Origin of the sequence: Schaalia cardiffensis F0333, from assembly GCF_005886435.1 — a bacterium.
GTDB classification, from domain to species: domain Bacteria; phylum Actinomycetota; class Actinomycetes; order Actinomycetales; family Actinomycetaceae; genus Pauljensenia; species Pauljensenia cardiffensis.
The window spans coordinates 2,018,102-2,075,772 of sequence record NZ_CP040505.1; the positions used below are offsets into that span (position 1 = coordinate 2,018,102).

Consider the following 57,671-nt stretch of genomic DNA (forward strand, 5'->3'; position numbering starts at 1 on the left):
CCGCACTCAGTGCGAATCCGCAGGATTCGACTCGGTATCCTGATGTTCCGACCGGTGAAACGGCCATATGCCCATCGACTGATCGGAGAGCTCTTTCATGAGCGACAACTCTCGCGGATTGTTCCGCTGGACCCTGCACGGCGACGGATCCACTATTTCCCCCGGCGAGGTCGTCGCCGCAGGTGAACGACTGTCCTGGCCCCGCACCATTGGCATCGGCGCTCAGCACGTCGTCGCAATGTTCGGCGCGACCTTCCTCGTCCCGCTGCTCACCGGCTTCCCCCCGGCGACCACCTTGTTCTTCAGCGCCATCGGCACCCTCCTCTTCTTCCTCATCACAGCGGGCCGCCTCCCTTCCTATCTCGGCTCCTCCTTCGCACTCATCGCGCCAATCATCGCCGTATCCGAAACCCTGGGCATGAACTACGCCCAGGGTGGCATCATCGCCACCGGCGCAACCCTCGCCCTCGTCGGCCTGATCGTCCACTTCGCGGGAGTGCGCTGGATCGATGCCCTCATGCCCCCGGTCGTCACCGGCGCAATCGTGGCGCTCATCGGCTTGAACCTCGCGCCCGCCGCGTGGAACAACGTCAAAACCGCGCCCCTCACCGCCCTCATCACGATCGTGTCAATCTGCTTGATCACGGTCCTCTTCAAGGGCATCATTGGCCGTCTGTCGATCCTCTTCGGAGTCCTCATCGGCTACGGGGCCGCGATCGTCCAGAACCAGGTCGACTTCTCCGCGATCTCCGAGGCCGCATGGTTCGGCCTCCCGCAGTTCCACGCTCCCGCTTTCGACCCCTCAACCTTGGGCCTGTTCGTGCCCGTCGTCTTCGTCCTCGTCGCTGAGAACGTCGGCCACGTCAAATCCGTGTCCGCCATGACCGGCGAGAACCTCGACGACGTCACCGGCCGTGCTCTCTTCGCCGACGGCATCTCAACCGTCCTCGCGGGCTCGGGCGGCGGTTCGGGTACGACCACCTACGCGGAGAACATCGGCGTCATGGCCGCGACCCGCGTCTACTCGACCGCAGCCTACGTCGTTGCCGCCTTCGTTGGTCTGGCCCTGTCCCTCCTGCCGAAGTTCGGTGCGATCATCGCGACAATCCCGGCGGGCGTGCTCGGCGGCGCGGGAACCGTCCTCTACGGCATGATCGGCATGCTCGGTGTGCGCATCTGGGTCCAAAACCGCGTGGACTTCTCCAACCCGGTGAACCTCAACACCGCGGCCGTCTCCCTCGTTGTCGCGATCGCGAACTTCACCTGGAACATTGGCGACATGTCCTTCGAGGGCATCGCCCTGGGCACTGGGGCCGCGATCCTCATCTACCACGTCATGAGCTGGATTTCGAAGGTGCGGGGCACCAACCTCGAGCAGGCCTCCCCCGCTTCGGCGCCCGCAGGAACCGAGCTCGAGTCCGAGGCGTACGCGACCCGTCACAAGGCGGCGCCGCCGAAAGCCTGATTATGAAGGCTTCTCCTCACGCTCCCCCCTCACGGTGATCATCCGCACAAGAGGATGTGCTCGCAGAGCCTCACATGAGGACCAGGACGAAGAGAATCCACTGAGATCACAGCAGTGCTCTGACTCGAAGAGAACCGGCCGATCCCACTCGGGGTCGGCCGGTTCCGCATTCTTCGCCGCGCTTGAAACGATGAAAGATGCGACAGTAAGTGACGAGGACGGGGCCACGCGCTCGAAGCACATACGAGAAGAACACCAATCCGCACATGCATCGGCTCCGAACACTGCACGAGGCACGCACTTCCACTCGCCCGCCGCGCATTATCGTCCTCGTCGACCGGCATCATCACGCTGGAGGCGAAACCACCCGAGGAGAATCAATCGAATGATCCGATTCGAGCACGTTAGCCACACTTTCCCCGATGGCACGAGCGCATTGGAGGATGTGAGTCTCGAAGTCGGAGCCCACACGACAACCGTGCTCCTGGGCTCATCCGGCTCCGGGAAAACGACCCTCATGCGGATGGTGAACCGCATGATCTCACCAAGCTCGGGGCGCGTACTCGTCCGAGGCGAAGACGTCGCCGCAATGGACCCTGTGAAGCTGCGCCGCTCCATCGGCTACGTCCTACAAGACGCTGGACTCTTCCCTCACAGGAATGTCGCAGACAATATCGCCACCGTCCCCCGACTTGAGGGCGCAAGCAGACGCGCAGCGAAAGCCCGCGCCCTCGAATTAATGGAACTCGTCGGCCTCGAGCCCTCACTCGCCCGCCGCTATCCGAGCCAATTGTCGGGCGGTCAACGTCAACGTGTCGGCGTCGCTCGCGCTCTCGCGAACAAAGCGGACATCCTCCTCATGGATGAACCCTTCGGCGCCCTCGACCCCCTGGTCCGTGCGGATCTTCAAGCGGAGATCAGGCGCCTTCGCGACTCGACTGGCACGACCATCCTGTTCGTCACACACGACCTCGATGAAGCATTCATCCTTGGGGACACGATCGCCGTGCTCGCAAAAGGAGGGCGACTCGCACAGGTCGGAACAGGCCCAGAACTGGTCGCGAATCCAGCCGATGATTTCGTCGCATCCTTCGTATCCTCGCAGGCCTCTCGCCCTTTGAACTCGATCGCAACCCCAGCTGGACAGCTCGTCACAGACCCGGAGGGGCGCCCGCTGGGGCTATTGGCGCGCGCGAACCCCGATGCGCCTTCCCATACTTCGGACTCCCCGACGCACGCTGAAGAGGACCGGGCCCGATGAACTGGCTGACCCAAAACTTTGCCCTCCTCGGCGAGTTGACCCTCCGACACCTCGCCCTCGCACTGCCCGCGATCCTCGCGGCGAGCCTCATCAGTGTGCCCATCGGATGGTGGGCGAACCGTTCGAAACGCTTCGGCGGCACGCTCCTCACCGCCCTCTCATTGCTCTACGCGATCCCCTCCCTGCCGATGCTCATCATCATTCCGGTCATCGTCGGGATCGCCCTGCGCTCCAACACGAACATGGTGATCGTCCTCGCCCTCTACGGGATCGCGGTCCTCGTCCGTCAAGTCGCCGACGCATTCGCCTCCCTACCCACCTCCGTCCTTGAAGCCGCTGATTCCCTCGGCTACCCGCTGCTCCGCAGGTTCTTCGAAGTCGAGCTTCCCCTGGCCCTGCCAGCGATCCTGGCCGGGGTCCGCGTCGTTGGCGTCTCCACGGTTTCGCTTGTGACGGTCGGGGCCTTCATCGGTGTCCGCTCATTGGGGACCCTTTTCACGGACGGGTTCCAGCGCGGCCTCATCTCCGAAGTGCTATCCGGCCTCGTCGCCACTGTCGCCGTCGCCCTCGTCCTCGATGCCCTCCTTGTCCTCCTCGGCTGGGTCGCCACCCCCTGGACAAGATCACAGGAACGACTCGAGCAGACCAGAAAGGCCCGGATGATCTCGGAGGTCAACGCATGAATCTCCTGATGGATGCCCTGGGATGGCTCGCGGAGCCGACGCATTGGGTGGGAGCAGCTTCGATCCCTGTGCGACTTCTTCAACACCTCGGCCTGACTTTCGGCGTTGTCGCGCTCGCAGCCTTGATCGCCCTCCCCCTCGGGATCATGATCGGTCACACCGGCAGATTCCGCTTCCTCATCGTCGCAACTTCCGGTGCTGCCAGGGCAATCCCCACGCTCGGCGTGCTGACGCTCGCGGGGCTCTGGTTCGGGATCGGCCTCGCTGCGCCTGTGCTCGCCCTCCTCGTTCTCGCGATTCCGCCAATGCTGACCGCGACGTACACCGGTATCGACTCTGCGGATCCTCGGGCCGTGGACGCGGCACGCGCCATTGGTCTTAAGGAATGGCAGATCATCCGCTTCGTCGAATTGCCCGCCGCGCGCACTCTGATCCTCGGAGGGCTGCGTTCCACAACCCTTCAGGTCCTCGCAACTGCGACCCTCGCGGCTTATACAGCGGACGCCGGTTTGGGCCGATACCTCTATATCGGTCTTAAAACACGCGACTACGGGCAGATGATCGCCGGGGCGATCCTTGTTGTCGCCTTGGCGCTCGTTCTCGACGGATTGTGGGTCCTTGTTTCGCGGGCGGCATCTCGACGCGCTGGGGACGGAGAAGTATCCCCACCCGTTGGGGGTGGAGGAACAGCGTCCCCACCCGTTGGGGGTGGAGGAACAGCGTCCCCACCCGTTGGGGGTGGAGGAACAGCGTCCTCAGCAGCTGAGGCCAGAAGTGAGGCGGCGGAGCCGACACTGAGGCCCGACACCACTCACGCCTCCGTACCCGGCGCTGGTCCCAGTTCCCTTTCGCCCAACGCCGATCACGAACCTGCCCCGACCAGTGGGAGCGTCCCGACTGGAGTGACCCACGCGACCAACGCGACTGCGCGACCGGCATGACAGGCACAACCAGCACGACATGCGCAACCGACACGACCAACGCGACTGCGCGACCGATCTGATCAATGAGGAGATAGCGATGATCCACCCGCTTCATGCACTCGCCGCACTCGGCGCCCTCGCCCTCGTCCTGTCCGGATGTGCAACCGCCGCGACCCTGGAGGGCCGCGCGGAGGGCGAGGATGCGCCGATCATTGTCGGATCGCAGGACTATTACTCGAATGAGATCCTCGCCGAGGCCTATTCGCAAGCCCTTGAAAACGCGGGTTACGAGGTCGATCGCCAATACCGGATCGGCCAACGCGAGGTGTACCTGCCCGAGCTTGAGGCCGGATCGATCGACGTTATGCCCGAATACACGGGCTCGCTCCTGCAGTACTTCGCTCCGGACACAGAGGCGACACTTCCCGAGGACGTGCTCGCCGCACTCATTGAGGCGCTGCCGGAAAGTCTTGGCGTACTTACTCCCGCCGAGGCCTCCGATCAGGACTCTTATGTCGTCACCGCAGAATTCGCGAAAGCACACGGCTTGAAGAGCATCTCCGACTTGGCGGCGGCTGCGGCGAAGGTGGGACCACTGACCCTCGGTGGGAACTCTGAATTGGAGACCCGCCCCTACGGGCCCAAGGGCCTCAAAGAGCTTTACGGCGTCGAAGTTGCTTTCACTCCGATCGAGGATTCGGGCGGGGCTCTGAGCGTGAAAGCCCTGAAGAACAATCAGGTCCAGCTCATTGACGTGTATTCGGCAGACCCGGCTCTGGCGGACCCGGAGCTGCAAGTTCTGGAGGACCCGAAAGGAATGTTCCTTTCCTCCAGGGTGGTACCACTCGTCTCCGAGCGACTGGGCTCGGGGGCCGTGAATGCTCTCAACGCGGTGTCAGCGGCGCTTGATTCGGCTGACCTCATTGAGATGAATCGGCGGTCCACCGAGGAGGCGGCCTCACCGCAGACGATCGCACGCGAGTGGCTGATCTCGGAGGGGATCATCGCGGAACGCTGACTCGCGTTCGATTCTTCCGCCGCTCTCCCCCTCTCCCCTCGGAAAAGGAAGGGATGCCGAATTGAGGAGGGGTTATAGGCCCTCCACTTTTCGCCAACCCCTCCTGTTTGCGGGTTCACTCGGACGAGTCGTCCTCACCCGCAAGCGCCCGCACCTCCGGATGCCGGGTCCCATCCACAGCACCGCAGATAGCGGAGCCCGTCCACAGGTATGGATCCGTCGCCCCGCCGGTCACGCCCGACGGGGTGATCCTTGCCGCATGGCGCCGAAGGACTACGAGCTCATCCGACTCAACGGTTCCCATGAATGCGGGGACGGCCGCATCGAGAAAGTGAAACGCGGATTCGCCGTCGTCCTGCCCGAAGATCCGGAGCGTCTCAGCCCCTGGCATGCTCAGAATCTGGTCGACAGGGCCAGGATCGAGGCCGTCGACGCGGCCCTGTCGGCACCGCACGCCTTCGCAATGGAGTCCGTCCTCATCCTGGAGGATCTTCCGATGTGGAGACGCAATCCCGATGTGCACGTGCGGGTTCCCGGCCGCTACTCGACAACGGCTCTCCCCACGGTGAGTCTCGGCCCGCACCGCATCTCTCCGGTCTCCGTGAGGCAGTGCCGCGCGGGCTCACTGCCGCCCGTCGTCGAGTCGCCGACGGGGATCGCTCATGACGCCCTCGCCCACACGGCGGTGCTCCTCACCGCGAGGAGGCCGCTCCTCGACGGCTTCGTCGCCGTCTCGGGGATTCTCCGGCGCCTCTCCTCCTTCGACAGATTCGACATACCGGCCTCGAGGGCGCGGGAGGCCCGGGCGCGCAGCGGCCTCCTCGAATGCCTCGACTCCCTCGGCGCGCTGCACGGCCGTGGACGCGCCGGGCTCGTCCTCGCCCATGCGGATGCGGGATGCGAGAGCGCCGGGGAGTCGGCTGCACTGGCGGTTCTCAGCACGATCGGCCTGCTGGGCCTTCAGACGCAGCACGAGGTCATCGTCGCCGGTCGGCGATACTTCATCGATTTCGCCCTTCCAGGGGCGAGGATCGGATTCGAGTTCGACGGAGTCGTGAAGATGGGGAAGACTCCGGAGGAGTTCCGCCGCGCACAGGCCGAGCTCATGGCGAGGCAGCGGTACCTGGAAGACGCGGGGTGGCTCATCATCCGCATCGGCTGGAACGACTTGCTCGACCCTCGTCGCCTCCGCGGGCGGGTCGTCGAGCGGATCACCGGGAGCGGACGGTGGAAGGGCTCCCGCGATCGTGAGGCTCAGCGTCTGTGGGCATTGATGATGCACGACCTCAGTTGAAGCACCCCAATTGAAATAGGAGGGGATACCGAATAGTGGAGGGGCTATAAACCCTCCACAAGTCGCAAACCCCTCCACTCACGCAAGAGCAAGCAGGACGCCCCCTGTCAGCCAGCGTCCAAGCCCCCGCAGACCCCTCCACTCACGCAAGACCAGCACAGCGCCGCTAGGTCTTCAGCTCCGGTACGGCAACCCCTACGCGATATCGGTCGCGACTTCGAAAGCAGAACCATCTCGCGGGTCCTCATCGGACAATCCCGCATCCTCCTGATCCGAAGCCGACTCGGCAGACTCCTGCGCGAGGTCAAGGAAAGCCAGGTCGTAGCCCTCGGGCACGTCACAGGTCTTCGTCCACTCGCACAGCTCTTGAAGGGTCGGGGCTGCGAGGAAGGAGCCCATTGATTCCGTTGAACGGGCGGCTGCGAGCATTGCCATGGAGATGGCAGCTCTCGGGTGCATGCCCTTGACTCGCGCATAGACGAGGGCCGCGGAGAAGGCGTGTCCGGCCGAAGTCGGGTCAATCGTCCGAGCGGGAGCTGCGGGCAGTGAAATCTCCTCGTCGTCGATGACCGCGAAGACGCCGTCGGCCCCGCGAGTGACGACCACGCTGGGAACTTGCCACAGAAGTTGGCGGGCAGCTGATTTCGCATCCGATTTACGCGTGTAGGACACGGCTTCGTGCTCATTCAAGGAGAACACGTCGACGTATTTGAGAGGATCCAGGTCCGATTGTTTCCACTGCCCCGTCGGGTCCCAGCGGCATTCGGACAGGACCCAGGTGCGGTCGATCAGTTCACCGCCCTCACCGATCCTGTCAACGCAGCCGCGCTGCCTCCATTCGCTCAGCGTATCTGCGTTGTCCGCGAGCACTCCGAGTTCAGCGACGAGGGCGTGGGGCGCTGCGCGCAGCTTCGAAAGGGCGGGGACTTTGAGGTCTCCGCTGGTGGTGAGGGCGCGGTCCCCTTCGAATCCGAGGGCGACGGTGATGGCCTGGGAGGGGACTCTGGCGGCATGCTCCAAGTCGACATGGTGTGCGGTGAGCATCTGGCGGACCAGGGCCCCGGCCTCGTCGATGCCGATGGAGCAGATGAGTTCCGTGTCGAGTCCGAGGCGTGCGAGCGCGATCGCCTGGTTCGCAGACCCTCCGGGGGCGATGGAGGAGGTCGGGCTGATCTGTTCTTCCCCTGCGCGGGGGGCATGCTCGAGCGGACCCATGACGAGGGCGAGGACGAGAGGTCCAGCGACGCACACCTTCGGGGTGGGGGCCGGTGATTCTCCGAGGGGCATCGCGTTCCTTCGAGAGTTCGAGGCGCCGCTTGGATGCTTGGATGCGCGCGCCGTGGCTGGTCCTCACTGTAGTCCGCTTCACAGCCTTGGGAAGGCGAGAGGGGAGCTTTGTGATGGGAGTCTGCACGGGGAGGATGCATCGCGCGCGGACAGAACCTAAGATCGCTCGACGTGTCGGCGACACGCACACAAAGTTCTTCGCGCTCGAGGCAGAACGAGGCTCTGATGAGGAAGGTGGAAGCGAATGGCGAGGATGCTTCACACGCGCAGGCAGATCGGGAAGAGTGCTTTCACACGAGGAGGGCGAGACAACTCCCAGATCATCCCACATCTTGACTGCAGTATTTCACCTTTTGGACTTTACGCACTGAGACGTACGCCACAAGCGAAAACTCAGCAAAGGTAAAGAAATTGCCATATCCGCACTTCAACAGGCATTTTGAGCACATTCTTTGCTGAATCATGACACTTCGTGACCGAACCGCAACATCCCCTAGGGGGTGTGCAAAGGCAAGTCGCTCTCGGGGCCCGATAGGCTCGACGAGCACTTGTGTCTGAACGACGCAGGATCGACCCATCTAATCAGAGGAGTCTTCATGAACCTCAAGAAGACCTGGCTGGCAGTCCCGGCCGTCTTCGCCCTCGGCCTGTCCGCCTGCTCGGGCGGCACCGCCGATTCCGCGACCACCGGCGAGGGCGCTTCGGACGCGATCATCACGACGAACGGCTCCGAGCCCCAGAACCCGCTCATCCCGGCCGACACCAACGAGACCGGCGGCGGCAAGATCCTCGACCTCATCTTCGCGGGCCTCGTCTACTACGACGCCAAGGGTGCCGTCCACAATGAGATGGCCGAAAAGATCGAACCCAATGAGGACTCTTCCGTCTGGACCATTACCCTCAAGAAGGGCCAGAAGTTCTCCGACGGCACCGAAGTGAAGGCCAGGAACTTCGTCGAGGCATGGAAGAAGGGCGCCTCCGAGGCCATGCTCTCCTCCTTCTTCTTCGAGCCCATCCAGGGCGCCGATGAAGAGGGCGCCGGTGACCTTACCGGCCTCGAGGTCGTTGACGACTACACCTTCACCGTGACCCTCAAGGCCCCGACCGCGGACTTCTCCCAGCGCCTGGGCTACTCGGCCTTCGCTCCGCTCCCCGACTCCACCCTCGAAGACATGGAGAAGGGTGGCGAGAACCCGATCGGCAACGGCCCCTACATGGTCGCCGAGAACGGCTGGGAGCACAACGCCCAGATCCACCTCATTCCGAACCCGGAATACAAGGGCGACAATGTCGCGAAGAACGGCGGCGTGGACATCATCTTCTACGCTTCGCAGGACGCGGCCTACCAGGACCTCCTCTCCGGCAACCTTGATGTCCTCGACTCCATCCCGGACTCCGCCTTCGCAACCTTCGAAGCCGACCTCTCGGGACGCTCGGTCAACCAGGCTGCGGCGATCTTCCAGTCCTTCGCAATCCCGCAGAAGCTTGAGCACTTCTCCGGCGAAGAGGGCAACCTGCGCCGCCAGGCACTCTCCTACGCGATCGACCGTGACACCATCACCGAGACGATCTTCTCGGGCACCCGCACCCCGGCCAAGGACTTCACCTCGCCGGTCGTTGACGGCTACAACGCCTCCGTCAAGGGCTCTGAAGTCCTAAGCTACAACCCCGAGAAGGCCAAGGAACTCTGGGCGAAGGCTGACGCCATCTCCCCGTGGTCCGGCACCTTCACCATCGGCTACAACTCCGATGGCGGACACCAGGCCTGGGTCGACGCTGTCACCAACTCGATCAAGAACACCCTCTCGATCGACGCCGTCGGCGCCCCCTACCCGGACTTCAAGTCCCTGCGCACCGAGGTCACGAACCGCACCATCACCGGCGCCTTCCGCACCGGCTGGCAGGCCGACTACCCGGGCAAGTACAACTTCATCGCCCCGCTGTACGGCACCGGCGCAGGCTCCAACGACACCGACTACTCCAGCGCCGAGCTTGACTCGCTCCTGAGGGAGTCCGCCTCCGCGACCTCCACTGAGGAATCGAACAAGATCCTCGACCAGGCACAGGAAGTCCTGTTCAAGGACCTCCCCGTGATCCCGCTGTGGTACGCCAATGTTGTCGGCGGCTGGTCTGAGAAGGTCGATAACGTCGTCTTCAACTGGAAGTCCGTGCCCGTGTACAACCAGATCACCAAGAAGGCCTGAGCAGCCCCCGGTTCGCACCGGAATGAGCGCCTTCAACTCCCGGTGGCGGGTGGGAAACTCCCACCCGCCACCGGGCATATAAAAGGGAATTTGGCTCATCCTTGACCAGCCGAAACAGACATTTGCCGTTCTTTTACCCTATGATGCCCTGAGTAAGTCTTCGCTCAGGAACAATGAGGTCCGATCCTCACCTTCCTCGCCAAGGCAAAAAACCGAACGAACCCACCGATTCACAACGAGGGCTCACCCCCTCGTCCCCATCCAAAGGACTGTCCATGCTTCGCTACATCGGACGGCGACTCCTCCAGACCATCCCGGTCTTCTTCGGAGCCACGTTCCTGATCTTCGCGATGGTGTACCTCATGCCGGGTGACCCCGTCGCTGCACTCGGAGGCGACCGCGGTCTCTCCGACGCCGCCTACGCCGAGATTTCCGCAAGGTACAACCTCGACAAACCCTTCTGGATGCAGTACCTGCTCTACCTCAAGGGTGTCTTCACCCTCGACTTCGGCAAAACCTTCTCCGGTCAGCCAGTCACCGCCGTCATGGCCCGGGCCTTCCCCATCACCGTGAAGCTCGCGCTCTACGCCCTCGCCATTGAGGCGATCCTCGGCATCTTCCTCGGTGTCATCGCCGGTGTCCGTCGCGGCAAGATCTTCGACTCGACGATCCTCGTCGTCTCCCTCCTCCTGATCTCGGTGCCGACCTTCGTCCTCGGCTTCGTCCTCCAATTCCTCCTCGGTGTGAAACTCGGAATCTTCCCCACCACCGTCGGCGCACACGTCACCCTCAAATCCCTCACGATGCCTGCCCTCGTCTTGGGCGGAGTCTCCCTCGCATACGTCATTCGCCTCACCCGCCAGTCGGTGTCTGAGAACGTCTCCGCCGACTACGTGCGCACCGCCCGCGCGAAAGGCCTGTCCAACGGCCGCGTCATGACGCGCCACATCCTGCGCAACTCCCTCATCCCCGTCGCCACCTTCCTTGGCGGCGACCTCGGCGCCCTCATGGGCGGCGCCATCATCACCGAGGGCATCTTCAACATCTCCGGCGTCGGCGGCACACTGTGGCAAGCCATCATCAAAGGCGAGCCCGCCACTGTCGTCTCCGTGACCACCGTCCTGGTTCTCGTGTACATCATCGCGAACCTCGTCGTTGATCTGCTGTACGCCGTGCTCGACCCGAGGATCCGCTATGAGTGACTTCATTCCCTCCGCCAATATTGCGCGTACCCGTGCAGGCCAGGCCCACTACGTTTCCCGCATCGACGAAACCGGGCTCGGCGCCGTCGACGCCGTCGCAGATGACTCAGCCCCCTCATCCCTGTGGGGAGAGGCGTGGAAGAACCTGCGTAGACGCCCGATCTTCTGGATCGCGCTCACCATCATCGTCATCGCCCTCGCGATCTCCGCTTTCCCGAGCCTCTTCACGAGCCAGGATCCGCGTTTTTGCGAACTGTCCAACTCCCTCAAGGGCCCCTCAAACGGCCACCCCTTCGGTTTCAACCGCCAGGGCTGCGACATCTACTCCCGCGTCATCTACGGCGCCCGCGCCTCCGTCTCCGTCGGCGTGTTCACGACAATCCTCGTCGTCCTCTTCGGCGGTGTGATCGGCGCAGCCGCAGGCTACCTCGGCGGCTGGTTCGACGCGCTCCTCTCGCGCATCACCGACATCTTCTTCGCGATCCCCCTGCTCCTCGCTGCGATCGTCTTCATGCAGATGTTCAAAGACAACCGCAATATCTGGATGGTCATCACCGTTCTCTCCCTCTTCGGCTGGACCCAGATCGCAAGAATCACGCGCGGCGCCGTCATGTCCGCGAAGAATGAAGAATTCGTGACCGCGGCACGCGCAACCGGTGCCTCCAAGAGCCGTATCCTCCTCAGCCACATCATCCCGAACTCAATGGCGCCGATCATCGTGTACGCGACCGTCGCCCTGGGCACCTTCATCGTGTCCGAGGCGTCCCTGTCCTTCATGGGCATCGGTCTGCCACCCGAGGTCGTTTCCTGGGGCGCTGATATCTCCGCCGCGCAAGCGTCGCTACGCACCAACCCGATGGTGCTCTTCTACCCGGCGCTCGCCCTCGCCCTCACCGTTCTCAGCTTCATCATGATGGGTGACGCCGTCCGCGACGCCCTCGACCCGAAGGCCCGCAAGTGACTGAGCAGAACCAGACTCCCATGAACGAGGACGCCCTCGAAGAGGCGATCACCCGCACCGTCCTCGGTGATGGCACCGAATCCGCTTCGATTCTCGACGCCGCCTCTTTCCACCCCGAGGACCAGAACCCCCTCTTGAAGATCACCGACCTCGAGGTCACCTTCACGACCTCGACCGGTGTCGTTCCCGCCGTTCGCGGCGCAAACCTCACGATCTATCCGGGCCAGACCGTCGCGATCGTCGGCGAATCCGGCTCCGGCAAGTCCACGACCGCCGCAGCGGTCATTGGCCTTCTGCCCGGCACCGGTAAGGTCACCGGGGGCACCATCGAATTCGCCGGTAAGGACATCACGCACCTGAGCTCGAAGGAATGGGTACACCTGCGAGGCTCCGGCATCGGCCTGGTCCCCCAGGACCCCATGTCCAATCTCAATCCCGTGCTGAAAATCGGCACGCAGGTCAAAGAAGCCCTGACCGCGAACAATGTCGTACCGAGCACCGAGACCGGAGCCCGCGTCGCCGAACTCCTCGAAGAGGCCGGACTTCCCGACGCCGAACGTCGTGCCAAGCAATTCCCCCACGAGTTCTCCGGCGGCATGCGCCAACGAGTCCTCATCGCCATCGGCATGGCCGCCCGCCCCAAACTCCTCATCGCGGATGAACCGACCTCGGCCCTCGATGTGACCGTTCAGCGCCGCATCCTCGACCACCTCGGCACCCTGACTCGCGATCTGGGCACTGCTGTCCTGTTCATCACTCACGACCTCGGCCTCGCCGCCGAACGCGCCGAACAGCTCGTCGTCATGCACCGCGGTCGCATCGTCGAGTCCGGCCCCGCCCTCGACATCCTCCAGCACCCGCGCCACCCCTACACGAAGCGCCTCGTATCCGCAGCCCCCTCCCTGGCATCTGCGCGCATCGAATCAGCCCACGCGAAGGGGATCAACGTCACCGACGAGGAACTCATCGGCGCCGGCAAGGGATCAACCTCGACCGAGGAGATTGTGCGCGTCGAAAACCTCACCCGAGAGTTCGACATCCGCGGCTCCAGGGGCGAGGCGAAGAAGCTCCTCGCCGTTGACAACGTGTCCTTCGCGCTGCGGCGCGGCACGACCCTCGCAGTTGTCGGCGAGTCGGGCTCCGGAAAGTCGACCGCCGCGAACATGGTCCTCCAGCTCCTATCCCCCACTTCCGGCACAGTCTTCTTCGACGGCCAGGACACTTCGCAGATGAACGACAAGGAGCTTTTCGCTTTGCGTCGCCGCCTGCAGGCGGTCTTCCAGAACCCTTACGGTTCTCTTGACCCGATGTTCTCAATCTTTAGAGTCATCGAAGAGCCCCTGCGCGTCCACGGATACGGCACCCTGGCCTACGCCGAACAGGAGTATGCGCGCGCCATGAAGACCGGCCGCGATCCCGAAGAGTGGATCACCACCCTTGTGGGTGCGAAGAAGGCCGGGCGCGAGCTCTCTTCCGCTGAGAAGAGCGAGTTCAACCCGAAGAAGCTGCGCGTCAAACGCGTCTCCGAGCTCCTCGACATGGTCGCACTGCCCCGCTCCGCGATGCGCCGCTACCCGAATGAGCTCTCCGGCGGTCAACGTCAGCGCGTCGCAGTGGCGCGCGCCCTCGCACTCAATCCTGAGGTGATCGTCCTCGACGAGGCCGTGTCCGCCCTGGATGTCCTCGTGCAGAACCAGATCCTCTACCTGCTCAACGATCTGCAAGCCCAACTCGGCCTGTCCTACCTTTTCATCACCCACGACCTCGCGGTGGTCCGTCAGATCGCCGATGATGTCGTCGTCATGGAAAAGGGCAGGCTCGTCGAGAAGAACACCACGGACGCCCTGTTCGCGAACCCCGTCCAGGATTACACGAGAGAACTCATCGAAGCGGTTCCCGGCCGCAAGATTCAACTCAATCTCTGATCCTTCACGATCCTTCGGGACCCCCTCGGCATCAACTGGGAGCGCCGCGCAGACTTTTCCTGCGCGGCGCTCTTGTGTACGGAGGCTCTTAGCTTTGAAACCTCTTGGGGCAGCACATCGAAATGCCGCGCACACCGGGCATGACATCTGTCATGGCAAGCCCTCCGACACCCGACACTTCTGAAGGGATCCACTCCGGGCGAAAATGCAGTCATGGACAGCACGACTCCCGCAATCCGCGTGTCCCGCATCGAGAAGAGCTACGGGAAGGTAAAAGCCCTCGACGACATCAACCTCAAGGTACCGCCAGGACAGATCATGGCGCTCCTGGGCCGCAACGGCGCCGGAAAGACAACCCTCATCGACGTGATCCTCGGACTCCAGAATCCGACGAGCGGCGAAGGGGCGCTCTTCGGGATGACACCCCGGGAAGCAATCCGGCGATCCCTCATCGGAGTCGTCCATCAGACCGGTTCCCTGCCAATGGACTACACGGTCCTCGAAGCCCTGCGCATTTTCGCCTCCGTCCACGCGAATACGCTCCCACTGGAAGAGATCATCGAGGAAACCCATCTCGAACACCTAGTCAAGCGTCGAATCCGCAAACTTTCGGGCGGTGAGCAGCAGCGCATGCGCCTCGCCCTCGCCCTCCTGCCCGACCCGATGCTCCTGATCCTCGACGAGCCGACAGCTGGTATGGACGCGACCGCCCGCCGTGAATTCTGGGACCTCATGCAACGCCAGGCTCAACGCGGCCGAACAATCGTGTTCGCCACCCACTACCTCGCCGAGGCCGAGAGCTTCGCGCAGCGCACCGTCGTTATCCAAGACGGTCGGATCGTCGCTGATGCTCCGACCGATGAACTGCGCCGCTCCGTTTCGGCGAAAACCCTCCGCATCAGGATCCCCGACTTGCAACGCGATCGCGCAGCCGACCTCCTGGGCGGTCTGGAGGGTTCTGGCGACTTTTGCATCACGTGGAGCACCGCTCCTGACGAGAATGCGTTGCTCACCCTTGAGGCGAAGAATACGGACGAGGCCGCAGCTCTCCTCCTTCACATCGAAGGCGCGCACGACCTCGAGATCGTCCCGGCATCTTTGGAGGATGCCTTCAGCACCCTGACCTCCTGAGGCGATCCGCTTTTCTCCCCCTTTTCGGAACGCCCTCTCCCCGAACAAGAGGAGCCCATGGCGAAGCCGTCTCCGCAGCTATGGACGACCTCCCCTCCTCCTACAAGCGGAGCCCGTTCCCCTGATCCCCGTCCTTGTGAAATCCCACAGAAGGGAATACCCCATGATCGTCGCCGCGAATACGCCTTCCTCCTCCGCCCTCGACGAATCCCTCGTCGAACGCGCACCCGGCTCGGGATGGAGAGGTTTCCCGGTCCAACTCTGGTTCTCCTTCTGGAAACTGTTCACGAATCCCTTCTCACTGGGCTTTGCGATCGGGCTTCCCGTGTTCATGTACCTGATCTTCGGCACGAGTTCGGAGGCTCAGGAGCAATGGGTCGTGAACTCGAATGTCTCGGCGATCGTCTTAGTGAACATGGCGGTGTACGGGACGATCATGACGGCCTCCTCGATGGGGACGAATGTCGCACTAGAACGCACCAGTGGAATCACCCGCCTCTACGCGCTCACGCCGATCTCCTCTGGCGCGCTCATCGCAGCACGTGTGATCGCGTCGATGCTGGTCTCGCTCATCGTCACGGGGATTGTCTTCTGCGTGGGCGCAGCAAGCGGTGCGCGGATGGAGAGCACCACGTGGGCGAGTACCCTCGGCTTAATAGTCGCCGTGACCGCGCTGCCGATCGCCCTCGGCCTGGCCTGCGCCTTCGGAGTCCGCTCCGACGGCGCCTTCGCCCTCACCAGCGCATTCACCGTCACCGGTTCCTTCGCCGCAGGCATGTTCATCCCCTTGGAGCAAATGGGGGGCTTCTGGCAGAGCCTCGCACCCTACACGCCCTTCTACGGGCTCGTCTCCATGGTGCAGACACCCTTATTCGGTTGGGATTCCTTCGAATGGGGTTGGCTCGGCAACTACCTTTTCTGGATGATCACCTTCCTCGCCCTTTCAATATGGGCGCAAAGGCACGACACCGGCAGGTGATCGGGCATGAGAGGCAAAGCCAAGAGACTCGTTCCCGCCCTCGGATCAACCGCCCTCAGAGCACTTGTACTCGGGTAGTGTCATTTCGGTAAGGAGGCACGTGATGATCGCACTGCCCACAGCATCTGAAGGGGAACGCCGCTGGCTCGGACTGCCGATCCGCACACTCATTTCACTAGCCTGGGCCCTGCCGTTCCTCGCGTTCCTCGCATTCCCGATCGCCTCGGCCCTCGACATGGGCCTAGATCATCCGATCGCACGCGCGTTCTTCATCGAAGTGATCGCCCTCGGCTTCGTGTACTCCGCATCCTGGGTGGTGAATGAGTCGGGACCTGCGAATGACTCCGGCAAGTGGGTCTTCCTCGCCTTCATCTTCGTGATCCTCGCCCTCCAGATCGCCATGTTCATCACCGCGACGAACACGGGCGGCGGGGGCGGGGTCTACATGCTCTCCTACGTGCTCTCGCCGATTGCGCTCCAAGCACCGAAACGCTGGGTGGCCCCCGGAATCGCTCTCGTTGTGGCCCTCGGAACTCTTGAATTGCTTTTCAGTCCGGTATTGAACTTCTTCCCTATTATCAGTGTCACGATCACGACCCTCGTGTGCGTCTTCGCTCGTCTCATGATCGACCACGATCGCACGAAAGAGGTTGCAATGGTGCAGAACCTCGCCCTCTCACGCGAACGGGAGCGCACCCGCATCAGCGCCGATCTGCACGACATTCTCGGTCAGACTCTCACCGGGATCACCGTGAAAGCGGACCTCGCGGGACGTCTCCTCGACGGGGGACGAATTGACGAGGCCCGCGCCCAGATCGACGACCTCACCGAGATGTCGCGCACAGCCCTCGCCGATGTGCGCGATGTCGTCGCCGCGAATCGGACGCTCCTGCCTGAGACGGAGATCGAATCCGCGCGCGCCATCCTCGATGCCGCGGGAATTCGACTGAATGTCGTTCATGAAGGCGATCCCGCCCCTGGAACGCCGTCATCCCTCGTTGCGCATGTCATTCGGGAGGGCTGTATCAACGCCTTCCGTCATTCGGATGCAAAAACCGTGACGATCACGGTGCGCGAGGACAGCGTGACGGTGACGAACGACGGGGCGAAAAGGCAGGCCTTGCGGCTCGGTGATCCTCTTCACCGCAGCTCGGACCAGCTCGGCCGGGCCGACGGCTCAGGGCTTGAAGGGCTGCGCGATCGCGTCGGCTCGCGCGGGAGCCTCCTGTGGGGGCGCGAGGCTGATCTGTGGACGCTCGAGCTGCGATTCGGAGGCGTCGAATGAGCCTGAGGATCCTTGTCGTTGACGATCAAACGATGGTGCGCGGTGCCCTCGCGGCCCTGCTCTCATTGGAGCCGGACATCGAGGTGTGCGGACAGGCCGGTAATGGTCGCGAAGCCCTGGAAGTCCTCGGGGGCATGGCATGCTCCCAAGATTCGGCGCCTGCGGGCGCGGCTTGCACCCGCCCCGTCGACGTGGTCCTTCTGGATGTCGAAATGCCCGTCATGGACGGCATCGCGGCCTGTGAAGCGATTCGCACGAGATTCCCCGGGACTCGTGTCCTCATGCTCACGACCTTTGGCCGTCCCGGTTATGTCCAGCGCTCCCTTGATGCGGGGGCGAGCGGCTTCATCGTGAAGGACGCCCCCTCCGAACAGCTCGCCGAGGCGGTTCGTCGTGTCAATGCTGGCCACAGGGTCATTGATCCGACTCTTGCTGTGGAGACTCTCTCGCTCGGCGTTTCACCATTGACGGAACGCGAAGCCGAGGTCCTTCGTTGTGTCGCCGAGGGCGGGACCCTCGCGGATATCGCTTCCGAACTCGGCTTATCACAAGGAACGGTCCGCAATCACGTCTCATCGGCGATGTTGAAGACGAATGCCCGTACACGGGCGCAGGCCCTTCGCCTCGCGACTGAGAAGGGATGGCTCTGAACCCCCTTGCCCGCGCCGGAGTTGTTCGCGCCCAGCCCGCAGCCTTTTCGTCTTCCGTTCCCTTCGTCGGGAAAGCCCTCAGGCTCACTCGCAGGTGGCGAGGGCGCGTGCGAGGGCCGTGCGCTCCGCCTGCGTGACCGACAGGCCCCACTTCGATTTCACGGCAACCTGGAGTCTCGCGTACTCGCAGTGAAAAGCGGAGTTCGGGGGCATCCACTCATCCGCTGAGGCCGCCCCCTTGTCCTGGTTCGTCTTCCCGTCAACGGCGAGGAGGTTGAGCGGATCATTCGCGAAGCTCTGCCTTGAGGCGGCATCCCACTGCCAGGCGCCCGATCTCCAGGCGTCCCCGAGGGCGACCACGTGGTCGATTTGAACGAGCGAGGAGGTGTTCTGCCCTCGTTGGAACTCGATCATCTGTCCCGTGTAGGGCTCGGCCAGACTCCCCTTGAGGACAACGCAATCGTGCGTGCCTTCTTTGAAGCTTGGTCTGGCGAGGTCGCGCGCGAGAATGTCATTCCTCGTGTCGCAGCCATTGTGGTCCTCATCCGCCCAAGCCGGGCCGAATTCGGAACGATCATATTTCGGCGCTCCGCCCCGCTCGGATTCGCGGACGCTGAGGGCTTTGAGTTCATTCATCTCCGGTGAATCAGGCAGTCCCTCGAGCGGATCTGCGGCGGACGAGCCGAAAAACCCCATGTCCCAGGGCAGTTCCAGTCCCCAGTGCTCAGCGGCTCCCCGGACGGCGTTCGAAGCCCATGTGCGCACAGGTGCGACGAAGACGGATAGGAGGAGCATCCCGGCGATCACAGCAATGATCCAGTCCCCAAAAGTGGGCTTTCGGCCCCTGCGCCGCCTCATTCCTCTTCTCCTTCCGAGTACTCGACGTGCACTCTCGGCTCCTTGTTCCCTGGTGCTTCCCCTCCGCAGCCCGAAGATTCAGCGGAGGGGAAGCATCAGCCCTGCGGAGGCATATTGTCCTCCAAGGCATAGGCATCTGCGACTCCGCCCTCGTCCCCTTGTGGAGAACGAGGGCGGGAGGGGCGAAGAAACAACCAGAGGGACCAGAAACAACCAGAGGGAGAAGCAACAGCGGGGCTACCGGTGGCGAGCGGATCGCAAGACGTCACGAGCGAAGCGTGAACGCCTCCGCTCGCGTCAAAAAGCCACAACTCGCAGCGCCGCCAGGCTCTACTTCAACTTGTTCTCCACTGCTTCCTTCACGAAGAAGAGGGCAATGACAATGATCGTCAGGACCGTCATCGAGATCAGCTGCGCGCGGGCCGCCGGATCCCAAGCCATCAGGCCCGCCACACCAACAAGGGCGAGAAGGACGAGGCGCGGCAGCCATGGCCAGCCCGGAGCACGAAGAGAAATCGCCGCCTTCTCCTCAAGGAGCGGGTGGAGTCGGACTTGGGCAATGAGGATGAACACCCAAATGATGAGGAGGACCATGCCGATCGCGTTCAAGAGGATGCCAAGAAGGGTCTCGGGCAAGAACCAGTTCAGGGCCACAGAAACGAGAGCCAAAGCGATAGAGGTCGCGACCGCGCGCCTCGGGGTTCGACCCAAAGCGATATCGCCCTTGTCACCACTATGCGCAACCTGGTCGAAAATCTCCTCAGCGTGGTCCACAGCAGCGCCTGCATCAACACGGCGCCCCAAGGAGCCCGCGTTCTTGCCGAGCAGCCAGCGCATGCCCATGCCCCGAGCGGACAATGAATAGGCCATGCGGCTCGAAGCGTACACATTCGCGGAGAACGCCGAAATGAGCGCGATGAAGACGACGGCCTCCATGATGCGCCCAACGCCGAGAACGCCCGCCATATTAAGCAGAGCAGCGAAAGGACTCTTGCGCATCTCCTCCGAATCCCAGGGGAGCAAGCAAATCAAGAGAATGACCGAGCCGACGTAGAACACGAGGATTCGCCCGATCACGGAGCGGATCGCCGCGGACATCGCTGACTTCGCGTCCTCGGCCTCGGCCGCCGCGATCGTGACGATCTCAATGCCACCGAAAGAGGTAATAATCGCGAGCAAACCGATTGCGATGCCCGCGAAACCCTTCGGCGCCAAACCGCCGTGGCCCATGATCATATGGCCGACCGGCTCGGTGCGCCCAGGGATGAGCCCGAAGACGAGGGCGATGCCGATAATGAGGAAGAGGATGATCGCGACGACTTTAATTCCTGCGAGCCAGGCCTCGACCTCGCCGAAATCTCGGGCGGCCATGAGGTTCACGCCGCCAAGGACGATCACGATCGCGAGGGCGACCGTCCATTGGGGGATAGAGGGGAACCATTGGACGAAGATTCCCGCAGCGCCGGTGATCTCCATGCCGAGAACCATGATGAGCATCGCCCAATACAGCCAGCCGGATGCGAATCCCGCCCAGCGGCCGATCCCGACTTCCGCGTAGGTGGAGAAGGAGCCCGTTGAGGGCAGAGCCGAGGCGAGTTCGGACAGGGCGAACATGACGGACACGGCGATGAGGGCCGCGAGCGCGTAGGACACGAGGACAGCTGGACCCGCTTCGCTGATCGCGACTCCCGTTCCGAGGAAGAAGCCGGCGCCGATCGCACTGCCGAGTGCCATCATCGACAAGTGGCGTGTGCGGAATCGTTTCGGGGCTGTTGTGGAGGTGGGGGCTCCGGTTGCGCTATCCAGCGTCATTCCGGGCACGTTCTGACTCGTGGCCACCGTGCGCCTTTCCTGGGGCGGTTCGCCCTGGTTGGGGACGCTCACAAGGGGTTTTCCGCGATGAGCGTCGGATCGTCGTTATCTACCTTGCCCACGCGGGGCGAAACGATCCTAGGGCGCAGCATAGGGTCGGGGACGGCACCAATCATTTCGTGGACGCATCCTGGCTCCTTGAGGGCGGGGTCAAGCCACTCGTTCCACATGTCAGGGGGCAAGATCAGCGGCATTCGATCATGGATCCGCCCGAGTTCATCGGGGGCTCCGCGAGTGAGGATCGCGAAGGTGAGGAGCCAGGCGTCCTCCTCGCCCAAGGGAACCAGGGGGTTACGCCAGGCTTCATAAATTCCGGCGAAAGCAAGGAGGGGATCGGAGGGGCTGGCGGAAAGGAAGTAGGGGATCTTTGTGTTCGTCTTGGGGTGCTGATGCCACTCGAAGTAGCCGTTAGCTGGGACGATGCAGCGTCTTCTTGCCGCGGATGCACGGAACATCGGTTTGCCGAGGAGCGTTTCGGCGCGGGCGTTGATCATGGGGCGAGAAGGGGTCTTCGCCCAGCGTGGCACGAAACCCCACTGGAGGAAGCGTCCTTTTCTCAGGAGTCGTTTCCGGATGCTTCCGGTGGCATCGGGGATGTCGACGAAGCGTTCAAGAACGACTCGGGCTTTCTGGCTCGGGGCCAGGTTGTAGCGGGGCCGTTCTGCGTCCCCTTCGAGGAGATCCAGATCGAATGCTGAGACGATTTCCTCGTCCTCGGCAAATTGGGCGAATCGACCGCACATCACGCTGAGGGGGAATCGTCACTCGGTGCTGACGTTTCATCAGCTGAGGAGGGAAGGTCCTCGTTGTTGATCTGACCCGGGCTTGGGCAGGCGTCGTGGATCACGAGCCTTGGCGCAGACGAGGAGCGTTCCCCCAAGAGAAAGCGCAACTGGGAAGAGGTGAAGCTCAGTTCCCATTCACTCACCTGTGGGAGTTGCCAGCCTCGCCAATGGGACAGAACCGTGAAACTCGAGCCGACGAGTGTTGCGAAGAGCATGCCAATCGTGCCCAGGCCGCGCAGCTCGAAGAGGACCATGATCGCCGAGGAGACGAGCGCGGGCGTCGCATAGAGGTTGTTGCCACCAAACACCTGCGGGATATTGCCGGCCGAAATGTCTCGGATCGCTCCTCCTCCGACTGCGGTGATGACGCCGAGCATGATCGCAGGCAAAATCCCAAAACCGGCCTGGAGGGTTTTCAGTGTTCCCGTTGCGGCCCAGCATCCGAGGACGATCCCGTCCATAATGACTAGGGCGATGCGCCACGGCCTCGAGTCCAGTTTCCACAGCATGGCGATTCCAGCGCCGACGAGAGCGGTACCCAGGTAGTGGGGGTCGGTGAGTGCTGCTGGCGGGCCGGATTGTAAGAGCACATCCCTGAGCATTCCGCCCGCGAGTGCGGACATGATTGCGAGTACCGCGAAGCCGACCGCGTCGAAGTGTTTCGTCCGAGCGAGGCGCCCGCCGATGATGCCGTTGAGGAGCACACCGATGAGGTCGATCGCACGGAACAGGTCTGGAAGCGCGTGGTTGAGGGCATCGAGCACAGGATCATTGTCCGATACCACCGGGTCCCGGCGCATCCGCCCCTGCGCGGCACCTCAGGCGACACGCACCCTTTAAGCGAGTGCTACTCCGAAGAGAAACCCCAAAGAGTAGGTGAGCGCTGCGGCTCCAAAACCGATGAAGAGCTGACGGAATGCGCGCGGCGTCGGCGACTGGCCGGACAGGACTCCGACAACCCCGCCCGTCCCCAAAAGCGCAAGGCCCACGATTCCTGTGGCCATCGCGGCGGCGAGGCCGACGGGTACGAGGCCTATCAGAGCGAGAAGATAGGGGAGCAGCGGGAGGAGGGCCCCAATCGCGAAGAAGCAGAAGGAGGACGCGGCCGCATGCCAGGGCGTGCCGATCTGCTCTCCGGCCCCCGCTTGAGTGGTGTTCCCACCCTCGAGCGCCGCGCGAACGGCGATCTGTCCCGTATCTGAAAGCGCGGGGCGTGAGATCTGGCGGAAGACCTTTTCAGCATGCGCATCAGCTTCCTCGGGGCTCTCACCCCGGGCGCGGAACACGAGAGCCAATTCATTCGCATTCACGTCGAGGTCGGGCACTGCCTGGTGTGCTTCAGGGTCTGGGATGGAGGCGTCGAGGAGTTCTCGCTGACTCTTCACCGACACCCATTCCCCGGCGGCCATCGACAAAGCGCCAGACAGCAGGCCAGCCACACCGGTCGCAAGGACGAGGCGCGGGGCCATTCCAGTGGCGGCAACTCCCATCACGAGGGCGAGGTTCGATACCAAGCCGTCGTTCGCTCCGAACACCGCAGCGCGGAAAGAGCCCGCGAGTGCCTCGCGTGAGCGGGCTGTGAGGCCGCGGATCACTTCCCCGTGAATGTGCTCGTCGGCAGCCATTTGTGCGGTCGCGTCGGCGTCAAGGTCGTAGGTGGTGCGTTGCTCTGCGCGCTGCGCCATCGCGAGGATGAAGATCGTGCCGAACATCTGCGCCAGCCACGCGGACAAGCGGGTCCGCATGGGTGGGCGAGGCGCGGGCAGGGCTCGTTCTTGGAGGAGGGCGAGCCAGTACTCCTCGTGGCGACGCTCGGCGTCGGCAAGTTGGAGGAGGATCTCACGCTCCCAGCCGGTTCGGCGTTCCGCGAGCGCCCGATAGGTGCGAGCCTCCATCCGCTCTTCAGCGAGGTGTCGACGCCAACGGCGAATCTGCTGGCGAGTCGGCTCCGAGCGGGAGGCTGAAGCCGAATCGGAGGAAACTCCTTGAGCGGTATTGCCCTCGCGTCCGGACGGAGAGGAGGCAGTGGAAGGAGGTGTTGGGATCGTCATGCGCTCAGCGGCTGTTTGGGCCCTCGTCCTCGAAGCGCAGATCGACCTCACGAGGGGTGGCGGGCGCACCGAAGAGGCGTTCCTTCACCGCGTCCGCGACCTTGTCGGTGACGCGCTCACCCTGGGCGCGAACCATGTTGGAGACCTTCTCACCGGCGCTGTCCAGAGGCCTGGCGACCACGGGGAAACGACGAATCTTCGAAGCGGCGAGGCGGATCCTTTCGTATTGTTCGCGGCCCGCGCGAGTGCCGAACACGTATCCGGCGCCCAGTCCAAGAAGCAGTCCGAACTTGGTTCCCATGAGTTCTCCTCGTCATATCTGTAGCGGGGCGACGCCCAATCGTCGTCCCTGCACGGGGCGTGAATCCGCTTTAAGCCTAGCGGCCTTGGCGCCGCTCTTCGATCCCGCAGTGCTCTCTTCTCAATCGCCCAGACTTCTGACCTTCTCCCAGCGTTTCCTCGCTCCTGGAGCCTGCGAGGAGCGGGCGACGCAGGTTACTCATGTGCGCTGAGCGAGAAACCTCTTTGCCTCGTCGAAAGTGACCGCTACCGTAAAAGGATGGTTGAAACGAGGATCCTCACTCCCCGCGGCGTGACACTTGCAGGAACTTTCGTATCGCCGGTCGATTCGGTGGACGCGGCGGTCCTCTTCTCCCACTCTTTCCTCGCTGATCGCCATTCCGCTGAGCATTTTGACCGTCTCGCACGCCAGTATCGCGCCGCCGGATACGCGACCCTTGAGTTCGACTACTCGGGGCATGGGCAGTCTGGTGACGAGATCATCACCCTTGACGCTGAGGTTGAGGACCTGCGCGCAGCTTCGGGATGGCTCGCCGATCAGGGGTACTCGCGTCAGATCGTGCACGCGCATTCTTTCGGGGCGAGCGTCGCATTGACTGCAAGGCCAAAAGCTGTTCTCACTTACATCCTTTCCTCGCCTCGGATCGGACCGATGTCGGTGGACTGGAGGCAGATCTTCTCTGAGGATCAGCTGGCCGATCTCGAACAGATCGGTGCGACCACGATCCCCGATGATTCCGCGTCCATGAGGCGACAGTTCACGATTTCGAAGCAGACTCTCGCTGACTTGTCGATGGGTGATGCCAATAAGCTTCTTGCCGGGCTCGATAAGCCGACGCTCATCATTCACGATGCGACGGATGCAGAATTTGGTCTTTTGGAGATGACGCAGGAGGCCTTCCCGCTCCTGCCCAATGGGTCTCGCGTGGAGGTCGCGCAAGACGCGTTCTTCGGGGAGAGCATCAACGTCGAGGCTTTGGACGCTCCCTCCCTCGAGTGGGTGAGACGCTGGGTGCCTGTCGTGCGCGGACGGTGATGCGGAGGTGCCCAGCCGTTCCATTCGACCAGTTGCGGCCCCTTCACACCCCGTTCAAGCACCGAACCCCGCCCCAGGTACGAGACCTCCGAGGAGGCCAGGGACTCCGGGGCTTGCGCACCACCCGGGAGCCCCTCAGAACCTCGGATATGAACTCTGTGGATTGACATAACTCAAATGAGTTAAACATAACTCGCCCTTAATATGAGATATCTTTGATAAGAATCTCATCAAACAGGCAATCGGGGGTGCTTCCATGGATTCCCTGGCAGGCCGCGCGCGATCAGCTCTCGCCCGCCTCAACCTCGAAGGAGGAGACCGCCTCGATGTCGAGGCGAAAACCTTCTCCGAGTACTCCTCCCAAGCCCTCGGCCCCAGCCTCTCGGCGCTCGCCAACCTGCCGGGCGGCGGCCTCGTCCTCCTCGGCGTCGATGAACGAAAAGAGGACTCCCTCGTCGGCCTGTCCCCCGAGGTCGCAGCCGATTACGCGCGACGCGCCTCAGATCAGGCTCGAAAAGGATTCACCCCGCCGGTTTCCGTTCGAGCCGAGTGCGTTGAAGTCTTGGGAAAGACCCTCGTCGCAATCGAGGTCGAAGAAGCTCCCCTGTCGAAGAAGCCCTGCGTCTGGAACAAGTCAGGCAAGGCCTACGTCCGCGTCTTCGACGGGGACGAAGCCATGTCCCGCGAGGACGAACAACAGTTCATTCGCCGAAGGGAGCGTCCGCGCGACGACATCGCACCCGTTCCCGGAACGACGATCCACGACCTCGACCCGGACGCTCTCGCCTCGTTCATCGCATCGGTGAGGGAAACGACACCGCGCTTGAGAAACACGAGCGATATCGACATCCTCCGCCTCCTGAACGTCCTTACTCGGGACGGCGAGACTACCGTCGCAGGCCTGTACGCACTCGGCTTATACCCTCAGCAATTCCTCTCCCATCTGTTCCTCAGCGCCGCAGTGACCGATCAGGGCCTCCTCACCGAAGGAGCACGGTCGCGCGATCGCCAGGACCTCACCGGGTCTATCCCTGACATACTCGACGAGGCTCTCGACTGGGTCGCCCGAGTCCTCGGGGCAACAGAAGTCGTGACGCACGACGGACGGGGGGTGAGGGAGTACCCGCTTCCGCTTGAGGCCGTTCGCGAGGTCGTTGCGAACGCACTCGTCCATCGTGATCTCTCACCCGCAACGGCCGGAGTTCCGGTCGATCTCCGATTCACGGAACGTGGGCTTGTCCTGACAAGTCCCGGCGGATTATGGGGCATTAGCCTCGATCGGCTCGGGCGCGGTCGTTCTGCTGTCAACGAATACCTGTACACGATCTGCAGGCACGTGAGCGGGCGGCATGGGCGCGTCATCGAAGCTCTCGGCACGGGAATCCGGGCGACCCGCGACGCGCTGGAGAGCGCCGGACTCACTCCGCCAGTGTTCATTGACGACGGCCTCCGTTTCACCGTGCTCTTCCCGAATCACGCGTTGCATTCGGACGACGATCTCGAATGGCTCGCATCAGTCTTTGCTCCACTCGAGCTTTCGCCTCGCCAGCGCGAAGCCCTCCTCCTCATGCGCAGAGGCGGTCCCATCGCCAATTCCGACTATCGACAACGCTTTGGGGTCGATTCGGCGACGGCGCGACGCGAGCTCATGGGGTTGGTCAATCACGGTCTCGCCGTTCGAAGTGGTACCAGGCGCGGAACCCGATACTCCCTGGTGGCACAGGACATGAATCCATCTTGATCCGTCCCCTTCACACCCCTCCAGGTGCCGAACCCCGGCTTCACACCTATTTAGGTGCCGAACCCCGCCTCAGGTCCTCGACCTCCGAGAAGCTCAGGAACTCTTCGACCGCCTCCACGACTCGCGGGTCATCGCGCCACGAACGAGTGCCGAACACGCTCGTCGAAACACTTGCGATCCGGGCGGCGAAGGCGATGAGTCTTGAGGGGTCTTCCAGGATTTCACGCCCTTCCTCGTGCAGGATGCCGAGCGCCCAGGCGAAAGCCCCGTGGAAGACGTCACCGGCGCCGAGGGTGGACAGCGCCTCGACCTCGTCGACGGCAGTCGTGCCCTGTCTCTCGTCCCAGACCCATTCAACGGGTTCGGGGCCGCGGGTGCGCACCACGCGCGTAATACCGAAGCCGCGCAAGAATCCTGCGACGCCGTGAATCTCCGGGCGTTCGAGCAGGGGCGGACAAAAGTCTGCTGACACCACAGCCACATCCACGAGAGGAAGGAGCGGCACAAACCATTCCTTCCAGGAACCTCCATCCAATATCCGCAGGTGAGAGGGCTTTTCTTCAAGACGCGCGAAGGGGTCTTCGCCCACCCCGCCCTCAGGGGCGACTCCGACGCCAAGAACGAGATTCGCGAGGGAAGGGTTGTGCCCATCAACGAGCACCACATCCGGACTGCCCACCTTGTCGAGGGCTTCGGCGAGGAGTGCCTCCCCTTTTTCAGCATCCACGCTGATCCGCGCGTTCGTTGAGGCGACCATGCGCCCTCCCGGATGTTCAATGATGGAGGAGATCGCCGGTGCGCTCACGGGCGAATCGGCTGCGCTCGCGTCGAGCACGCTCACCCCGGACCCTTCAAGGTCGGCGGCGAGGATGCCCGCGATCGTCCCCTCCCCCACTGCGCTGAGCAAAGTGATTGACGAGGCTGGGGCGCAGGAAGGCATGGGCCGGAGGGATTCGAGGGCCGCGATCGTCACGGCAGCGTTCGTGGCTGGCCCTCCTGCAGACATTGCGTGATTCGTTGAGGTGGTCTTCCTCGTCGTGTCCGGCTCGTGGTCGAGCGCATGAATGACGTCAAGGGTCGTCAGGCCTGCGAGAAGGGCATGCATGGGGACATTATCCGTGACAAGGACAGTATTCCCGAAGGATCTTCAGGCGCATTCGCGAGGAGACTCCTGAACAGCTGAGCTTTGCGAGGAGGACACCGACGATGGAGGGAGTACTTGCCCGGGTGCATGGCTCACTCTTTAAAAAACGGGATAAGCCGCCTGAATATTTCATACTACGCACGCAATATCGATGATTCGCTCAAATTCACGCAGTGTGGATACATATTGCCCCTCATGAGGAAAATAAGAGGAGGTTCTCATCTCATATCGAAGAGGATCTTAGTGGCGTAGCTGGGATTGAACGTGGTGACTGCTGGTTAAGGTCGAGAGGTCGCCCGATGATGTGAGTTCTTGGTACACCCTCGCGATCACCTCGGTCTGGCAGTGACTGGACAGCAGATCCACACCGCTTGGACAGTGCTGGCTGCATTTCTTAGGACCGATCCGCGGTGTTGTCATAGCGCCATTGAGCAACGAGGTTCGCAAACTTCGGAACTCCCACTCGTGTCAACTTGCCGCGCGTATCTCGCCAGGTGAACGAGCCCTCTTCACTCATCTCAGTGAGCGTTGTCAGCACGAGGATATTCGCGTCGAAGAGGGCACGGAAGGTCATCTTTAGGTATTTCCCTTCGCGTAGCTTTGAGGGCCTGAGCAACCTCGTCCGGATCGGGGACTACGGGGCTCTCCACCCCCGTACGTGTCAGTTCACGAATTGCCCGCCGTCGTTTCTCAGTCACCTGACACCGGTATGCCTCAAGATCTTCAAGCCTGACGTATCGATGCCGATTCGGCTTCTCATAGGGGATCTTCCCCTCTTCGAGGAGCTTAACGAGGGTCGGTCTCGACACACCGAGAATCTCAGCAGCTTCCCCAGTCGTCAGACGCATGGCAGTCGGAGTGGGACGATCGCCCTTCCACCTTGCATCGCTTCGACGACATCCCGCAGTACCGCATACACCTCATTCGGCAAAAGGATTGCATTCCCCTCAGCATCCACGAGCCTCGGATGTGCCGCCAGAAGCTGATCCATCTCATGAAGCTCCCGACGATTCTCTGGGGGCATGATGATACGCGAACCGCGGACAGTGCTGCCGGCGACCTTCAGATCATCTTTAAGCACGCTCGCCATGAAGCCACTCTATTTCCAAAACGAAAGAAAGGAAATCTCTCTGGGTGAGGCGAAAGAGTGAATGTGGGCTTCACGAATTTCCTGCTCCCGGAGTGGGAATTGCTCTGATACCGCGTTGGAGGAACGCTTTGCCGAACGCAAAGGCCTACACCCTTTTGTTTGCTCTTCACCACGGAAAGACCCGGGGTTCTCAACGAGGATCTCCCGTTTCTTTCCAGCCGCTCGCTTCACCAGCGCCCGGCCCTCGGATCACGATTCATCAACTAGCGAGGACGTGATAGTGGACGAAATGACTCTGAAGGTACGAGCCCGTGGAATGCTCCTCGGGCTCGCGTGCTGCGATGCCCTCGGAACGACGAACGAATTCCTGTCCCGGGAGGAGGCGCTGAGTCTGAACGGAATCATCGGCGGAGGCCCCTTCAATCTTGAGGCCGGGAATTGGACTGACGACACCTCGATGGCGCTGTGCCTCGCGGATGCGCTCCTCGCCGAGAAGCGATATGACTCCGAAGCTGTGATGAACGCCTACGCGGATTGATGTTTCAGAGGACGACGCTCCTCAACGGGCCGTTGCTTCGACATCGGCACCCAGGTCGCAGCCGCGATCGACGATTTCCTCAACTCACGAGGAACGCTCGTGCCCGTGGAACGAGAGCGAACCTCCTCGGCAGGCAACGGCTGCATCATGCGCCTCGCTCCCGTCGTCATCGCAGGCTTCACCTTCCGCAGGCTAAAGGACATCGTGAGCATGGCGAGGATCTCCGCGCGAGAGACCCACTATTCGATCGAGGCCGAGGCCGCGACCGAGGTCTTCGCCGCCCTCCTCGTCGGAGCAATGCGGGGGCTGAGGAAGGACCAGCTCCTTGATGTCTCTTGGGCGTCGACGGGGCCGGACTTCGACGAGGTCGTCCAGCGAACGATCCACTGGGACGCAGACACGCGAGCTCTCAGCGAACATGAGACCAACGGATACGTCATCCATGGCCTCGCTCTGGCCGTCCATGGGCTCATGGACTTCGATTCTTTCGAGGAAGGGGCGCTCATGATCGCGAGCCTCGGAGGCGACGCGGATACGAACGCCGCGATCTACGGTCAGCTTGCCGGCGCCTTCTACGGGGTCGAATCGATCCCTCGGGCTTGGAGGGAGATTCTTTTTGAGGGAGAGGAGATCTGTTCCCTCGCTGATGCGCTTCTAGGGTTGCCCATCTCCGAAAAGGCGAAGACCCGATTCGCCGAAGACCTCTGAACGAGAGAATCTCTACGCCCACACCCCCGAAGCGGCTGCGCCGAGCCTCCGTGGACTGTGCTCGGTAGACTTCCAGGGTGCGAAACGCCCCCGATTCCTCGAAAGCCCCCGGCCCTCGCGAGCCAGCGGGGCCGAAGGGGTCGCGCCCGCACATCACCGGAAGACCAACCCCAAGCCCAGGTCGGCACATCGACTCAAAGACACCCCGCGACTCCCATTCCAAAGCCACCAAAGAGGCATCCCAGGCCCCCACTAAGACACCCCAGGTCGGGGCAACACCCCAGGCCAGAACAACACAGCAGGACGGAACATTGCAGTCGGGCGAAGCATCGAAGCGGCGCGAACAGCACCCCGGGCGCAGGAATACCAAGAAGTCTGCGCATTTTGCGAAGCGCACGCAAGAGCGCCATGGGGCAGGACGCAAGGACAACGAGAGGGGCGACAAGCCGCGCACAACCCGTCGTACCCGACGCCCCCAGCCAGAGCGAGCCCGAGCCTTCCAGCCCTTCACCCCTGAACGCCTTGCCGAGCGTGCAGCCGCGATCCCCGTCATTGACTACCCGGATCTGCCCGTATCCGCCCGGCGCGATGAGATCGCCGCCACGATCCGCGACCACCAGGTCGTCATCGTGTCCGGCGAAACTGGCTCGGGCAAGACGACCCAGCTGCCGAAGATCTGCCTCCAACTCGGCAGGGGCGTCACCGGGATGATCGGACACACCCAGCCCCGCCGCCTCGCCGCCCGCTCGGTTGCGGATCGCATCGCCGCAGAGCTCGGGCAAAGAGTCTCCAAAGAGCCCGGCCAGGTCGTCGGCTATCAGGTACGTTTCACCGACGAGGTCGGCCCGACGACCCTCGTGAAACTCATGACGGACGGCATCCTCCTCGCGGAGATCCAATCCGACCCACTGCTACGCCGCTACGACACACTCATCATTGATGAAGCGCACGAACGCAGCCTCAACATCGACTTCATCCTCGGATATCTTGCACGCCTGCTGCCTGCCCGCCCGGACCTGAAAGTCATCATCACTTCAGCAACGATCGACTCTGCCCGTTTCGCCGAGCACTTCGGCCGCTGGGAAGGCACTCCAGGGCGGGGGCACCTCATTGAGCCCGCACCTGTCATTGAAGTGTCCGGCCGAACTTTCCCCGTCGAGATCCGATACCGACCCCTCGCCGCCGATGGCGTCTCCTCATACTCGACCTCAACGAATTCTCAGGAATCCTCCTCATCCGCTGAGGATTCCTCCTCACCCTCGGGGTTCGCTGCCCGCCCGCTCAGCTCTCCTCCTTCGGAGCAAGCCTTGAAGACCGAGCAGGCCCTAGCAAAAGCCACCGAGGAGGACACGGCCTGCACACATCATGCGGCCTCCACACATGATGCGGCCTTCGTTTTCACCCCCGAGCCAGACGCCGCCCCGCTCGTCCTCGAAGATCCCGATGATGATCTGCCTACCCTCGGATACGGCTTGGGCGAAGACATTGATGTTGAGAGCGCGATCTGCCATGCCGTTGACGAACTGTGCGCCGAGGGCGAAGGGGATATCCTCGTTTTCCTTCCGGGCGAACGCGATATTCGCGATACAGAGCAGGCCCTCCTCGATCACCTCGGAACGCGCGGTGTTCGCGCGGGAGACACCGCGAAAGCTCTGCCCGGCTCAATCGAGATCGTGCCCCTATTCGCTCGTCTGAGCGCCGCCGAGCAGCATCGCGTCTTCGAAGAGCACCGCCTGCGCCGCGTTGTTCTCGCGACGAATGTTGCCGAGACCTCCCTGACGGTGCCGGGGATCCGCTACGTCATCGACCCGGGGCTTGCGAGAGTGTCGCGCTATTCCAACCGGACGAAAGTGCAGCGCCTCCCCATCGAAGCCATCTCCCGGGCGAGCGCGAACCAGAGGGCCGGTCGATGCGGCCGCGTCGCGGACGGCATCGCAATCCGCTTGTACTCCCAAGGCGACTACGAGTCGCGCCCGCGATTTACTGAACCGGAGATCCTCCGTACCTCCCTCGCGTCCGTGATCTTGCAGATGGCGGCCCTCGGCCTCGGCTCCGTCGCCGACTTCCCCTTCCTTGATGCCCCCGAGCACCGGGCCGTGAGGGACGGGGTCGCCTCTCTTGTTGAAATCGGGGCGCTTCGCGAGGAGAAGGACGATTCTGGCCGCACCACGCATCGCCTCACCCCCATCGGCCGCGACCTCGCACGCCTGCCGATCGACCCGAGGCTTGGCCGTATCCTCCTTGAGGGCGATGCGAATGGTTGCGCCTCGGAGATCCTCGTGATTGTGGCAGCCCTATCGATCCAGGATGTCCGCGAGCGCCCTCTTGAACATCAGCAGGCTGCGGATGCGGCGCATGCGCGCTTCGCGAACCCGCATTCGGATTTCATCACCTACCTGAATCTGTGGCGCTACCTCAATGTTCAGCAGCGTGATCTGTCGGGCTCGCAGTTCCGGCGACTGTGCCGCGCGGAGTTCTTGCACTACCTGCGTTTCCGCGAGTGGAGGGATGTCGTCGTCCAGCTCCAGCAGATGGCGCGGCCTTTGGATCTCATCGTGCATCCCTTGGCTCTCCCTTCTCCGGCAGATGTCATTGAGGCCGCTCAGTACGGGGGAGCGCAAGATGCTGTGGCTCGCGCGGTCGTCGCTTTCACTCAGGGGTCGAGGACGGTCGACGCCGATGATGTGCACCGTTCCATGCTTGTCGGGTTTTTGTCGAATCTTGGTTCTTGGGATGAGGCGAAGCGCGACTACCAGGGGGCGCGAGGAGCACGCTTCACGATTTGGCCGGGTTCGGGGCTTGCCCGCTCGCATCCGGCGTGGGTGATGACGGCGGAGCTGGTGGAGACTTCTCGGCTTTTCGCCCGCACGGTTGCGCGCATCGACCCGGCGTGGGTTGAGCCCCTCGCGACTCATCTTTTGAAGCGCGTCTATTCCGAGCCCTACTGGTCGTCTTCCAAGGGCGCGGCGATGGCGAAGGAGAAGCTCTTGCTCTACGGCTTGACCTTGGTCGCGGAGCGCCCGGTGCTGCTCGGCCGCCTCGGGGACCGTGTGATCGACGAGGGCGGGGCGCGCAATTCTGGGGTGGTCACTGCGGGGACTCTTGCCGGTCTTGCGCAGGGCCTCGTGGGGGCCGGTGATGAGCGTCGATCGAGCCGGGAGTTGGGCTCTGTTGGCCGTGATTTCCTGGCGATGGCTCTGGCTTGCGCAGGGAAAGACGAGCCTGACGCTTCAAGTGCGCAAGACGAGGGCGCTGTCTCCGCCCCTGTTTCACTCTCCGGGACCGCAGCCCTCTCCGCTTCTGATGTCTCCGGGGTTTCAGCTGTTTCCGGGACTGCTTCCCCGGGCGTTTCCTCCTCTTCCGAGAGCGCCACAGACTCTGCGGTCATCGCAACACTCGGAGGCGCTGCAAACTCCGGGAGTGGGGTCGACGGAGCGAATGCGGATTTAGGGGCGCGAGGCTTTGGGAAGGACACAGTCGAAGATCCCTCTTGCCAAGCCCCACGAAAGCAGGGCGCACCGAACGAACCGCAACCGGAGGCACGGAGCAAGCCACCAGCGGGCACGCGGCGCGAGGAAGAAGCGGACACACGAGCTGAGGCGAAAGCACAGACCTCACCGAAGAATGAAGCCGAACTCGAGCCGACACCCACGCCCTCAGCGCCCGCACCCTCGGCCTCTACTCCACAAGCCCAGCCACATCTCACAGCGCACTCAGCTCTTACAGCCCGCGAGTTGGCGCGCGACATGTTTATCCGCCACGCCCTCGTGGCGGGGGAATGGCGTGAACGCCATCGATTCCAGGCCCACAATGACGAACTCGTCGAACAAGCCCGTGAAGTCGAGCGCCGCTCGCGCACCCACGGCCTCGTCGCCGATGAAGAGGCCCGCTTCGCCTTCTTCGACGAACTGATCCCAGAAGATATTGTCTCCGCCGCCCACTTCAACCGCTGGTGGAAGAACGAGCGGCGAAGCCATCCCGAACTGCTTGATTACACGGACTCCCTGCTGCTTCCGCGCGGAGTCGGTGAAGCGAGTGATGGTTTCCCGGACACCTGGGAAAGCGGGGGGCTTGAACTCGAATTGTCCTACGCCTTCACCCCCGGTTCCTCACGTGACGGCGTCACGCTGAGCATCCCGATTGAGATGCTCGAGCGGGTGAGCGATGAGGGCACTGATTGGCTCGTGCCCGGAATGCGCGAAGAGCTCATCACAGAGATGATCCGCGCTCTGCCCAAGGCGAAGCGCCGCCTCCTCGCGCCCGCGCCCGAGGTCGGAGCTCGAGCCGCTGCGTGGATTGAGAAGGCTCTTGCGGGCGCGCTCGACCCCCTCGAAGCTGGGTCGCAAGCGCCCAAGAAGGAGGATGCACAGGCCCCGGATCCGATGAGTCTTGGCGCCGCGATGGATCGTCTTGCCCGCTGGAGTCAGTCCACGGGACATGCGAGCCGTTCAGGACAGGGCAAATCCGCTGCTCACAAGAACCCTGGGCGAAATGGCGCAGCTGGGAGAGGAGCGGACTCAGCCCCCACGGTGCTGGACTCGGCCCCAACGAACCCAGCCTCCCACTCCGCCACGGACCAGCCGGGCTCCGCTGCAAGCTTGCCGGGCTCTGCTGCGGCACAGACAGACTCCGCTGCACCCCACACTCACTCCACTGCGGTGACGGCCTCGAATCCCACGAGCACCACCTCCACAATCGACTGGTCCCACAAGCGCCCACCTTTTGAGAAAGCCTTCGCGACTGCCATCCGAGTCCTGCGCGGAGTCGAACTGTCTGAATCGGATCTGTCGCATGCCCGCAGCAAGCTTCCCCCTCATCTGCTCATGACCTTCGTCGTCCTCGATTCCCACGGCGTCGAGATCGGCGCTGGCACTGATCTCGTCCATCTTCAGCGCGAATTGGCAAGCCGAGCCGAAGAGGCCATCCGTTCGGCGGTGAGAGGAGCGGTCGCCGAAGCAATGCTCGAAGCTTCTCGTGATCATTCCGGGCGTCGAGGCCGAGGTCGCGCTCGCTCCACTGCCTCCTCGGCGCTGGGCGCTCCCGGCCCCAGCGGCCACGCCGTTTCAAACCGGAAGGGCTTTTCAGGCCAGAATGGCACTCCCGGCCTCAAAGACCACAGCGCCGCTTCCTTAGAGGACACCGCTTCTCAACACAGCTCTTCAGGCCAAGAGACTTTCGCAGACCCTGACTCCACCAGGGTGCACAAGCTTCAAGGCCCACAGGCCACAGGCCCCTCTTCACACGACTCTTCACACCATGCGTCGGCTCCACGCACGCCTGGCGGCAAAGCCCCGCACGCCGAATCTCGTAGCGTCTCAGCTCCTCACGGCCACATGTCCGCAGGCCTTCACCTCGAAGCCCTCACCGCTTTCCCCGAAACACCCCTTCCCCGTTCGATTGAATCCCCCGGCTCCTCGGCGACCCTTAGGGCCTTCCCTGCGCTCGTCGCCGAGGGCGATGCTGCGAATCCGCTTGCGGGAGTGCGCGTCATGGCGAACCCTCACGAAGCGGAGCGCAAACACCGAGAAGGCCTTGCTCGACTGCTCCTTTTCAGGCTTCGCCTCCAGCGGACCCGCGTCACGACCCGCTGGACGGGACGCCAAGCCCTCATGCTCGCGGCCTCGCCCTACAAGGACACGGCCGCCCTCGTCGATGATGCGCAATTGGCCTCGGCTCTCTCCCTCGTCGATGAGTTGAGCGGGGAGGCGGGGCCAGGAGTGATCCGCGACGCCGGAGCCTTTGAGGAGCTAGTCGCGCGCTGCCGGAACATCCACGAGGACCGGGTCTACGAGATTCTTGGACATGTGGTCCGCGCAATGGAAGCCCAGTCCGAAGTCGATTCTCAGATCCGCGGCCACAGTGAAGCCTCCATGCGTCCGATCGTCGCCGAAGTCGAAGAGCACACGCATGCCCTCATCCACCCGGGCTTCCTCGTAGAAACGCCCATGTCCGCACTGCCCCACCTGGCCCGCTACCTGCGCGCCGGGGCCGTGCGTATTGAGAGGGCCTGCACGTCACCGGGCGCTCTTCACCGAGATCTGGAGGACATGGATCGCCTGCACGCCCTTGAAGCGAGCCTTGCCGAGGCCGAAGCCCTGGCCGCTCGCCGCCCCTACGATTCCAGATCGGCGAGGACGATCTCTTCTGCCCGATGGCTCCTCGAAGAACTGCGAGTGTCCGTGTTCGCCCAGAAGCTGGGGACTCCGAACAAAGTGTCCTTCAAGAGGGTCGCCGCCCTCATTGAGTCGGTGTGATCGTGGACCGTGAGATCGCCCGGCGTGAAGCACTCCTGCTCATGAAAGCCTCCGAACTTAACGGTTGGGTTTTCCGTTTTGACTTTGCCCGCAGGAGGGCCGGATCGTGCACGCACCGGACGAAGACAATCACCTTATCCGCTCCGCTGACGGATCTGTACGACCCTGACACGGTGAGGGGTGTCATCTTGCATGAGATCGCGCATGCACTGGTCGGACCGCAGCACCATCATGATGAGGAGTGGAAGAGGACCGCGAGGATGCTCGGCGCCCCCGACACTGCCCGCCTGCCTTCCTCCCTGCCCACTCCCCCTGAGCCCTGGGTCGGCACCTGCCCGCACTGCGGTGCGCAACGCCGATTGTTCCGAGCCCCCAGGAGGGTGAGCGCCTGCGGTTCTTGCTCCCCCAACTTCGATCCCGCCAGAATCCTCACCTGGGAGTACGAAGGCGTGGCCGCCGTGCCCGGTGGGGCCTATACACGAGAGCTGCGTCAGATCCGCAAGAGCCTCAGATTCTGACTCGGCTCGACGCTGAGGAGGAACGCGCAGATCACAGTCCGTACATGTCGGCGATGCTTGCAAGAACCTCCTCTGCACTGATGCGAATGCCGAGCAGAGCCTTGATGTTGATGTCTTCGTCCCGCATGGCCTCGAGGAATGCAGCGAGGTCACTACATTGCTCTTTGTGTGAACAGCCTCACAAGTGGGTCTTGTGAACGTATAGTGATTTCATGGATTCCGCCGCCTTTTCCAGCCTTGCAGCTTCCCGTCACTCGGTCCGGGACTTCCTTCCAGACCCCATTGCCTCCGATGTGCTCGACTCGATCCTCGAGGACGTGAGCAATGCGCCGAGCTGGTCGAACACCCGCCCCTACATGCTCGCCCTAGCCAGCGGCGAACAGGCGGATCGTCTGCGCAGCGCCTACGTCGAGGCCTGGAAGAAGTGGCTTGCGCAGATGGCGAAGGACAAGAACGCCAACGCGAACGGCCCCGCCGAGGGACTGCCCGATGGGGACTACGAGGGATGGCGCCCCTACCCCGATGAGTTGCGCGCTCGCAGCGTCGACCTCGGTAAGAAACTCTACGGGCATCTCGACATTGGACGCGAAGACCGCGAGCGCCGTAACGCACTCAGTCGCCGCAACTACGAGGCTTTCGGCGCGCCCGTCATCGGTTTCGTCTTCGTGCGAGGGGACTTCATGCCCTGGGCGGCAATGGATGCTGGTCTCATGCTCCAGACCCTGTTCCTCTCGGCGAAGGTCCGCGGCGTCGACTAATGCCCGCTGGGTCTCCTGTCGTTCTGGCGCAGCCCCGTGGATGCCGAATTCGACGTTCCCGAGGACTACAAGTTGTTGACGGGCTTCGCCCTCGGCTATGCCTCGGACGCACACATCAACTCTTTCGCCGCGCCGAGACCGAAGATCGGGCTCATCGCCTCGAAGAAGTAGTGCTTCGTCCTCCTCGCCTTCAGCGCATGACCCGCCTGTGGGAGGGGAGCTCGAATAAGATCCGCCGCCGGAATCAATGATGAGGCTTTCCTCGTGGGCCTCCTGCGGGAAGTATCCACCCACTTGGAAGCCCCTTTTCATTGAACGTCCCCCTTGAGGAGCAGCCATGTCGAAGTCAAAAGCCCCGTCCTCGAAAAAGCCCCAGCGCATCGGCATCCTCACGGCAGGCGGTGACTCACCTGGCCTCAACGCCGCGATCCGAGGCTTTGGCAAGGCCGCGATCGGCCACTACGGGATGGAGCTCATCGGCTTCCAGGACGGCATTCGCGGACTGGCGGAGAACCGATTCCTCAGTCTCGACTCGAAAGCCCTGTCGGGGATCCTCACCCTGGGTGGCACCATCCTGGGGACCTCTCGCGACAAAGTCCACAAGATGATGGTAGACGGCGAAGTGCGCAACATGGTGCCCACCATTGTCGACAACTGCGAGAAGGACGGGCTCGACGCCCTCGTCTGCATCGGCGGAGGCGGGACTGCGAAGAACGCACAGCGCCTCGCGGCCGCAGGCCTTCCCGTCATCCACCTGCCCAAGACCATCGACAACGACATCGCCCACACCGACACAAGTTTCGGCTTCTCCACCGCGCTCGGGATCGCGACCGAGGCGATCGATCGCCTCCATTCCACGGCCCACAGCCACCACCGCGTCATCATCGTTGAAATCATGGGCCACCGCGCCGGTTGGCTCGCCCTAGGCTCGGGCATCGCAGGCGGCGCCGACATCATCCTCCTGCCCGAGATCCCCTACAGCGTCGACAAGGTCGTTGAATCCATTGAAATGCGCGCCCGCCACGGAGCGAACTTCTCCGTGATCGCCATCGCCGAGGGCGCCCGCGATGTCTCTGCAGCAGCTGAACTTGCCGCCGCGGAATCCCTCATTAAGCAGGCGGACACCCCCGAGGGCAAGGCTGCCGCGAAGAAGCACCGCGCCTCCGTCCTCGCATCCCACCGGGGCAACGCCTACGCCCTCGCTGAGAAGCTTGAGGCGGCGACTGGCCTTGAATCGCGCGTCACCATCCTGGGCTATGTGCAACGTGGCGGGACTCCCGATGCGCAGGATCGTCTCCTGGGGACTCTTCTCGGAGGGGCGGGGGCCGACCTCGTTGCTCGGGGCGAGTTCGGTTTCACTGTCGCCTCGCAGGCTCAAAAGGCTGTGCCCGTACCCCTTGAAGAGGTCGCGGGCCGCGTGAAGATGGTTCCCCTCGACCACCCCTGGATCGATGCGGCGCGTCACGTCGGCACTGGGCTCGGGGACTAGGCTATTGCCCATGCGGGCCCTCCGGTCCGATGGGACTTTCGCAGATTTCAATCCACAGGAGCGACATGACCGATCAGCCGAAGATGAGCCTCGAGTCGAGCAAAGACGCGAGCGACGCGCCGGAGCGCGAGATCCTCACGTGGGAGCTTTTCGGAGAGGCGTCGCGTGAGCTCACTGAGCAGATCGTCACCTCCGGGTGGATCCCGGATCTGATCGTCGCGATCGCCCGAGGCGGTCTCATCCCCGCCGGCGCGGTCTCCTACGCGATGGGTGTCAAGGCCTGCGGCACGATGAACGTCGAGTTCTACACCGGGGTCGGTCAGACCCTCGAAGAGCCTCAGCTCCTTCCTCCGCTCATGGATGTGTCCGCGATGAACGGCAAGAGGGTCCTCATCGTTGATGACGTCGCGGATTCGGGCAAGACCTTGAAGATGGTCATGGACCTCGTGAAGGAGCACGGTCTTTCCCTCGACGGAGAGACCCAGGTGAAGGTTGATGCGCGCTGCGCGGTCATCTACAAGAAGCCCGTGTCAATCATCGAACCCGACTACGTGTGGCGCCACACTGACAAGTGGATCAACTTCCCCTGGTCGACGCTGCCGACCATCACCGCGTGAGGCGTTCGCGATGACGCCCGCGCCCGAGTTCGATTCGTTCTCGTCCGCCGATGACGAGGGCGATTCGGTGCGCGAGGGCGCGTTCGGCGAGGCGGCCGGGGCGGATGGGGCCGAGGTCGAGGCGCCGCGAGCTCACAGCGGCGAGCGGGCGCTCGCGTCGTTGAACGTCGCCCAGCAGATCGCCGACCTCGTTCTGCACCGCCTCGCCTGCGGCGAGGAGATCCGGGTCCTGGGGATCACCGGCCCGCCCGGCACCGGTAAGACGACGGTCGCTCAGCTCGTCGCGGAGATCCTCGAGGGCGCGGCCGAGGTCGAGGTCGCGGGGATCGCGCCGATGGACGGGTTCCACCTGTCGAACGCCGTCCTCGACGAGCTGGATCGTCATGATCGTAAGGGCGCTCCCGACACTTTCGACGTGTGGGGGTACGCGGCGCTGCTGGCGCGCGTCCAGGCGGGCGACCGCGAGGTGCTGGCCCCCGATTACCGGCGCGACCTGCATGAACCCGTGGCTGCGTCGATCCTGTTGCCCGCCCGGGGCGTCGTCATCACGGAGGGCAATTACCTGGGGCTCGATGCACCGGGCTGGCGCGAGGCGCGCGAGCGCATCGACTTCCTCGTCCACGTCGATACCGCCGAGGAGCTCGTCTACCGTCGGCTCATCGCCCGCCATGAGGCCTTCGGGCGCGAGACCGCCGAGGCCGCGCATTGGGTGCGCACGGTGGATGCGCCGAACATCGCCCTCGTCAACGAGTGCCGAGGCCGCGCCGACGCGATCGTCTCCGCCGACCTCTGACCCTCGAACCACGCACAAGTTGGGGCTCGAACCACGCACAAGTTGGGGCTCGAGCCACGCACAAGTTGGGCATGGCCCCTGTGATGATCCCCCGTTGGTGCACTGAACCGGGTCTCGTGGAGCGAACCACCGTGCATCGCACCTGTGGGGGACGAGGAACGCCGTTGGCCACCTCGTCCTGCGCCGCGCCCCCGTGAAAGGAGGGGTTGACGAGTTGTGGAGGGGTTATATCCCCTCCACTTTTCGTCAACCCCTCCATCCATGCGCGGTGAGCGGAGGACCAGGGACGGGCCCACTCGCCATGAGGGCGCGGCGGAGGCATGGATCGAGGACGAGAGCGGGGCCGCCCTCGCCACAATGACCAGGCGGGCCCTCCCTCGCCGAGCCGCCGTCCGCACCCGTTGCTAGTGTTGCGCCGTGAGCGACGATCCCCGCCCCGCCCTCGGGCCCGACGAACCGAGCACGGTCGCGCCCAGCGTCATGTCGGCGCCAACCGCCACCACCGAGCCTGTCGAGCCCGACCCCGGGTGGAAGCGCCGCGTCGCCCTCTTCCTCACCGCCCAGACGATCTCCCTGTTCGGGTCCAACATCGTTCAGTACGCGATCATGTGGCACCTCACCCTCACCCTCAAGCAGGGGTGGGTCATGGGCCTGTACGCCCTCGTCGCGTTCGTCCCCCAGGCCATCGTGTCCCTGGCGGGCGGAACCCTCGCCGACCGTACGAACCGGCGCACCGTCATCGCCGTGTCCGATACCCTCATCGCCCTCGTCACCCTCGGTTTGGCCGTGTCGATGTCCCTGGGGCGCGCATCGCTCGCCCTTATCCTCGTCGCCGTCGCCGTCCGCTCCGTCGGCCAGGGGTTCCAACAGCCCGCGGTCTCGGCGCTCCTCCCTCAGCTCACGCCCGCGGCGCACCTCATGCGCGTCAACGGCATCAACCAGACCGTGACCTCGGCGATGATGCTGCTCTCCCCGATCGTCGCGGGCGCCGTGTACGCGTGGGGCGGCCTCGTGCCGACCTTCTGGATCGACGTTGTGACCGCCTTCGTCGGCGTCGCGATCGTCCTCACCATCCCGGTGGCGACCATTCGTTCCGGCGCGGCCGAGGGCGCGTCCTTCGTCCAGGACTTCGCGGCCGGCATCCGCTACGTCCGCTCGCACCGCGTCGTCGCCTGGCTGCTCGTCCTGTTCACCGTCATCTACCTGCTCGTCGTCGCACCGACCTTCCTCGACCCCCTATTCATCACCCGCTCCTTCACCCCCGAAGTCTGGGCGCTGACGGGAATCGAAGTCGCCTTCTCCGCAGGCATGGGGATCGGCGGCATCCTCGTGGCGATCCTCGCGGCGAAGTGGCATCAAGGGCGGATGCTCATGGTCTCGTGTCTGAGTTTCGGGCTCCTCGGCGCAGCGTTCGGCCTGACCCCGCTGCTCGGCAGGACGATCGGTCTGTACACGATGTTCGCCATCATGGTCGTCGTCGCCATCGCCATCCCTTTCTTCTCCGCGCCGGTCATGACGCTCGTGGCGACCACCGTCGAACCGGAGTTCATGGGCCGCGTGTCCTCGCTGATGAGCATCGTCGCCGTGCTCGCCATGCCCGCCGGAATGACGGTGCTCGGCCCGCTCGCCGACCGCGTGCCGATCGAGTGGATCTTCATCGCCACCGGCCTCGCCGCGTTCGTCTTCACCGTCGCAGCGTTCGCGGCGGCGCCCGGCCGTTACGTCCTGTCCCTGAGCGGCGGAGGTGCTTCGGCGGGCGACGAAGGCGGGCGGGGCTCGGCCGATAGCGACGGCGCACGCTAAGCCCATCCGACCGTATGACGGAACGCGCCGGGTCCGCACGGATGCGCCCTCGACCTGCACGATTTACCGCCGACGATCTCCCAGGCCCGGCCTGAAGCGGAAAGGCGCCCGAGGCTGGAGGCGATCGACCTCGTCCCCCGCGGACGCGTGCACATCCGCCCATCGGAGATGGTCTAGGGTTGGTCATATGGCTACTGCGACGCGCAACCAACGCCTCGACCATCTCCCCTTCAACACCGCCCACCGCAAACTCGTTATCGGCTCCGGCATCGGCTGGGCCCTGGACGCCATGGACGTCGGACTCATCTCCTTCGTCATCGCGGCGCTCGCGAAGGAATGGAGCCTCACCCCCGGCCAGTCCGGCCTCATCGCGTCTATCGGCATGGCGGGCATGGCCGTCGGCGCGACCCTCGGCGGCCTCATCGCCGACAAGCTCGGGCGTAAGCAAGTCTTCGCCCTGTCCCTGCTGGTCTTCGGCCTGGCCACGGGCGCGTCAGCGTTCTGCGCGTCGCTCGGCGTCCTCCTCGTGTTCCGCTTCATCGTCGGGCTGGGCCTGGGGTCCGAGCTCCCCGTCGCCTCGACCCTCGTCTCCGAGTTCGCGCCCGCCGCGATCCGCGGGCGCATCATCGTCCTGCTCGAGGCGTTCTGGGCGCTCGGCTGGCTGCTCGCCGCCCTCATCGGCTACTTCATCGTCCCGGCCGCGGGCGGCTGGCGCTGGGCGCTCGGCCTGGGCGCGATCCCCGCGCTCTACGCGATCTACGTGCGCCGCTCCATCCCCGAATCCGTCCGCTTCCTCCAACGCAAGGGTCGCGAGGACGAGGCCGAAGCCGCCGTCGCCCAGTTCGAGGCGGGCACGCCCCTGTGGGGGTCGACCCCCGCCGCTTCGGACGCCGATTCCGGCTCTGCTGCGCCCTCGGCCCGCGCCCAGGCCGAACGCGAGATCGCGGCCGCGAACCGGGGCGTGGCGGCCCTCTTCCACCCGGTGTTCCTCGCCCGGACGATCGGCCTGTGGGGCGTGTGGTTCTTCCTCAACTTCGCCTACTACGGCGCGTTCATCTGGCTGCCCGGCCTGCTCGTGAAGTCCGGCATCGACCTGCCCAAGTCCTTCGGGTACACGCTCATCATCACGCTCGCGCAGATCCCGGGGTATTTGGTGGCCGCGTGGCTCATCGAGAAGTGGGGCCGACGCGCAACCCTCGTGGCGTTCCTCGCCGGAGCGGGCGTCGGCGCGTTCTGGTTCTCCATGGTGTCGAGCCCGGCGGGCATCATCGCGGCCGGCTGCGTCCTGTCGTTCTTCGCGCTCGGCGCGTGGGGCGCGGTTTACGCGGTCACCCCGGAGGTCTACCCGACCGGGATTCGCGCGACGGGCTCGGGGTGGGCGGCCGGCTTCGGGCGCCTGGCGTCGATCGCCGCGCCGCTGTCCGTGCCGGTGCTGCTCCAGCACATGTCGACGGCCGGCGTGTTCACGGTCTTCGCCGGCGCCTTCGCCCTCGCGATGGCCTCGGGCCTGCTGCTGCGCGAGACGAAGGCCTCCGCCCTCGTCTGACCCTCGAACCACGCACAAGTTGAGGCTCGAACCACGCACATCCGCTCGCGCGCGTCCGTCGAGCTCGGCCTCGGGCGACGCCTTTCAGAGCCCTTGCGCTCCTCAGAGCCCGCGAAGATGCTCGAGCACTGCGGGGGTCGTGCGCTCGATGACCTCGAGGGTCTCGACGAAGTCGGAGTAGTCGCCGTACCAGGGGTCGGGCAGGTCCATGTCGCCGGGCCGGGCCTGCGGGTCGAAGTCGCGGAAGAGCCGGAGGTCCGAGCGATCCTGTCCGCGCAGTCCGGCCCGGTCGCGGAGGCGATTGAGCGCCGCCAGGTGGTGCCCGGTCATCGCGAGAATGAGGTCCCACTCGCCGAGCTCGTGCAGGCCGACTTGGCGCGCGCAATGGTCCGGGACGTCGTGCCCGTTCTCGCGCAGGACCCGAGCGGCCCGCCGGTCGATGGGATTGCCCCGTTCCTCGTCGGACCCCCCGGCCGAATCGACGTGGATCTGCGCGTCCAGGCCCGCCGCCTCGACGGCTTCGGCAAGCACCTGGTGGGCCATGGTGGATCGGCAGATGTTGCCGGTGCAGACCATGAGGACTCGGGTCATGTTCGGGGCTCCTTGGCGTTGAAGGACGGGCGGGGCGGACAAGATGTGCGTGGTTCGAGCATCAACTTGTGCGTGGTTCGAGGGTCAGGCGAGGGCGAGGTAGGCGGCGACCGCGCGGGCGCTGATCTCTGCGGCGGCCTCGGAATCCATGTGGAAGTCCTGGTCGGCGCTCGGCCCGCACAGGTCGGACACGGCCCGCAGACTCACCCAGTCGACACCGCACGACCAGGCGATTTGCGCCATCGCGCAGGTCTCCATGTCGGCGCCGATGGCGTCGGGGAACTTCGCGCGGACCGGGTCGGCGATGGGCGCGGTGACGAAGGAGTCGACGGATACGACGCGCCCGATCCGCACCGGCGCGTCGAAGGAGTCGGCGAGGGCGCGCACCCGCGCGGCGGTTTCGTCCGACGACCTGTAGTCGACCGGCATCTGCGGGATCTGGCCCATCGCGTATCCGAAGGCGGTGGCGTCGGCGGCGCCGTAGATCGTGGAGGTTCCGGCGGCGACCTGCCCGACTTCGATGTCTCGGGCGAGCCCCCCGGTGGTTCCGGCGGCGATGACGATGGGCGCGTCGACGAGGGCGAGGGCGCGGGCGGTCGCGGCGGCGGAGTTCGCCAGGCCGATGCCGGACACTGCGACGAGCACGCGGCGCCCGGCGAGCGTCCCGAGCGTGAAGGAGCGGACGGCCCCGCCCTCGTGACCGACCTCGATGCGTTGGGGAGCGTCGGCGTCGGCGGGGTCGAGGGCGGCGAGGACGGGTGCGGCCTCCATGTCCATGGCGCATTGGATGACGGCGTCGACGGGCACGCGTTCGGGCAGGCGAAGGGGTTCGGTCATGTCTCCAAGTCTACGGGCCGCGCCGCATTCGCCCTCGGACGGGTTTCACGGAGAAAGAGGACGGGTTTCGGAGGGGGCACTGCCTCGCGATAGAGACACGCAGACCCTCATGAGGACGGACAATGGTCGGCATGGATGAACGGATGACCCCCGCCGACAGCCCGGCACTCGAGGCGGACGCCTCCTTCGAGCGCTTCGACGCCGGGCGCGCCACGCCCGCGGCTCTCGTGTCCGGCGAGGTCGCGGCCGAGGACGCCGCCCACCCGCTCTCCCTGTTCGACATGTTCCGCATCGGCATCGGCCCGTCGTCCTCGCACACGGTCGGCCCGATGCGGGCCGGGCGCGCCTTCGCCGTGGAACTCGCCGACCTCGACACCGCCGCCGATCCCGATCGCGCCCCCGCTCGCATCGCCATCGACTTGTTCGGCTCGCTCGGGGCGACGGGGCGCGGGCACAGCACCGACCGCGCGGTCCTGCTCGGCCTGGCCGGATACGCGCCCGAAAGCGTGAGCATCAACGAGGTCGAGTCCCTCCTTCCCACTATCGCCGCCACCGCACGCCTGCCCCTGTCAGGAGGTGGCACCATCCCCTTCGATATTGCGAGCGACATCCGATTCATTCCTCGCACCCGCCTGCCCTACCACGTCAATGCCCTCACCCTCACGGCCTGGAGGAGGAAGGGAACCTGCACGCGAGGCGAGGAGCACTCTTCAGGTGGAGAAGGTGAAGACGCTGTCCCCTCGAACTCGGAGCTTCACGGCCTCCACCCGAGCGCGGAGCGCGAAGAGCAGATCATTCTCAAGCGCACCTACTACTCGGTGGGCGGCGGTTTCGTCATGGTCCACACTACCGAGGACCCGCTCGGGGTCGAGTCCTTGGCCGCAGGGCAAGCGGCTCTCAATATGGATGTGCCCGCACCCCACCCCTTCACCACTGGAGCAGAGCTTCTCTCAGCCTGCGAAGCCTCGGGCTATTCGGTCGCCGAACTCGTGCGCCGAAACGAAGAGGCGGTGCGCCCACGCAAGGAACTCGACGACTATCTCGATCTCATCGCCAACACAATGTTCGAGTGCGTGGACGCCGGGACTTCTACGAGCGGAATCCTGCCCGGCGGATTGGATGTGCCGCGCCGAGCTCAGGGCCTCGCCACAAGGCTCTTCGAAGGCACATCTTCCAGCGCGGGCGTACCCGCCTCGGGCTCCCCTTGGGTGTGCGCCCCCGAAGATCCGATGCGAGCAATGGACTGGGTGACCCTTTTCGCGCTCGCAGTGAATGAGGAGAATGCCGCGGGCCACCGCGTTGTCACAGCGCCGACGAATGGGGCGGCAGGAGTGATCCCAGCAGTCCTTGGCTACCTCGTCCTCTACTGTCCGGAGGCCGGGGCGGACAGGGGCACGCCCTCGGCTCCGAGTGGACTCGGACGGGCGAGCGCTCCCCTGAAGCACATGAGGATCGGCGTGCATCCGATTCGCGAGGAGCAGGAGGACTCCGCCTCTCTTCTCTCGCAGGCCGCGCTCCGCAGGCGCCACGCGGTCCACGAGTTCCTCCTGGCGGCAACCGCGATCGGTGCGCTCATTAAAACGAATGCCTCGATCGCGGGCGCAGAAGTCGGATGTCAAGGAGAGGTGGGCTCGGCCTCGGCGATGGCGGCAGCGGGCTTGGCGCAGGCCCTGGGGGGAACGCCCGAGCAGGTGGAGAACGCGGCGGAAATCGCCATGGAACACTCTTTAGGGCTGACCTGTGACCCGGTTGCGGGACTCGTGCAGATCCCCTGCATTGAACGCAATGCGATTGCCGCGGTCAAGGCTATTCATGCCGCCCGCATGGCCCTGTGGAGCGATGGGCGGCATATGGTGTCCCTCGACGTTGTCATTGAGACGATGCGCCAGACCGGTAACGACATGCTCTCGAAGTACAAGGAAACTTCCGAAGGCGGGCTGGCCGTCAACGTCGTCGAGTGCTGAACAGAGCACCTGTTCCACACGGATGAGGGTCTGAACAAGACACGGGCCCTTCAACGCGCGTCGAGACGGACCGTTCCACGCGAACCTTGGGTCTCGATGGGGTTCAGCATGACTGTGTCGACACCCGGGCCTGTGGACTGAGCGGCACGAATGTGTATGAGCATCGTGGAGTTTTCCTCGTCAGAGTGCCGAAAAGATGGGGCCATGATGCTGTGAGAGCGTCTTGGACGTCTTCGCCCTTCACGTCCCTCCGGGTGATGTGTGGAGCGCCTGCGATCACAAGCGGGACGAGCTGTGCGGCTCAGAACCCGGATCACATGCTCGAGGTGAGACACGCCGAGTTCGTCGAGGATTTTTCTGTTGTCTCCACAGATCCACATCCACAGTTATCCACAGGCTTTTCCACTGTTGTGCGTAGCAATCCTCCACACCTGTGGATACTCTGACGAAGAATCACACGCATGTTATTTTCCGCAGAATTGAGCCCCTTCCGTGGAGCATCAGAACGCAGATGCCCGTGCTTGCGGAGAGGATGAGGGGAAGAATCCACACCCCCATCAACACCCTTCCTACAGATCTGGGGCGCAGCATCCACAAGAGAATACGCAGAAGCAAGGAACACAACATCTTGTGTTCGTGGAGACGAAGTGCCACAAGGTGTAGTGTTGAGACAACTTCACAGCGACCTTCCGCAAAACGACGAACACCACCGATTCGTGGCTTGCCAGCCCCGTCTCATAGCCCTAGAGGAGATACCGATGACGATCACCGTCTACTCGAAGCCCCGTTGCCCGCAGTGCGACGCGACCTACCGTATCCTCAACAAACAGGGCATCGACTATCGCAGCATTGACGTGACCGAGGACATTGACGCCCTCGAGTACATCAAGGGCCTCGGCTACCAGCAGGCTCCGGTCGTCGTCGCCGGCGACTCGCACTGGTCGGGCTTCCGCCCCGACCGTATCAAGGCCGCCGTCGCGGCCCACCTCGACTCCGCATCTCTCGCAGTCGGCCAAGCCTGATCACTGTTTCTCGTCTCGGTCTGCTCAGCGGACCGGGACGAGAAGCATCCGGCTCTTCACTCCCCCCTCGAATCTGAAGAGCCCACCCGGGCTGTGATGCACCGAGCCACTCCCCTCCGCACGCCGATGCGCGAAACGAGTGGCACACCCGAGTCGCGTTGGTGCACCCGAGTCGCATTATCCGAAACCCTCAGGCTTGCGGGAAACTCGAAGCGCCTCAGATTACGACCACCCGGACCCCGCAGCCCAGGCACCCCGCGCTTCAGGCTCGGCCCGGACTGCGCCACCGTTGAGAGTATTTTGCCCCTGCTCGCCTCTTCTTTTCGCTTCCACGCCAAAAGCTCAGGCCCCTCAGATCCCCAAGGAGTCCCCGTGGTGAAGCTCGTCTACTTCTCCTCCGCGACGAACAACACCCACCGCTTCGTTGAAAAACTCGGCTTCGACGCGGATCGCATCCCCCTACGCAAAAACGAGGGACCACTGCAGGTCACCCAACCATATGTCCTCATTGTCCCCACCTACGGGGGAGGCAATCTCGGTGGCGCAGTTCCCAAACAGGTGATCACCTTCCTCAACAACCCAGAAAACCGCTCCCACTGCGTGGGCGTCATCTCATCGGGCAACACGAATTTCGGCACCGCATACTGTCTTGCGGGCGATATTGTCGCAGCAAAACTGGGTGTCCCCCACATGTACAAGTTCGAACTCCTCGGAACCGCCGAGGATGTCTCCCGAGTTCGTAAAGGACTGAAAGAATTTTGGCAGAGAATCTCACCGACACAGGAGTAGAGGAAATCCTCGACCCTGAGCTCGACTACCACGCCCTCAACGCTCAGCTGAACCTCTACGACGAGAACGGGCACATCCAGTTCGAGGCCGACCGCAAGGCCGCACGCCAGTACTTCCTCCAGCACGTCAATCAGAACACGGTGTTCTTCCACGACCTCGAGGAAAAACTCGATTACCTCGTGAGGGAGGGCTACTACGAGGCCGAAGTCCTCGCCCAATACGACTTCGCGGATATCAAGGCACTGTTCAAACGCGCCTACGCCCACAAGTTCCGCTTCCCGACCTTCCTCGGAGCCTTCAAATACTACACCTCCTACACGCTCAAGACCTTCGACGGGAAGCGCTACCTGGAGCGCTTCGAGGACCGCGTCTCCATGGTCGCCCTCTACCTCGCACGAGGAGACCTCGACCTCGCCCAGAACCTTGTTGACGAGATGATGACGGGGCGCTTCCAGCCCGCCACCCCGACCTTCCTCAACGCCGGGAAGAAAGCCCGAGGCGAGCTCGTCTCCTGTTTCCTTTTGCGCGTCGAGGACAATATGGAGTCGATCGCGCGCGGCATCAACTCCGCCCTGCAACTGTCCAAGCGCGGCGGCGGCGTGGCACTGTCCTTGACGAATCTGCGCGAGGCCGGGGCACCGATCAAGAAGATCCAGAACCAATCCAGCGGCGTCGTGCCCGTAATGAAGCTCCTCGAAGATTCCTTCTCCTATGCGAATCAGCTCGGCGCGCGCCAGGGAGCGGGTGCCGTGTACCTGCATGCGCACCACCCTGACATCCTCAGCTTCCTCGATACGAAGAGGGAGAACGCCGACGAGAAAATCCGCATCAAGACCCTCTCCCTCGGCGTCGTCATCCCCGACATCACCTTCCAACTCGCCAAAGACAACGAGGACATGTACCTCTTCAGCCCCTATGACGTGGAGAGGGTCTACGGGGTGCCCTTCTCGGAGATCTCCGTGACCGAGAAGTACCGTGAAATGGTTGACGATGGTCGCATTCACAAGAAGAAGATCAACGCCCGCCGTTTCTTCCAGACTCTTGCGGAAATCCAATTCGAATCCGGCTATCCGTACATCGTCTTCGAAGACACGGTGAACAAGGCGAACCCGATCAAGGGCCGGATCACAATGTCGAACCTGTGCTCGGAGATCCTCCAGGTCTCCGAGGCCTCGACCTACAACGACGACCTGTCTTTCAGTCACGTCGGCAAGGACATCTCCTGCAACCTCGGCTCTCTCAACATTGCGAAAGCCATGGACTCCCCGGACTTCTCGAAGACCATTGAGACTGCAATCCGGGGGCTCACCGCCGTCTCTGATCTTTCAAACATCCAGTCGGCCCCTTCGATCGCCCGAGGCAATGCGATGAGCCACGCGATCGGCTTGGGAGCGATGAACCTCCACGGCTACCTCGCCCGAGAGCACGTCATGTACGGCTCAGAAGAAGCCCTCGACTTCACGAACATGTACTTCCTCAGCGTCGCCTATGAGGCGATCAAAGCCTCCTGCCTCATCGCGAAGGAGCGCGGAGAAACCTTCGAAGGCTTCGCCGACTCGAAGTACGCCTCCGGCGAATACTTCGAAAAGTACATCAATGGTGATTGGACGCCGAAGACCGAGACCTGCAAGGCTCTCCTCGCCAAATCGACGATCCACGTGCCCACCCCCGAGGACTGGCGCGCCCTGGCCGCCGATGTCAAGCGCTACGGCATGTACAACCAGAACCTCCAGGCGATCCCGCCGACCGGTTCGATCTCGTACATCAACAACTCGACCTCCTCGATCCACCCGATCGTCTCCAAGATCGAGATCCGCAAAGAGGGCAAGATCGGTCGCGTCTACTATCCGGCGCCCTTCATGACGAATGAGAACCTCGACTACTACGTCGACGCCTACGAGGTCGGCCCCGAGAAGATCATCGACACCTACGCGGTTGCGACACAGCACGTCGACCAGGGCCTGTCCCTCACCTTGTTCTACCCGGACACGGTGACGACGCGCGACATCAACAAGTCCTATATCTATGCGTGGCGCAAGGGCATTAAGACGCTCTACTACATGCGCCTGCGCCAGATGGCCCTCGAGGGCACCGAGGTTCAGGGCTGCGTGTCCTGCATGCTCTGACCCCCTCCGCTCCTCTGGCGCTGTGCAGCTCTCACCATTGGCGAGCACCGCAAGAGGCCAGCACGGGATGCCTCCCCTGGCTCCGTCCTCATTCATTGACGAGGACGGAGCCGCGCTGTTGCAGAGTGCCTCGATCCACTGAACTCTGAAGCGGGCGCGCTTTAAGACCTTCGGCCCACATGCGGTGGAGTGCGCGATTTGAGCCGAGTTCGCGTGACGAACTCACCTGTCAGCAGCCTGAGAAGCTCTTCTGTTCGTCTCTTCTCCTGAGATTCCCTCACTTTGCGGAAAACTAGTGCGTGACTTAGGTCCCAAGTGTTAGGCTGTCGCCGTTCCTAAAGACTGCCGCGAATCAAGCCCAGCCCACCGGCACCAGCACAGGCATTCAGTTCACAAAGGCGCGAACTGGACTCACACCCCTATGGATGCTCCGAGGAAGGACGACCTATGAGCACAGCGACATTCCAAGCGATCGCAATGATCATCTACCTCGTTGCAATGGTGATGATCGGCCTCCTCGCCTACAACCGAACCAAGAACCTCGACGACTACATGCTCGGCGGACGCGGACTCGGACCCGCCGTCGCCGCCCTCTCCGCCGGCGCCGCCGACATGTCGGGATGGCTCCTCATGGGCCTTCCCGGCGCACTCTACGCGACTGGCCTCCTCGAAAGCTGGATCGCCATCGGCCTCACCATCGGCGCCTGGCTCAACTGGAAGTTCACCGCACCAAGACTGCGCGCCTACTCGCAAATCGCGAGCGACTCCATCACGATCCCCTCCTTCCTCGGAGAACGCCTGCGCGACACCTCGAAAAGCGTTCGCATCATCGCGGGCATCGTCATCACGATCTTCTTCACCTTCTATGTCTCCTCGGGCATGGTCGCAGGCGGAGCCTTCTTCGAATCCTCCTTCGGCATGAACTACCACCTCGGAATGGTGATCGTCGCAGCCGTCACCGTCTTGTACACGCTCGTCGGAGGCTTCCTCGCCGTCTCCTGGACCGACGTCGTCCAAGGCCTCATCATGCTCATCGCCCTCGTCGCAGTGCCGATCGTCGGCATCACCCACGTCGGAGGCTTTGGCGCACTCATCGAGCAGGTCAACACCGTCGACCCCACAATCCTGTCCTTCACCCACGGCAATGGTGCGCTCTCATGGGCAGCGATCCTCGGAATCGTCTCCGCCCTCGCCTGGGGACTGGGCTACTTCGGCCAACCCCACATCATCGTCCGCTTCATGGCCCTGCGCAGCGTCGCGGAAGCGAAGCAGGGACGCAGAATCGGCATCGGCTGGATGGTTCTCTCCACCCTCGGCGCGGGCCTCACCGCCCTCGTCGGCGTCGCCGTTTACCAGCATGACACAGGTGAGCTCGCCAACCCCGAAGGTGTGTTCATCGCCCTCGGTCAGATGCTCTTCCACCCACTCATCGCCGGTTTCATGCTCGCTGCGATCCTCGCGGCGATCATGTCGACCATCTCCAGTCAGCTCCTCGTCACTTCCTCCGCCCTTGTCGAGGACATCTACCGCGCCTTCACGAAGAGGGAACTGTCCGGAGCCGATGGCGTACTCGCCGGACGCCTCGCAGTCGGAAGCGTCTCACTCATCGCGGCCGCGCTCGCATGGCCCAGATCGGACACAATCCTCGGCCTCGTCGCCTTCGCATGGGCAGGATTCGGAGCCTCCTTCGGGCCGATCGTGCTCCTGTCCCTCTACTGGAGGAAACTCACCGCGAAGGGCGCAATCGCCGGAATGATCACCGGCGCCCTCGTCGTCGGCATCTGGGGCAATATCTCCGGCGGGCCCGGCGGGATCTTCGATCTGTACGAAATTCTCCCCGGCTTCCTCCTCAGCCTCCTCGCGGCCATCCTCGTTTCTCAGGCGAGCTACCGTCCCAATGCTGAAATTCAAGAAGAAATGGATCAGGTCATCGCCGCCACACGGGGAATTTGAACTCCCAGCTCGTGGGGAGAAAAGCCCCAGCTTTGCTGAGCTGCCCGAGGCTCGAAGGCCCCCGCCGAGCCGCTCGAAAACTCCACCGCCCCACAGCTGAGGGACCCGCACTCCCCGTCCCCGCCCGACGCCCCGGTTCTCGGATCGTCCCCTCCCCCTCATCTCTCCACCGCTCATCGCATAGAAGGAACAGCGCCCCATGACCGCCAACACCGATTTCCATACGATCGTCGATCGCGCCCTCGAGACCGCACGCCGTTGGGCGAGCGCCTCAACGGACTACCCGATCGACCCGGCAGCGAAACTCCTCGCAGGCGTCCTCGACGATGAGGACGGCCTCGACTACACCGTGTCCTTCGTCGACGGCGTCATCCGCCCGGAGGACCAGGACGTCGCCGCACGACACCTCGGCGAATTGGGCGACAAGAACCCGAAGTTCCTCCCCTGGTACCTGCGCACCCCCGCACTGATCGGCGGGAAAGCCGGTCGTCTCCTCCCGGGCCTCGCAGTGCCCGCCGCCCGTAAGGTTTTCGCCCGTCTCGTCGGCGACCTCGTCGTTGACGTCACCGACGAAAAACTCGGCCCAGCGATTGAGCGCCTGCGCGCCCAAGGTGCCCGCCTCAACATGAACCTCCTCGGCGAGGCCGTCCTCGGTGAGAAGGAGGCGCGCAAACGCCTCGACGACACCCGTCGACTGCTCGAACGCCCCGATGTCGACTACGTCTCCCTCAAAGTCTCCGCCGTCACCGGCCCCCACAATCCCTGGGGATACGAGCAGGTCGTCGACCACGCCGTCTCCCAGCTCCTCCCCCTCTACCAGTACGCGGCGAAAACCGGGGGCAAGTTCATCAACCTCGATATGGAGGAGTACCGCGACCTGCACATCACGATCGACGTCTTCAAGAAGATCCTCGACCGTGAAGAGTGCCTGGGTCTACGTGCAGGCATTGTTTTGCAGGCCTACCTGCCCGACACTCTCAGCGCAATGCAGGACCTCCAAGAATGGGCGGCGGCTCGTAGGGCCCGAGGCGGAGCCCCCATCAAGGTCCGAGTCGTGAAAGGCGCGAACCTTGCAATGGAGCGCGTCGATTCGCAAGTGCGCGGGTGGAGCCTGACGACCTGGGAATCCAAGCAGGCGACGGACGCGAACTACATTCGCATCCTCGATTGGGCAATGCACCCCGAACGGACCGCGAATGTGCAGATCGGCGTCGCCGGTCATAACCTCTTCACCGTTGCCGCCGCGTGGGAGCTCGCGAAAGAGCGCGCAGTCACCTCCGAGGTCGAGATCGAGATGCTCTCCGGCATGGCAACCCAGCAGGCGGCCGCTGTGCGTGAAGAGGTCGGCAACCTCCTCCTCTACGTTCCCGTCGTCCATCCCGAGGAGTACGACGTCGCAATCGCCTACCTCGTGCGCCGCCTCGAGGAGAACTCCGCTGATGAGAACTTCATGGCGTCGATCTTCGAGATCGGCACCAACCCGGCTGCCTTCGAGAAGGAGCGTTCCCGCTTCCTCGCCGCCGTCGAGCAGATGAACGCCGAGGGCGAGTCCCGCGTCGGCCCGACCCGCACCCAGAACCGTCTGAGTGAAACCCCCGAAGATCTTGCCGCCTCACTCAAGGAAAGCGAGGGCGCCTGGACCTTCACGAACACCCCCGACTCCGATCCGGCCCTGCCCGCGAACCTGTCCTGGGCGCGCGAGATCGCGCAGCGGATCCCCTCCTCAACTCTTGGCGTTGACACGATCACGGCAGCTTTCATTGATGATGCCGCTGTCCTCGACTCCCTCGTCAAGGCAAGCGCCGAGGCGGGCGCCGCATGGGGCGCCAAGCCCGCCGCCGAACGTTCGGAGATCCTGCACCGCGCGGGCGTTGAACTCGCCCGTCGGCGCGCAGACCTCATCGAGGTCGCAGGCTCCGAACTCGGCAAGTCCCTCGAACAGGCCGATGTTGAAGTCTCCGAAGCATGCGACTTCGCGCACTACTACGCGCAATCCGCACTCGACCTCGACACGCTCAATGGAGCGCACTTCCATCCGGTTTCCCTCACGCTCGTCACTCCGCCGTGGAACTTCCCCCTCGCGATCCCCGCGGGCGGAGTTCTGGCTGCCCTCGCCGCCGGATCGGCCGTCATCCTCAAGCCCGCACCCCAGGCGAAGCGCTGCGGCGCGCTCGTCGCGGAATGCCTCTGGGCGGCCGGAGTGCCCAAAGAGGTGCTCGCCCTCGTCGATGTCGGCGAGAACGAACTCGGCAAGGCCCTCCTCACTCATGAGGCGGTCGAAAGGGTCGTCCTCACCGGAGGCGCCGAAACCGCCGAACTCTTCCGCTCGTGGGATCCGAAGATGCGGATCATGGCGGAGACCTCCGGCAAGAACGCCATCGTCATCACACCTTCAGCCGACCTCGACCTCGCGGTAAAGGACGTCGTGAACTCCGCATTCGGTCATGCGGGGCAGAAGTGCTCGGCCGCTTCCTATGTGATCCTCGTGGGAAGCGTCGGCTTCTCCAAGCGGGTGCACGATCAGCTGCTCGACGCCGTGCGCTCCTTGAAGGTCGCTTGGGCCGATGATCTCAGCGCCCAAATGGGGCCTCTCGCAGCTGAACCCACTGGGAAGCTCCTGCGGGGTCTGACGACCCTGGAGCCCGGGCAGAAGTGGGAGATCACTCCCCGTCGCCTCGATGAGACGAACCGCCTGTGGAGCCCGGGGGTCCGTTCCGGCGTTGAACCTGGCAGCGAGTACCACCTCGTCGAATACTTCGGTCCGATCCTTGGCATTATGCGCGTCGACACCCTGGAAGAGGCGATTGAGGCGCAAAACGCCACCGATTATGGTCTGACCGCCGGTCTGCACTCCCTCGATCCCGATGAGATCAATCTGTGGCTCAACGGTATTCAGGCTGGCAATGTCTACGTGAACCGTGGGATCACCGGTGCCATCGTGCAGCGTCAGCCCTTCGGAGGGTGGAAGCGTTCGGTCGTCGGCGAGGGCGCGAAGGCGGGCGGCCCGAACTACCTCTTCGGTTTCGGCGACTTCACTCCGGCCCCCGCCGCGGCCCCGGCCTCGGCTCAGGGCTCTGGCACGGTGAGGAAGCCGCAGCTCACGGAACTCGCCGCACTTGGACACCGACTCCTCGATGAGGAGGCCGCCGCCCGGCTCGATCAGGCGATCGCTTCGGATTCTTTCGCCGCAGCCACTGAGTTCGACGTCCTCCACGATCCTTCACAGGTTCCCGCGGAGAGGAACATCCTTCGCTACGTGCCCCTCCCGGTAACGATCCGGGCGGGCGCCACCGCTAAGCTCGAGGACATCCTGCGCGTTCTTTCAGCCGGTCTTGCTCTCGGGCAGATCCGGGCGAAGGATCCGCTCGGTTTCGAGAGGCTCTTCTCCGGCGGCGGGCACATGCCAATGTCGCTCCATCTTTCGACGGCGCGTCCGATTCCTACGGAACTTGATTCCTTCCTCGACCGCTACGGTGTCGAGCATTCGATTGAGGATTCCGCGTCTTTCGCTTCGAATCTCCAGCGTGAAGGCGTCGGCCTCGACGAGAGGATTCGCCTCATCGCAGAGGATGGTGATGCTCTGCGCACAGCCCTCAAGGGGTCGATCGACATTGCGATCTGGGACGGCCCCATTACCGGCGCGGGTCGTATTGAGATCCTTCCCTTCGTGCATGAGCAGGCGATCTCCATCACCAACCACCGCTTCGGCAATCGGACGCCTTTGAGCGCCCAGGTGCTCGTCGACTGAGTTCTGGGGTCGAGAGTCGGCGAGTTCCTCCTGAGCTCCCGCTTCTCGGCCCAGCCGAACCTACGACCTCACTTAGGTCAAGCTCTCTGCCGATCCGAGCTTAGGGCCCCACTCTAGACAAGCTCACGCCTCTGGCTCAGCTCCTGGTCCCGTCCTCGTTCATTGACGAGGACGGGACTTCGGTTGTGAAGGGCAGGGCTTTGGTCTTGGGGAGCGGGGATCGCGCGAGAGGCAGCGAAGGGAGCTTCACTGAAACGCCCTCATGTCCAGTCAGTGGTCTTGGGGGGCGAGCGACGTGCCGAGGAGGGGCCACGAACGTCCCCGCCGCATCCGGAGGCGGTCCTCCGCTGCGGCCTGCACGTCGCTGATCTGAGCAGCGAACGCCCCGCGTCCAGGGACGGCCCCTTAGCCTGAAGCGTGCCTTCAACACGGGTCACGGCCATGAGAAGCCGACGAAAGCGCGATCGGAGAA

The 57,671-nt window shown here is 63.6% G+C and carries 42 protein-coding genes and 2 pseudogenes; 31 read left to right on the plus strand and 13 right to left on the minus strand.

Annotated features, from left to right (window positions below; genetic code table 11):
- The first annotated feature begins 97 nt into the window (after positions 1–97).
- The 6 genes from FFA61_RS08305 (at position 98) to FFA61_RS08330 (ending at position 6,644) form a co-directional block, all read left to right on the plus strand.
- On the plus strand, positions 98–1,465 hold the full coding sequence (locus FFA61_RS08305) for a uracil-xanthine permease family protein (RefSeq protein ID WP_005963080.1): 1,368 nt from the start codon (positions 98–100) through the stop codon (positions 1,463–1,465).
- Between the two features lie 385 nt (positions 1,466–1,850).
- Positions 1,851–2,726: an ABC transporter ATP-binding protein gene (locus FFA61_RS08310; RefSeq protein ID WP_005963074.1), complete on the plus strand. Its 876-nt coding sequence runs from the start codon at positions 1,851–1,853 to the stop codon at positions 2,724–2,726.
- The gene (locus FFA61_RS08315; protein ID WP_005963071.1) at positions 2,723–3,409 is read left to right on the plus strand and encodes an ABC transporter permease; all 687 of its coding nucleotides are present in this window, start codon (positions 2,723–2,725) and stop codon (positions 3,407–3,409) included. The genes FFA61_RS08310 and FFA61_RS08315 overlap by 4 nt, the downstream gene beginning before the upstream one ends.
- Positions 3,406–4,350, plus strand: coding sequence for an ABC transporter permease (locus FFA61_RS09545; protein WP_005963068.1), 945 nt, complete (start codon positions 3,406–3,408; stop codon positions 4,348–4,350). Before FFA61_RS08315 ends, FFA61_RS09545 begins: the two co-directional genes overlap by 4 nt.
- Positions 4,351–4,429: 79 nt before the next feature.
- Positions 4,430–5,350 carry an ABC transporter substrate-binding protein gene (locus tag FFA61_RS08325; protein ID WP_040313591.1) on the plus strand — a complete coding sequence of 307 codons (921 nt, stop codon included), beginning with the start codon at positions 4,430–4,432 and terminating at the stop codon, positions 5,348–5,350.
- 259 nt (positions 5,351–5,609) lie between these two features.
- Positions 5,610–6,644, plus strand: coding sequence for a putative endonuclease domain-containing protein (locus FFA61_RS08330; protein ID WP_005963062.1), 1,035 nt, complete (start codon positions 5,610–5,612; stop codon positions 6,642–6,644).
- Positions 6,645–6,839: 195 nt separating this feature from the next.
- Here FFA61_RS08330 and FFA61_RS08335 read toward each other — a convergent pair whose 3' ends face one another.
- Positions 6,840–7,931: a carbohydrate kinase family protein gene (locus tag FFA61_RS08335; protein ID WP_005963059.1), complete on the minus strand. Its 1,092-nt coding sequence runs from the start codon at positions 7,929–7,931 to the stop codon at positions 6,840–6,842.
- A gap of 596 nt (positions 7,932–8,527) precedes the next feature.
- Here FFA61_RS08335 and FFA61_RS08340 point away from each other — a divergent pair.
- From FFA61_RS08340 to FFA61_RS08375, 8 genes are all read left to right on the plus strand, one after another.
- Positions 8,528–10,135: a peptide ABC transporter substrate-binding protein gene (locus FFA61_RS08340; RefSeq protein ID WP_005963057.1), complete on the plus strand. Its 1,608-nt coding sequence runs from the start codon at positions 8,528–8,530 to the stop codon at positions 10,133–10,135.
- A gap of 275 nt (positions 10,136–10,410) precedes the next feature.
- Positions 10,411–11,337 (plus strand): ABC transporter permease, encoded by a 927-nt coding sequence (locus FFA61_RS08345; RefSeq protein ID WP_005963054.1) that lies wholly within the window; start codon positions 10,411–10,413, stop codon positions 11,335–11,337.
- On the plus strand, positions 11,330–12,298 hold the full coding sequence (locus FFA61_RS08350) for an ABC transporter permease (protein WP_005963051.1): 969 nt from the start codon (positions 11,330–11,332) through the stop codon (positions 12,296–12,298). The genes FFA61_RS08345 and FFA61_RS08350 overlap by 8 nt, the downstream gene beginning before the upstream one ends.
- Entirely contained in the window at positions 12,295–14,223 is a 1,929-nt protein-coding gene (locus FFA61_RS08355) for a dipeptide ABC transporter ATP-binding protein (RefSeq protein WP_005963050.1), read from the plus strand. Before FFA61_RS08350 ends, FFA61_RS08355 begins: the two co-directional genes overlap by 4 nt.
- 213 nt (positions 14,224–14,436) lie before the next feature.
- On the plus strand, positions 14,437–15,354 hold the full coding sequence (locus tag FFA61_RS08360) for an ABC transporter ATP-binding protein (RefSeq protein ID WP_005963047.1): 918 nt from the start codon (positions 14,437–14,439) through the stop codon (positions 15,352–15,354).
- A gap of 163 nt (positions 15,355–15,517) precedes the next feature.
- Positions 15,518–16,333, plus strand: coding sequence for an ABC transporter permease (locus FFA61_RS08365; protein ID WP_005963046.1), 816 nt, complete (start codon positions 15,518–15,520; stop codon positions 16,331–16,333).
- A 103-nt stretch (positions 16,334–16,436) separates the two neighbouring features.
- The gene (locus tag FFA61_RS08370; protein WP_005963044.1) at positions 16,437–17,618 is read left to right on the plus strand and encodes a sensor histidine kinase; all 1,182 of its coding nucleotides are present in this window, start codon (positions 16,437–16,439) and stop codon (positions 17,616–17,618) included.
- Positions 17,615–18,268: a response regulator transcription factor gene (locus tag FFA61_RS08375; RefSeq protein ID WP_005963042.1), complete on the plus strand. Its 654-nt coding sequence runs from the start codon at positions 17,615–17,617 to the stop codon at positions 18,266–18,268. The genes FFA61_RS08370 and FFA61_RS08375 overlap by 4 nt, the downstream gene beginning before the upstream one ends.
- Positions 18,269–18,352: 84 nt before the next feature.
- Here the strand turns inward: FFA61_RS08375 and FFA61_RS08380 are convergent, their stop codons facing one another.
- From FFA61_RS08380 to FFA61_RS08405, 6 genes are all read right to left on the minus strand, one after another.
- The gene (locus FFA61_RS08380) at positions 18,353–19,126 is read right to left on the minus strand and encodes an HNH endonuclease family protein (protein WP_005963040.1); all 774 of its coding nucleotides are present in this window, start codon (positions 19,124–19,126) and stop codon (positions 18,353–18,355) included.
- Between the two features lie 330 nt (positions 19,127–19,456).
- Positions 19,457–20,938 (minus strand): amino acid permease, encoded by a 1,482-nt coding sequence (locus FFA61_RS08385; RefSeq protein ID WP_242600875.1) that lies wholly within the window; start codon positions 20,936–20,938, stop codon positions 19,457–19,459.
- A gap of 68 nt (positions 20,939–21,006) precedes the next feature.
- The gene (locus FFA61_RS08390) at positions 21,007–21,741 is read right to left on the minus strand and encodes an SOS response-associated peptidase (protein WP_040313935.1); all 735 of its coding nucleotides are present in this window, start codon (positions 21,739–21,741) and stop codon (positions 21,007–21,009) included.
- Complete coding sequence (locus FFA61_RS08395; RefSeq protein ID WP_005963032.1) at positions 21,741–22,583, minus strand: trimeric intracellular cation channel family protein; 843 nt, start codon at positions 22,581–22,583, stop codon at positions 21,741–21,743. The genes FFA61_RS08390 and FFA61_RS08395 overlap by 1 nt, the downstream gene beginning before the upstream one ends.
- A 36-nt stretch (positions 22,584–22,619) precedes the next feature.
- Positions 22,620–23,678, minus strand: coding sequence for a VIT1/CCC1 transporter family protein (locus FFA61_RS08400; protein WP_242600896.1), 1,059 nt, complete (start codon positions 23,676–23,678; stop codon positions 22,620–22,622).
- Positions 23,679–23,838: 160 nt separating this feature from the next.
- A complete protein-coding gene (locus FFA61_RS08405; protein ID WP_005963028.1) occupies positions 23,839–24,135 on the minus strand; it encodes a hypothetical protein in 297 nt (98 codons plus the stop codon).
- Positions 24,136–24,393: 258 nt separating this feature from the next.
- On the opposite strand from FFA61_RS08405, the gene FFA61_RS08410 reads away from it, so the two are divergent.
- On the plus strand, positions 24,394–25,170 hold the full coding sequence (locus tag FFA61_RS08410; protein ID WP_005963024.1) for an alpha/beta hydrolase: 777 nt from the start codon (positions 24,394–24,396) through the stop codon (positions 25,168–25,170).
- Positions 25,171–25,426: 256 nt separating this feature from the next.
- On the plus strand, positions 25,427–26,911 hold the full coding sequence (locus tag FFA61_RS08415; protein WP_005963021.1) for an RNA/DNA-binding domain-containing protein: 1,485 nt from the start codon (positions 25,427–25,429) through the stop codon (positions 26,909–26,911).
- Positions 26,912–26,957: 46 nt separating this feature from the next.
- Here FFA61_RS08415 and FFA61_RS08420 read toward each other — a convergent pair whose 3' ends face one another.
- The 4 genes from FFA61_RS08420 to FFA61_RS09325 form a co-directional block, all read right to left on the minus strand.
- On the minus strand, positions 26,958–28,016 hold the full coding sequence (locus FFA61_RS08420; protein WP_005963018.1) for a PfkB family carbohydrate kinase: 1,059 nt from the start codon (positions 28,014–28,016) through the stop codon (positions 26,958–26,960).
- Between the two features lie 433 nt (positions 28,017–28,449).
- A complete protein-coding gene (locus FFA61_RS09220) occupies positions 28,450–28,629 on the minus strand; it encodes a hypothetical protein (protein ID WP_005963016.1) in 180 nt (59 codons plus the stop codon).
- Entirely contained in the window at positions 28,574–28,903 is a 330-nt protein-coding gene (locus FFA61_RS09635; protein ID WP_207382561.1) for a helix-turn-helix domain-containing protein, read from the minus strand. Before FFA61_RS09635 ends, FFA61_RS09220 begins: the two co-directional genes overlap by 56 nt.
- Positions 28,894–29,145, minus strand: a complete 252-nt coding sequence (locus FFA61_RS09325) for a hypothetical protein (protein ID WP_005963013.1) — start codon at positions 29,143–29,145, stop codon at positions 28,894–28,896. The genes FFA61_RS09635 and FFA61_RS09325 overlap by 10 nt, the downstream gene beginning before the upstream one ends.
- 316 nt (positions 29,146–29,461) lie before the next feature.
- On the opposite strand from FFA61_RS09325, the pseudogene FFA61_RS08430 reads away from it, so the two are divergent.
- The 9 genes and pseudogenes from FFA61_RS08430 (at position 29,462) to FFA61_RS08475 (ending at position 44,169) form a co-directional block, all read left to right on the plus strand.
- A pseudogene (locus tag FFA61_RS08430) lies at positions 29,462–30,391 on the plus strand (ADP-ribosylglycohydrolase family protein).
- 311 nt (positions 30,392–30,702) lie between these two features.
- The gene (locus FFA61_RS09330) at positions 30,703–36,645 is read left to right on the plus strand and encodes a DUF3418 domain-containing protein (protein ID WP_005963001.1); all 5,943 of its coding nucleotides are present in this window, start codon (positions 30,703–30,705) and stop codon (positions 36,643–36,645) included.
- Between the two features lie 2 nt (positions 36,646–36,647).
- Positions 36,648–37,163 carry a SprT-like domain-containing protein gene (locus tag FFA61_RS08445; RefSeq protein ID WP_040313931.1) on the plus strand — a complete coding sequence of 172 codons (516 nt, stop codon included), beginning with the start codon at positions 36,648–36,650 and terminating at the stop codon, positions 37,161–37,163.
- A gap of 212 nt (positions 37,164–37,375) precedes the next feature.
- Positions 37,376–38,092 (plus strand): annotated as a pseudogene (locus FFA61_RS08450) (nitroreductase family protein).
- A 166-nt stretch (positions 38,093–38,258) separates the two neighbouring features.
- Positions 38,259–39,410: a 6-phosphofructokinase gene (locus tag FFA61_RS08455; protein ID WP_005962989.1), complete on the plus strand. Its 1,152-nt coding sequence runs from the start codon at positions 38,259–38,261 to the stop codon at positions 39,408–39,410.
- Positions 39,411–39,475: 65 nt separating this feature from the next.
- Positions 39,476–40,027 (plus strand): phosphoribosyltransferase, encoded by a 552-nt coding sequence (locus FFA61_RS08460; protein WP_005962986.1) that lies wholly within the window; start codon positions 39,476–39,478, stop codon positions 40,025–40,027.
- 10 nt (positions 40,028–40,037) lie between these two features.
- Positions 40,038–40,820: a nucleoside/nucleotide kinase family protein gene (locus FFA61_RS08465; RefSeq protein WP_005962981.1), complete on the plus strand. Its 783-nt coding sequence runs from the start codon at positions 40,038–40,040 to the stop codon at positions 40,818–40,820.
- 417 nt (positions 40,821–41,237) lie between these two features.
- Positions 41,238–42,623 carry an MFS transporter gene (locus FFA61_RS08470; RefSeq protein ID WP_005962977.1) on the plus strand — a complete coding sequence of 462 codons (1,386 nt, stop codon included), beginning with the start codon at positions 41,238–41,240 and terminating at the stop codon, positions 42,621–42,623.
- Positions 42,624–42,810: 187 nt separating this feature from the next.
- Positions 42,811–44,169 (plus strand): MFS transporter, encoded by a 1,359-nt coding sequence (locus FFA61_RS08475; protein ID WP_005962973.1) that lies wholly within the window; start codon positions 42,811–42,813, stop codon positions 44,167–44,169.
- Positions 44,170–44,271: 102 nt separating this feature from the next.
- Here FFA61_RS08475 and FFA61_RS08480 read toward each other — a convergent pair whose 3' ends face one another.
- Positions 44,272–44,760, minus strand: coding sequence for a low molecular weight protein-tyrosine-phosphatase (locus tag FFA61_RS08480; RefSeq protein WP_005962970.1), 489 nt, complete (start codon positions 44,758–44,760; stop codon positions 44,272–44,274).
- Between the two features lie 84 nt (positions 44,761–44,844).
- Positions 44,845–45,597 carry a 5'-methylthioadenosine/S-adenosylhomocysteine nucleosidase gene (gene mtnN, locus FFA61_RS08485; protein WP_005962967.1) on the minus strand — a complete coding sequence of 251 codons (753 nt, stop codon included), beginning with the start codon at positions 45,595–45,597 and terminating at the stop codon, positions 44,845–44,847.
- 131 nt (positions 45,598–45,728) lie between these two features.
- On the opposite strand from mtnN, the gene FFA61_RS08490 reads away from it, so the two are divergent.
- The 6 genes from FFA61_RS08490 (at position 45,729) to FFA61_RS08515 (ending at position 57,199) form a co-directional block, all read left to right on the plus strand.
- Positions 45,729–47,561 carry an L-serine ammonia-lyase, iron-sulfur-dependent, subunit alpha gene (locus FFA61_RS08490; RefSeq protein WP_242600874.1) on the plus strand — a complete coding sequence of 611 codons (1,833 nt, stop codon included), beginning with the start codon at positions 45,729–45,731 and terminating at the stop codon, positions 47,559–47,561.
- A 758-nt stretch (positions 47,562–48,319) separates the two neighbouring features.
- Positions 48,320–48,583, plus strand: a complete 264-nt coding sequence (gene nrdH / locus FFA61_RS08495) for a glutaredoxin-like protein NrdH (protein ID WP_040313590.1) — start codon at positions 48,320–48,322, stop codon at positions 48,581–48,583.
- Positions 48,584–48,955: 372 nt separating this feature from the next.
- Complete coding sequence (gene nrdI / locus FFA61_RS08500; RefSeq protein WP_005962958.1) at positions 48,956–49,372, plus strand: class Ib ribonucleoside-diphosphate reductase assembly flavoprotein NrdI; 417 nt, start codon at positions 48,956–48,958, stop codon at positions 49,370–49,372.
- The gene (nrdE, locus tag FFA61_RS08505; protein ID WP_005962956.1) at positions 49,342–51,498 is read left to right on the plus strand and encodes a class 1b ribonucleoside-diphosphate reductase subunit alpha; all 2,157 of its coding nucleotides are present in this window, start codon (positions 49,342–49,344) and stop codon (positions 51,496–51,498) included. The genes nrdI and nrdE overlap by 31 nt, the downstream gene beginning before the upstream one ends.
- 447 nt (positions 51,499–51,945) lie before the next feature.
- On the plus strand, positions 51,946–53,451 hold the full coding sequence (gene putP, locus FFA61_RS08510) for a sodium/proline symporter PutP (protein ID WP_005962952.1): 1,506 nt from the start codon (positions 51,946–51,948) through the stop codon (positions 53,449–53,451).
- Between the two features lie 199 nt (positions 53,452–53,650).
- Entirely contained in the window at positions 53,651–57,199 is a 3,549-nt protein-coding gene (locus FFA61_RS08515; RefSeq protein ID WP_005962951.1) for a proline dehydrogenase family protein, read from the plus strand.
- Positions 57,200–57,671 lie beyond the last annotated feature (472 nt).

Bases quoted from the DNA above. Each gene is read 5' to 3' on its own strand.
- FFA61_RS08305 (WP_005963080.1), top strand. From the start codon at position 98: ATGAGCGACAACTCTCGCGGATTGTTCCGCTGGACCCTGCACGGCGAC.
- FFA61_RS08310 (WP_005963074.1), top strand. From the start codon at position 1,851: ATGATCCGATTCGAGCACGTTAGCCACACTTTCCCCGATGGCACGAGC.
- FFA61_RS08315 (WP_005963071.1), top strand. From the start codon at position 2,723: ATGAACTGGCTGACCCAAAACTTTGCCCTCCTCGGCGAGTTGACCCTC.
- FFA61_RS09545 (WP_005963068.1), top strand. From the start codon at position 3,406: ATGAATCTCCTGATGGATGCCCTGGGATGGCTCGCGGAGCCGACGCAT.
- FFA61_RS08325 (WP_040313591.1), top strand. From the start codon at position 4,430: ATGATCCACCCGCTTCATGCACTCGCCGCACTCGGCGCCCTCGCCCTC.
- FFA61_RS08330 (WP_005963062.1), top strand. From the start codon at position 5,610: ATGGCGCCGAAGGACTACGAGCTCATCCGACTCAACGGTTCCCATGAA.
- FFA61_RS08335 (WP_005963059.1), bottom strand. From the start codon at position 7,931: ATGCCCCTCGGAGAATCACCGGCCCCCACCCCGAAGGTGTGCGTCGCT.
- FFA61_RS08340 (WP_005963057.1), top strand. From the start codon at position 8,528: ATGAACCTCAAGAAGACCTGGCTGGCAGTCCCGGCCGTCTTCGCCCTC.
- FFA61_RS08345 (WP_005963054.1), top strand. From the start codon at position 10,411: ATGCTTCGCTACATCGGACGGCGACTCCTCCAGACCATCCCGGTCTTC.
- FFA61_RS08350 (WP_005963051.1), top strand. From the start codon at position 11,330: ATGAGTGACTTCATTCCCTCCGCCAATATTGCGCGTACCCGTGCAGGC.
- FFA61_RS08360 (WP_005963047.1), top strand. From the start codon at position 14,437: ATGGACAGCACGACTCCCGCAATCCGCGTGTCCCGCATCGAGAAGAGC.
- FFA61_RS08365 (WP_005963046.1), top strand. From the start codon at position 15,518: ATGATCGTCGCCGCGAATACGCCTTCCTCCTCCGCCCTCGACGAATCC.
- FFA61_RS08370 (WP_005963044.1), top strand. From the start codon at position 16,437: ATGATCGCACTGCCCACAGCATCTGAAGGGGAACGCCGCTGGCTCGGA.
- FFA61_RS08375 (WP_005963042.1), top strand. From the start codon at position 17,615: ATGAGCCTGAGGATCCTTGTCGTTGACGATCAAACGATGGTGCGCGGT.
- FFA61_RS08380 (WP_005963040.1), bottom strand. From the start codon at position 19,126: ATGAGGCGGCGCAGGGGCCGAAAGCCCACTTTTGGGGACTGGATCATT.
- FFA61_RS08385 (WP_242600875.1), bottom strand. From the start codon at position 20,938: ATGACGCTGGATAGCGCAACCGGAGCCCCCACCTCCACAACAGCCCCG.
- FFA61_RS08390 (WP_040313935.1), bottom strand. From the start codon at position 21,741: ATGTGCGGTCGATTCGCCCAATTTGCCGAGGACGAGGAAATCGTCTCA.
- FFA61_RS08395 (WP_005963032.1), bottom strand. From the start codon at position 22,583: ATGCGCCGGGACCCGGTGGTATCGGACAATGATCCTGTGCTCGATGCC.
- FFA61_RS08400 (WP_242600896.1), bottom strand. From the start codon at position 23,678: ATGGAGGCTCGCACCTATCGGGCGCTCGCGGAACGCCGAACCGGCTGG.
- FFA61_RS08405 (WP_005963028.1), bottom strand. From the start codon at position 24,135: ATGGGAACCAAGTTCGGACTGCTTCTTGGACTGGGCGCCGGATACGTG.
- FFA61_RS08410 (WP_005963024.1), top strand. From the start codon at position 24,394: ATGGTTGAAACGAGGATCCTCACTCCCCGCGGCGTGACACTTGCAGGA.
- FFA61_RS08415 (WP_005963021.1), top strand. From the start codon at position 25,427: ATGGATTCCCTGGCAGGCCGCGCGCGATCAGCTCTCGCCCGCCTCAAC.
- FFA61_RS08420 (WP_005963018.1), bottom strand. From the start codon at position 28,016: ATGCATGCCCTTCTCGCAGGCCTGACGACCCTTGACGTCATTCATGCG.
- FFA61_RS09220 (WP_005963016.1), bottom strand. From the start codon at position 28,629: ATGACCTTCCGTGCCCTCTTCGACGCGAATATCCTCGTGCTGACAACG.
- FFA61_RS09635 (WP_207382561.1), bottom strand. From the start codon at position 28,903: ATGCGTCTGACGACTGGGGAAGCTGCTGAGATTCTCGGTGTGTCGAGA.
- FFA61_RS09325 (WP_005963013.1), bottom strand. From the start codon at position 29,145: ATGGCGAGCGTGCTTAAAGATGATCTGAAGGTCGCCGGCAGCACTGTC.
- FFA61_RS08455 (WP_005962989.1), top strand. From the start codon at position 38,259: ATGTCGAAGTCAAAAGCCCCGTCCTCGAAAAAGCCCCAGCGCATCGGC.
- FFA61_RS08460 (WP_005962986.1), top strand. From the start codon at position 39,476: ATGACCGATCAGCCGAAGATGAGCCTCGAGTCGAGCAAAGACGCGAGC.
- FFA61_RS08465 (WP_005962981.1), top strand. From the start codon at position 40,038: ATGACGCCCGCGCCCGAGTTCGATTCGTTCTCGTCCGCCGATGACGAG.
- FFA61_RS08475 (WP_005962973.1), top strand. From the start codon at position 42,811: ATGGCTACTGCGACGCGCAACCAACGCCTCGACCATCTCCCCTTCAAC.
- FFA61_RS08480 (WP_005962970.1), bottom strand. From the start codon at position 44,760: ATGACCCGAGTCCTCATGGTCTGCACCGGCAACATCTGCCGATCCACC.
- mtnN (WP_005962967.1), bottom strand. From the start codon at position 45,597: ATGACCGAACCCCTTCGCCTGCCCGAACGCGTGCCCGTCGACGCCGTC.
- FFA61_RS08490 (WP_242600874.1), top strand. From the start codon at position 45,729: ATGGATGAACGGATGACCCCCGCCGACAGCCCGGCACTCGAGGCGGAC.
- nrdH (WP_040313590.1), top strand. From the start codon at position 48,320: ATGACGATCACCGTCTACTCGAAGCCCCGTTGCCCGCAGTGCGACGCG.
- putP (WP_005962952.1), top strand. From the start codon at position 51,946: ATGAGCACAGCGACATTCCAAGCGATCGCAATGATCATCTACCTCGTT.
- FFA61_RS08515 (WP_005962951.1), top strand. From the start codon at position 53,651: ATGACCGCCAACACCGATTTCCATACGATCGTCGATCGCGCCCTCGAG.